This is a genomic window from Micromonospora sp. CNZ303, from assembly GCF_004345505.1.
Genome location: NZ_SLVT01000002.1, coordinates 219,831 through 274,839, shown reverse-complemented (window position 1 = coordinate 274,839; position 55,009 = coordinate 219,831). Strand labels below are relative to the sequence as shown.

Sequence of the window (55,009 nt, the reverse complement as noted above, 5' to 3'; positions counted from 1 at the left end):
GGCGGCGGGGGCATCATCCCGGGCGGCGGCTCGCTCGGCCGGCCGGTGAGCCCCAACATGGGCCCGATGATGGGCGGCGGCGCGGCCGGCGCCAATCGCGGTGGCGGCCGGGGCGCTGGTGGCAAGCTCGGCGCCGGCGGCAAGCTCGGTGCGGGTGGCATGGGCCCGATGATGGGCGGTGCGGCCGGTGGGGCCGGCCGTGGCGGCGGGCGCGCGGGTGCCGCCGGCGTGGGCGCCAAGGGCGTCGGTGCGGGCGCGCGGGGCGTCGGTGGCATGGCCGGCATGGGCGCCGGCTACGGCGAGGAGGAGACCCCTCGCAACACCTGGCTGGAGGAGGACGAGGACGTCTGGGGCGCGGACGGCGGCGGTACGCCGGGCATCCTGCGCTGACGGAGTCACGCCGAGCGCCGTCCACCGCACCGGTGGGCGGCGCTCGACGTTGTCGGGCGGTATCGGGCGGTGCGGGAGAAGGACGTCAGCCGGTCGTGGCGTCCGTCGCGGACGGGCGGCGGCCCGGGCGCCAACCCCGGCGTCGCCCGCGGATCAGGATCGGCTTGACGGACAGCAGCAGCGCGGCGACGAGCGCACCGACGGCGGCGGCCCAGACCGCGACGGTGCCCTGCCAGGCGAGCGGGTCCTCGGTGGAGGGCGGTGCCGGCATCGCGCCGGCCGGCGGGTCGGTACGGGTGCCGAGCACGGTCGCCACCGCCCGGTACGGATTCACCACCCCGTGGCCGACCTCGGCGTTCTTTCCCTCGGGCGGGCTGTCGGCCGTCCGGATCAGCCGGTCGGCGACCTGCTCCGGATCGAGGTCGGGGTGGGCGGCCCGGACCAGCGCGGCCACCCCCGAGACGTACGCGGCGGCGAAGCTGGTGCCGCCCTGCGGCTCGGCGAGGAAGCCCTCGCCCCCGGGGGCCGGGCCGAGGATGTTCAGCCCGGGTGCCGCGAGGTCGACGTAGTCCCCGCTGACCGAGCTGCCCACGTGACCGCCTTCCTCGTCCACCCCGGCGACCGCGATCACTCCCGGGTAGGCGGCCGGGAACGCGCGCCTGTCCTGCTGGTTCTCCTGGCGGTTGCCGGCGGCGGCCACCACGACCACCCCCTCGTCGAGGGCGTAGCGGACGGCGTCGGCGAGATCCTGCCGGTCCAGGGTCACCAGCGACAGGTTGATCACGTCGGCGCCGTTCTGCACCGACCACCGGATCGCCTCGGCGATCTGCCCCGGCAGCCCCTCGTCGACGGTGGTCCTGGTGTCGGGCAGGACGCGTACCGGGAGGATCCTGGCCTGCGGCGCGATGCCGCTGAACGACGCGCCGGTGCCCTCCTTCCCGGCGATGATGCCGCCGACGATGGTGCCGTGGCCGGCGAGGTCGCAACGGCCCTGCTGCTGCGGCAGGCCGTTGAAGTCCCGGCCCGCCTTGACCTGGCCCTTCAGTGCGGGATGGAGGGCGGAGACGCCGGAGTCGATGACCGCCACCGTGACGCCGGCGCCCCGGGAGATCCGCCAGGCCGACGAGGGTTCGAGTCTCCTCAGCGGCCACGGCGTCTCGGCGGGGGCGGCGACGCCGGGGGGCCCGCAGCGGGGGACCGCCGCCGAGGCGGGCGACGGGGCGACGACGGCGGTGCCGAGCAGGACCGCGGCCGCTGCACCGAGGACCGCGCGGGCACCGCGCCCGCCTCGGCGGGCCGGCCCGGTCCCGCCCGGTCGGAAACTCTCGCGCACGCGGTGAGATTACCGCCGGGGCCCGGAGCGGCGTGCCGCCGCCCGGACCCCTCGTCAGGAACGCTCGGTGGCCTCGGCCGGGTCCTGGTCGTCGGCGAAGAGGGCGAGGAGGGCGCCGACCTGCCGGTCCGCCTCGGCGGGGTGTCGGAACCGCCCGGCGGGGTTGAGCGTGTACTCGTTGCGTCGGCCCACCCGGGTGCGGTGCAGGTAGCCGCCGGCCTCCAGGTCGGCGACGATCGCCTGCGCGGCCCGCTCGGTGACGCCCACCTCGTCGGCGACGTCGCGGAGCCGGGCGGTGGGGTTGCGGGCGATGGCGAGCAGCACGTGCCCGTGGTTGGTGAGGAAGGTCCAGTTGCGGGTGCTCCCGTTCTCCCCTGTCGTCGCCATGCCCGCCATCGTATGGCTCCTGCTTCGTGTTTTCCTGCGCGCCCTCGCGGCCGACGGACGTGCGGAGGGCCCGGCACCGCCGCGCCGGGGCCGCCGAACATATGAAATGCATATCACGCATCCCTTGACGTATCTTGCAGTGCGTGTGACGGTGGTGGCAGCCCGCGTCCAGCGTCGGCCCGGGTGACCAGGCCGTTCACGTGAGGTAGCGAGGTGTGGGATGAGTCGTCCCGGATCGCCAGGAAGCCAACCGGGCCCGGAGCGGACGCTCCCGGCGCCGGCCACGGGCGGGGCCCCGGCCGACGTCGGCACCGCGATCGCCGTCCCCGCGAGTCCCGAGCAGGCGCTCGCCGAGCTGCACGCCGGCAACCGGCGGTTCGTGACCGGCGCCCCGCGCCACCCCAACCAGGACGCCGGGCACCGCGCCGCAGTCGCCGACGGGCAGCACCCCTTCGCGGTGATCGTCGGTTGCTCCGACTCCCGGCTCGCCGCCGAGATCATCTTCGACCGCGGGCTCGGTGACCTCTTCGTGGTCCGCACCGCCGGTCACACCATCGGTCCCGAGGTGCTGGGCAGCGTGGAGTACGCCGTCACGGTCCTGGGCACGCCGCTGGTGGTGGTGCTCGGTCACGACTCCTGCGGGGCCGTCCAGGCGGCGCGTGCGGCGGACGCCACCGGCACCCCGCCGGTCGGGCACCTGTGCGCGGTGGTGGACGCCGTGGTGCCCAGCCTGCGCCGGGCCGCCGCCGAGGGCGTGCACGACATCGACGGCATCGTCGACATCCACATCGCGCACACCGTCGAGGCGATGCTGGGCCGCTCCGCCGTCCTCGCCGCGGAGGTGGCCGCCGGCCGCTGCGGGGTGGTCGGCATGTCGTACCGGCTGACCGCCGGCGAGGTGCGGACGGTGGCCGAGGTGCCCGCCCGTACGGCCGACGCGCCGGAGGCGGCGGCCAGCGCCGCGCTCGCCTGACTCCGTTCGCCCGTCACCGTCGTGGCGGGCCCGCACGACGACAGAGGGCCGCTCCCGCGTCCGGCGGGGCGGCCCTCTGTGTACGTGTGGTCCCGGCTAGAGCAGTGACACGTGGACGTGGTCGGTGTGGTTCGACGGGCCGCTGTAGGAACTCCAGCCGGTCGCCGGGAACCAGATCTGCCGATTCCAGATCACGTAGTAGATGCCGAGCCGGTCGGCGTTGCGGACCAGGAACGCGGTCAGGTTGTTGCCGTACATGTAGGTGTCGTCGTTGTGCCAGGGGGAGAAGCCGCTCCTCTGCAGCGACCAGTCGCAGGCCCGGCCCTTCGGATGCTCGTACGGCCCGCCGGGGCGGTAACAGCCGACGAACCGGTTGAAGCCGGCCCGCTTGACCTCCTTGTACATGTGTAGGGTGCGCGCGGTGATGCGGCCGGAGGTGGTGGGGTCGTCCTCGGTGGCTGACAGCGGGGTCCAGTCGCCGTCGGCCGTCCGCCCCGGCGCGATTCTCGCCACCGGCGAGGTGGCGACCACCTTGCCACTGGTCAGTCCTCTGCCGCCGACCAGCGCGAGCGCCTTCTCCGCCTCCCGCTTGCCGCGCGCCATCTCGTTCGTCAGCTTCTGCTGTTCGCGGACCTCGGTGTCGAGCGCCAGCTTGGCCTGCTCGGCGCGGTCCTTGACCGCGTTCACCTCGGCGAGCTTCTTGGAGTTGACCAGGTTGAGCTCGTCGAGGGCGGCGGCGCGCTTGACGAACGAGTCGGGGCTGGCGGTGTCCAGCAGCATGGACACCGCGCCGATCCGCCCGGTGCGGTAGGACTGGGCGGCGATCTGGCTGACCTGGGGGGCCAGCGCGTTCAGTTCGGCCTGCGCCCGGGAGACCTCCAGCGCCAGTTCGAGCTGGCGCTTCTTCGAATTGGCCAGCTTCGCCTTGGCCTGCACGTAGGACCTGTTCCGGGCCTCGATGAGGTCGTCGAGCAGCTTGGGCTCGTCGTCCCCGTGCCCGGAGGGCTTGGGCGGGGTGGGCGCGGCCGCCGCCGGGAGAGGCCCGGCGAAGACCGCCAGGGCGGCGAGTACGGCCACCACGGGCGTCAACCAGCGGCGTAGGGGTGCCGTCACAGTTTTCCCTTCCGTCGACCGCCGACCGGGTTAGCTGACGGGTTCGGGGCGGAAGTGGCCCCTACCGCTGTCGCGGATTCACCCCACGTACCTGGGTCCCCGGTTCGCCTCGCGGCGATTGGGCGGCGGCACCGCAGGCGCCGCTGCGCGCCTTCGGCGGTGACCGGCAGCGAGGTTACCCGAGAACGCTCCCGGGGATCTACGTCCCTAAGCCGACTAAATGCGTTATTTCGTAATGGCGGACGGTGACCAGTGACGCGTTTATCAGGACGAACGTCCTGTTCGGTCACGCTGAGGAGCGTCACCATGCGGTGTCCGTACTTCTGCTCCCGTCGGGCCACCCGGCGGGAGCGGCGGACGGCGTGTCCCCACGCGGCCCGCTGAGGGCCTCCAACGCCTCGGACCGGTCGGCCGCCGGCCGGGGCGTCGGCGCGGGCGCGGTGGCGGCGCGGTCGGTGGCGTCCCCGCCGCGGCGGCCGGCCGTGGTCACCAGGGCCGCCAGCGCGGTGGTCAGCGGCACGGCGGCGATCAGGCCCAGGGTGGCGACCGCGCTGCGGACGATCTCCTGGGCGAGGAACTCGCTGGTGAGGAGTTGGGTCACCGCCCGCGAGTCGGCGGTCAGCAGGAGCAGCACCGGCAGGGAGGCGCCCGCGTACGCCAGCACGATGGTGTTCACCGTCGAGGCGATGTGCGCCCGGCCGACCCGGGTCGCCGCCCGGTAGAGCTGCGTCCGGGACAGCCCGGGGTTGGCGTGCGCCAGCTCGGTGACCGTGGCGGCCTGGGTCACCGTGACGTCGTCCAGCACGCCGAGGGAGCCGATGATGATGCCGGCCAGCAGCAGCCCGTGCAGGTCGACGTCGGCCTGGTACATCGACAGGGTGGTGGCGTCCTCGGAGCCGAACCCGGTCAGGTGGGTCGCGGCGGTGGCGATCGTGCCGAGGACCCCGGTCAGCACCAGGCTGCCCAGCGTGCCGAGCACGGCGACCGAGGTCTGCGCCGTCACGCCGTGGGTCAGGTAGAGCACCACGAACATGATCAGAGCGGCGCCGACGACCGCGACCAGCAGGGGCGGGTTCCCGGCGCTGATGCCCGGCAGCACGAATGTCAGCAGGATGGCGAAGCTCGCCGCCAGGCCGCCCAGCGCGGCCAGCCCGCGCCACCGCCCGAAGGCGACGATGGCGGCCGCGAAGAGGGCCACCAGCCAGACCAGCGGCTTGCCGCGCTGGTGCTCGGAGATGTTGTAGGTGCTGGCCGTGGGATCGGCGGGGTCGGTGAGCTCGACCAGGATGATCTCGTCGTCCACGGCGACGGTCGGCGCGCCGGGGCCCGCGGGCACCGGCGTCTCCACCTGCTGGCCGGCGTCAGGGCCGTCCTGCACCCGTACGGTGACCGTGCCGCAGGGGCCCTGCGGCGCGTCGGGGCTCCCCTCCGGGGCCTCCGGGGCGGGCGGGCACGGCTCCGTCACCACCCGCGTCACCGTGCCGTGGTACCGGGGCGCGTCGGTGCCGGTCGCCGGATCGGGCGCGTCCCACGGCCACAGCACCAGGGCGGCGATCAGCGTGGCGACGAAGAGGGGCACCACCGTCGCGACGAGGATCCGCCGCACCCCGGGCGGGGCGGACGGAGCGGGACGGGTGTGATCGGCGCCCAACGTGTGTCTCCCAACGAGTCCAGGGCGGGGTACGGGCCGGCGGGCCGGTCGGTTCAGCGTCGCCACGGGTGCGGGGGCGGGAACCGCCTCCACGTGGCGCTGTGGTCACGTGCCGTGGCCGTCGGCTCCCGTCCGGCGACGGGCGGTCGGCGCCGTCGCCCGGCGGAGGGCGCGGCGCGGGTGGTGCGGAGTCCGGAGGGCCACCGGCCGAATGGTAGCCACCCCGGCATCGGGGCGCAGATCGTGCGGGTGGTGTCGCGGCACGGACCTTCGCCACGCCCGCCCGGCACGCCCACGCGCGGGACCTGCGCGCGCCCGGCCGTGGGTGGTGCCCGTGCGGCACGGTCCGACGCGCTAGCGTGAGGGACGTGCGGACGACGGTGACGGCGGCGCGGGGCGGGCGGCTCCTGCTGCTCGTCGGCACGCTGCTCGGGCTGGCCGCGATGCACACGATCGGCCACGACTCGCACCAGACGGGCCATCCCGCGAACCCATCGGCGCACGCCGCCGCCGCGCCCGGCCCGCACGCCGCCGCCGCGCCCGTTCCGGACGCCGCTCCCGCGCCGGCACGGCACGCCGCCCGGGTGCCCGTCGTCTCCGCCAGGCACGCCGCTGTGGTGTCCGCCCCGCATGCCGCTCTCGCGCTCGTGCCGCCCCCGCGGGACGTCGACGCCCCGCACGCCGCCGGGCCGGCCCTCCAGACCGTCGTGGGCTGTCCCGGGGGCTGCGCCTCCGAGGACCTCCTGCCCGCCGGCGGCCGCACGGGGGGAGGGCTGCCCGGGTGGGGCGTGTGCCTGGCGGTGCTGGGCGCGTTCACGGCCGCGCTGCTGCTGGCGGTGCTGCTGTCGGTCCGCGTACCCGCCGTCGGCCCGATCGGGGGCGGTCCGGTCGGCGCCTTCCCACCGCCCCGGGCCCCGCCGCCCCGGCCGGTCGGTCTGCGGCTCGCCACGGTCTCGGTGCTGCGCAGGTAGGACGCGTTCGACGCGGTGCGGTTGCACGCCGTTCCGCGTTCCCGTCATGCCGCGTACGTTCCGACACCGAAAGGTTCCACCATGACCACTCGTACCCTGGCGCGCCGTGCCGCCCTGGCCGGCGTCGCCGTCACCACCGCCCTCGCCCTCGTCGCCTGCGGTGGCGACGACCACTCGTCGCCGGGGGCGGGGCACGGCACCCCCGGCACCGGCGCGCCGGCCGCCACCGCCACCGGTGCGGCCGCGTTCGGCGATGCGGACGTGATGTTCGCCCAGATGATGATTCCGCACCACCAGCAGGCGATGGAGATGGCCGAACTGGCGCCGACGCGGGCGGCGGATCCGGAGGTCAAGCGGCTCGCCACGGAGATCAAGGCCGCCCAGGGACCCGAGATCGCCACGATGAGCGGTTGGTTGGCGGCCTGGGGACGGCCGGTGCCGTCGCCGGGCGGCATGCCGCACATGGACCACGGCATGCCCGGCATGATGTCCGACGCCGACATGGCGAAGCTGGCGGCTGCCACCGGCCGGGAGTTCGACCGGCAGTTCCTGACCATGATGATCGCCCACCACGAGGGCGCGATCACCATGGCCCGCGACGAGCTGGCCCGGGGCGTGAACGCGGAGGCCAAGGCGTTGGCCCAGCAGATCGTCAGCAACCAGCAGGCGGAGATCGACACGATGCGCAAGATCCTCGGCCGGTTCTGAGCCGCCCGCCCCGGCGTCCCCGACCGGGGGCGCCGGGGCGCCGTGGCCGTACCGCCCCGGGGGCGCCGGGGTGCCGCCACCGGATCCGGCCGGGAGGGGCCCGGCGCGAGGAACCGGTGCGCCGACGGACGAAGGAACCCGCCGGTGGTCAGCCGCGCTTCATGAGGCGGCCGACGGCGGCCATCATCTCGGTGGCCATCTCGTCGGCGCGGCCCTCGGCCGCGCCCTCGCGCATGCAGTGCCGGGCGTGCCCGTCGAGCAGGCCCAGCGCGACCTTGTCCAGGGCGGCCTGGATCGCGGAGATCTGGGTGAGCACGTCGATGCAGTAGCGATCCTCGTCGACCATCTTCTCGATGCCACGGACCTGCCCCTCGACGCGGCGCAGCCGCGCGAGCAGCTGATCCTTGGTGGCGGTGTAACCCCTGGTCGGGGTGGGCGTCGGTGTGGTCATGGGGTCGAGGATACCGTACCCCTCGGGGGTATGGTACGTTCGCTTCTGGCCGGGATACCCCCACCGGGTACCGGTACATCGCACAGGCACCGGTCCGTCTCCGATTTACCCCTGGGGGGTATAGGCTGGAGGCGTCGAGAGGAGAGTTCCATGATCACCACGACGTACCAGGTGCAGGGCATGACCTGTGGGCACTGCGCGACCGCGGTCAGCACCGAGGTCGGCGCGATCCCGGGCGTCAGCGACGTCCAGGTCGACGTCGCCGCCGGTCAGGTCACCGTCACCAGCGAAGGTCCGTTGGAAACCGACACCGTGCGCTCCGCCGTCGACGAGGCCGGCTACGACCTCGTCGGCGCCTGACGGCGGGCACGGGGGAAACGAGGCACACCATGAACACGGCGACGAAGCTGAGCGGTTTCGCCCTCGGCCTCGCGGTGGTGTTCGGCGCGACGTACGGGGTCGGTCGGGTGGCCGACCCCGTGGCGCCGCCCGCCGAAGCCCCGCACGACGCCACCGGGGGGCACGGCAACGGCGGCGAGGACGGACACGGGGGCGACAACGGCGCGGCGGCGCACCTGCCCGGCGGCCTGCTCGTCTCCGACCGCGGCTACACCCTGCGCCCGGTGGACGCCCCGGCCGGGCAGTTCGCCTTCCAGGTCACCGGCCCGGACGGCCGGGCGGTGACCGCGTACGACGTGGCGCACGACAAGCGAATGCACCTGATCGTGGCCCGCCGCGACCTCTCCGGCTTCCGGCACGTGCACCCCGAGATGGCGTCGGACGGCACCTGGCGGGTCGACTCGCCACTCGCCGGGCCCGGCGTCTGGCGGGCGTTCGCCGACTTCACCCCGACCGGGGGCGAGGCGCTGACGCTCGGCGTCGACGTGACCGTCCCCGGCGCGCTGACCGGGCGGCCCCTGCCCGCCCCGGCGACCAGCACCACGGTCGACGGCTACACCGTCACGCTCGCCGGCGCCCCGGAGCCTGGTCGCACCGCCGAGCTGACCCTGACCGTGAGCCGCGCCGGCGCGCCGGTCACCGACCTGGAGCCCTACCTGGGCGCGTACGGCCACCTGGTGGCGCTGCGCCAAGGCGACCTGGCGTACCTGCACGTGCACCCGCACGGCGAGCCGGGCGACGGGCGGACGCGGCCCGGCCCCGAGGTGAGCTTCTCGGCGGAGATGCCGTCGGCCGGGGTTTACCGCCTCTACCTGGACTTCAAGCACGGCGGCGTGGTGCGTACCGCCGAGTTCACCGTCGTCGCCGGCAGCCCGACCGCGCCGGGTGTCCCGGCGGCGACCAGCTCCCCGGCGGCGGGCACGCCCGCCGCCACGAGCTCCCCGACCGCCGGCGCCGACCACGGCGTCCCCGGTCACGGGCACGACTGACGGGAAGCATGATGACCACCAAGCCCTTGCTGACGGCGCCGAACCAGATCGAGCTGGCGATCGGCGGGATGACCTGCGCCTCCTGCGCGTCCCGGATCGAGAAGAAGCTGAACCGGATGGACGGGGTGAGCGCCACCGTCAACTACGCCACGGAGAAGGCCACCGTCCGGTACGCCGACGAGGTCACCCCGGACGAGCTGATCGCCACGGTGGAGAAGACCGGCTACACGGCGGCCCTGCCGCCCCCGCCCACGCCCGCCGGCGGCGAACCGGCCGCCGAGCCGGTGGACGAGCTGCGCGGCCTGCGTACCCGGCTGTGGGTATCGGCTGTGCTCACCGTGCCGGTGATCGTGCTGGCGATGGTGCCCGCCTGGCAGTTCGACTTCTGGCAGTGGCTGTCGCTCACCCTGGCCGCCCCGGTCGTGGCCTACGGCGGGCTGCCCTTCCACCGGGCGGCCCTCATCAACCTGCGGCACGGCGCGGCGACCATGGACACCCTGGTCTCGCTCGGCACCCTGGCGGCGTTCGGCTGGTCGGTCTGGGCCCTCTTCCTCGGCACCGCCGGGACGCCGGGGATGACCCACCCGTTCAGTCTCGCCATCAACCGCTCCGACGGCGCCGGCAACATCTATTTGGAGGCGGCGGCCGGGGTGACCGTGTTCATCCTCGCCGGCCGCTACTTCGAGGCGCGGGCGAAGCGGACCGCCGGCGCGGCCCTGCGGGCCCTGCTCGAACTCGGCGCCAAGGACGTCGCGGTGCTGCGCGGCGGCACGGAGACCCGGATCCCGGTGGACCAGCTCGTGGTGGGGGACCGGTTCGTGGTGCGGCCCGGTGAGAAGATCGCCACGGACGGCGTGGTCGACGAGGGCACCTCGGCGGTCGACGCCAGCATGCTCACCGGCGAGTCCGTCCCGGTCGAGGTCGGCCCGGGCGAGCCCGTGATCGGCGCGACCGTCAACGCGGGCGGCCGGCTGGTGGTCACCGCCACCCGCATCGGCGGCGACACGCAACTGGCCCAGATGGCCCGGCTGGTCGAGCAGGCGCAGACCGGCAAGGCGGCGGTGCAGCGGCTGGCCGACCGGATCTCCGGCGTCTTCGTGCCGATCGTGATCGCCCTCGCGGTGGGCACCCTCGGCTGGTGGCTCGGCAACGGGTCGGGCGGCACCGCCGCGTTCACCGCCGCCGTGGCGGTGCTGATCATCGCCTGCCCGTGCGCCCTCGGGCTGGCCACGCCGACCGCCCTGCTGGTCGGCACCGGCCGGGGCGCGCAGCTCGGCGTCCTGATCAAGGGGCCGGAGGTGCTGGAGTCCACGAAGCAGGTCGACACCGTCGTGCTGGACAAGACCGGCACCGTCACCACCGGTCGGATGACGCTGGTGGACGTGGTCCCGGCGGCCGGCGAGGACCGCGCGGAGCTGCTGCGGCTCGCCGGGGCGCTGGAGTCCGCGTCCGAGCACCCGATCGCCCGGGCCGTCGCCGCCGGGGCGGCCGAGGCGGGCGTGCTGCCGCCGGTGACCGGTTTCGCCAACGCCGAGGGGCTCGGCGTGAGCGGGACGGTCGACGGCCGGGAGGTGCTCATCGGTCGGCCCCGACTGCTGCGCGAGCACGGCCTCGACGTACCGGAGGAGGTCGCGCGGGCGGCGGCCACGGCGGAGGCCCAGGGGCGGACGGCGGTGCTGGCCGGCTGGGACGGCCGGGCCCGTGGGGTCCTCGCGGTGGCCGACGTGGTCCGACCGACGAGCCGGGCGGCGATCGCACAGCTGCGCGCGCTCGGCCTGACGCCGGTGCTGCTGACCGGCGACAACGCCACCGTCGCCCGCGCCGTGGCCGCCGAGTTGGGCATCGACGAGGTGGTCGCCGAGGTGCTGCCCGCCGACAAGGTCGACGTCGTGCGGCGGCTCCAGGACGAGGGGCGGGCGGTGGCGATGGTCGGCGACGGGGTCAACGACGCCGCCGCGCTGGCCCAGGCCGACCTCGGCCTGGCGATGGGCACCGGCACGGACGTGGCGATCGAGGCGTCCGACCTGACCCTGGTCCGGGGTGACCTGATGGCCGCCGTGGACGCGATCCGGCTCGCCCGGCGCACCCTCGGCATCATCAAGGGCAACCTGTTCTGGGCCTTCGCCTACAACGTGGCGGCCCTCCCGCTGGCCGCCGCCGGCCTGCTGAACCCGATGATCGCCGGCGCCGCGATGGCCTTCTCCTCGGTCTTCGTGGTCGCCAACAGCCTCCGGCTGCGGGGCTTCCGCCCGGTCTCCTGACCCCTCCGCGCCGTGCCGCCGGCCCCGTCCGTCAGGGGCCGGCGGCACCGATCGTCACGGGCCCGCCGGCCTGCCGGCCGGGCCGTCCGGCGGCGATGGACGACCGGACGGTTGGACGGTGGTGGTGCGGGGTATTCGAAAGGCGTACCGGCACCGCCAAATCGGGAGGTTGACATGGGTTTCGAAGACAAGATCAACAACACGACCGAGGATGCGGCCGGCAAGCTGAAGGAAGGCGCCGGCCGGGCCACCGACAACGAACGGCTCGAGGCCGAGGGGCGCAACGACCAGGCCAGCGCCAAGCTCAAGCAGGCCGGCGAGAAGATCAAGGACGCCTTCAAGAGCTGACCCGCGTACGCGCCCTCCGCCGGATCGGTCACCAGCCGACCCGGCGGAGGGCGTACTGGCGCGTCCGGCGGACGTTTCCCCCGGCAGGCGCCACTCGTTGGCAGGTCGACGTCCCGCCGCCCCGCACCGGCCGCACCCGTGCCGTCACCCCGGGAAGGCCGAGACCCTGAACGGGAGGTCCCGTGTCCCGATCCGTCGTCTACGCGCGCCGCGCCGCCGCCACGGTGGCGCTCGGGGTGCTGGCCGTGGGTTGCCAGGACACCGCGCGGGAGGAGACCGCCGCCCGGACCAGCGCGGCCCCGCCGCCGAGCCCGACGGCCCCGGCGAGCGCCGCCCCGAGCCCCTCCCCGGTCGCCACGACCGCCGCCAACACCGTCGAGGTCTGCCGTGAGGTCGACCAGCTCATCGTCGCCGGCAGCCGGCGGATCGCCACCGACTCGGCGGCCTCGGTCACCCGCGACCTGACCGGTGAGCAGGTCGCCGACCAGCTCCGGCGCAACCTGGCGGGGCTGGCGGACGACGTACGCGCGCAGGCCCGTCGCGCCGCCGACCCGGAGATCCGCGCCCTGATCCAGGAGACCGCCGACCGGATCGACGCCGGTTCCCGGGCGTCCCGACCGGCCGCCTGGATGGACTCCACCTTCACCGCGATCCCACCGAAGCTGACCCGCGAGTGCCGCGCCTGAGGCCGACGGGCACGTCGCCCGGCGTCGTCGCCTGACCCGGGACGCCGGCCGGCATGCACCCCCGTGCCGCACGCCGGCCGGCATCCGTCAACGCGGCTCCCGCAGCCGCCGGGACTCGTCGGTCCCCGTCAGCCGGGCGGCCCGCAACTCCAGGTAGCGCTGCTCCGGCAGGCTCGTCGTCCCCCGGGCCGCAGCCAGGTACGCCGCCCGCGCCCGCTCCGGTTCGCCGGCCAGCTCCAGCAGGTGGGCGCGGACGGCGGCGAGCCGATGGTGCCCGGCCGTGCGGTCGTCGTCGTCGAGCGGGGCGAGCAGGGCCAGGCCGGCGCGGGGACCGTCCACCATGGCCACCGCGACGGCCTGGTTCAGGGTGACCATCGGGCTCGGGGCGGTCCGGGCGAGCAGCCGGTAGAGCGCCAGGATCTGTCGCCAGTCGGTGCGCCCGGCGGACGGGGCCTCGGCGTGCACGGCGGCGATCGCCGCCTGGAGCTGGTACGGGCCGGGCGGTGACCAGGTCAACGCCTCGGTGACCAGCGCGGCCCCCTCCGCGATGGCGGCGTGGTCCCAGCGGTCGCGGTCCTGCTCGGCGAGCGGGACCAGCTCCCCGGCGGGCCCGGTGCGGGCGGCCCGGTGCGCGTCGGTGAGCAGCATCAACGCCAGCAGTCCGGTCACCTCGCCGTCGCCCGGGAGCAGCCGGTGCACCAGCCGGGCCAGCCGGATCGCCTCGGTGGTCAGGTCGGCCCGGTGCAGGTCCGGCCCGCTGGAGGCGGTGTACCCCTCGTTGAAGATCAGGTAGAGCACCTGGAGCACGGCCCGTAGCCGCTCGTCCCGGTCCCCGGGGGCGGGCATCGTGAACCGCGCCCCGGCGGCCTCGATCCGCTGCTTGGCCCGGCGGATGCGCTGGCTCATCGTCGCCTCGGGCACGAGGTACGCCCGCGCGATCTGCGCGGTGGTGAGGCCGCCGACCGCCCGTAGCGTCAGCGCGACCTGAGCCGACCGGGCCAGCGCCGGATGGCAGCAGAGGAACAGCAGGGCCAGGGTGTCGTCCCCTGCCGGTGGCTGTTCGTCGACGGCCGGCGCGACCGTCGCGTACGCCGGCTCGCGGGCGGCCAGCGCGGCCTCCCGGTTGCGCCGGGCGCGCTCGCTGCGCCACTCGTCGGTCAGCCGGCGCGTGGCGACGGTGAGCAACCAGGCCCGGGGGTTGTCCGGCACGCCCTGTCGCGGCCACTGCACGGCGGCGGCGAGCAGCGCCTCCTGCACGGCGTCCTCGGCGGCGTCGAACTGGCCGTGCCGGCGGACGAGCAGGCCGAGGACCTGCGGCGCCAGGTCGCGCAGCAGGTCCTCCAGGTGGCCTCCGCTCACATTTCCGTCCCGGCCTCGTCCATGATCGCCCGCACCTCCAGCACGCCGAAGCCCCGCCGCACGTCCGGCCAGCTGGCGGCGATCTCGGTGGCCCGCTCGGGGCTGTCGCAGTCGACCATGAGGTAGCCGGCGAACTGTTCCTTGCTCTCCATGTACGGCCCGTCGGTCACCTCCGGCCGGTCACCGGCCAGCCGGACCGTACGCGCCTGCGACGGATCGGCCAGGGCCTGGCCGCCCAGGAACTCGCCCGACTCGGTCAGTTCCCGCATGAGCTCGTCGACCTCGCCGAAGAGCGCGCTGCGCTCCTGCTCCGACAGCCCGTCCACGAACCCCGGGCGGTTCCAGATCAGCAGCATGTACTTCATCGGGTGCTCCTCGTTTCCTCGGCCGAGCCCATGGTGGCGCGGTTCCGGTGAGGGGTCGGAGCCGACCCGCCGGTTCCGACAGCCGGCGGTACGGAATCTCAGCGCCGGCCGCGTACCTGGCGCTTCGGGGTGGGGCCGGCGCCGAGCGAGGCGCGGTCGGCGGCGGAGGTGCCCGACGACCAGCCCTCGGCGTCGCGCACCGTGAGTCGTCCCCGGACGACGCCGGGGAAGAGCGTGTCGAGGCGTTCGCGTACCGCCTCGGCGCGGGTGGCGAGCACCGGCAGCAGCCGTTCCGGCCCGGCCTGCGCCGTCGCCTCCCGGTCGGCCGCGTCGGTGGCGGCCCGCAGCCGCTCGCCGATCCGCAGCGCGAAGGCGTTGAGGAAGGACTCGTCGTAGTCCCGGGTCCGCCGGCCGGCGCTCCTGGCCCGCCGTTCGCCCCGGCCGCGCAGCATCGCGGTGGTGGCCTGCACCAGCAGCGAGGTGTAGAGCAGCTCGACCGCCTCCAGGTCGGCCGGCCAGCCCAGCACGGTGGTGAAGCCGAGGTCGTCGGACCAGACGGCCTCGCAGCGGTTCGCCGCCGCCACCTCCTGCGCCAGCAGCGCCTTCGCGCCCGCGTACGGGGGCTCGGTGCCGAGGCGCATCCCGCCGGGCCGGTCGGCGGGCTCGGCGACGCCCGCCAGCAGTGCCTGGTCGATGCTGTGCCGGGCGATCAGCTCCTGGGCCTTGCCGGTCAGCGCCTCCGCCTCCGCCGGGTAGGTGGTCGACTCCGCCTTGGCCAGCAGCGCCCGCACCCGGTCGAGCATCCGGGAGCCGCTGCCCGAGCCGCAGCGCGCGACGGCGGTCCCGGGCGCGCCGGGCGGCGGGCGCAGCACGGCGATCGGCGGGAGCCCCTCGACCAGGGCCAGCGCGTCGACCGCCGCCCGCAGCGCGGTGAACCGGTCGCACCCGGCGCGGGCGGACCAGGCGGCCAGGTGGCTCTCGTCGGCGTCCCACCACACCCCGGCGCCCAGGTCGCGCAGCTGGTCGTCCCACCACGGCGGCACCGGGTCGGCCAGCTCGCGGCGCTGTGCGGCGAGCGCGTCGGTGACCAGCCCGGCCGCCCGGGGGTCGAGCCGGCGGGCGGCGAGCCGGCCGAGGTCCACCGGCTGCCAGCCGCGCTGGGCCAGCCGCCCCACGCCCCGCGCCAGGCGGCGCAGGAGCGCGGCGTCCACCGCCGCCGCGCCGTCCGCGGCGCCCGTCCCGATCATCAGCCGGTCCAGCTGTCGCTCCGCGAGGCGTACGTCGGTGCCGCGTACCGCCGCGAGCGCGTCGTTGACCAGTTCCTCGGCGTCCGGCACGGCCGTGTCCTCCTGGGGTCTGCTTCTTCCGCGCCGGGAAACGATCGTCGCCCGCCCGCCGAAGGTACCGCCGGGCCCGCGCGACGTCCGCCGGTCGTGACCCGTGCCACCGGAAGGCTCCGGCCGGGCCGTCCGGTCGGCGGGGAACTTCCGCATGGTCCGGCCGGTCCTGGGTAGTTCGGGGGTGACGGGCGATGCGAGGTGGTGGGATGGCGGGATCACGGTTGCCGGGCAACGGCTCCGGCGCACCTGATCTTCGTCGGTCGGTCCTCGCCGCCGCGGTGATCGGGGTGGCGGTGATGGCCGCCGTCGATGAGATCGTCTTCCACCAGATCCTCGGCTGGCACCACTTCTACGACCGGTCCACCCTCTCCGTCGGGCTGCTTTCCGACGGGCTGCTGCACTCGGCCGAGCTGCTGGCCCTGGTCGGCGGCTTCTTCTGGTTCGCCGACCTGCGCCGCCGGGGCGCCCTGGTGCCCCGGGCCGCCTGGGGCGGGTTCCTGCTCGGCGCGGGAGCGTTCCAGCTCTTCGACGGGATCGTCGACCACAAGGTGCTGCGGCTGCACCAGATCCGCTACGGGGTGCACCTGCTCCCGTACGACGTGGTGTGGAACGTGGCGGCGGTGGCGCTGCTGCTGCTCGGCGCGTGGGTGACCTGGCGGGTGCGGTCCCGCTCCGGCCGCGACGTCCGGTGACGGCGCTCGCGCACACCGGTGCCGCCGCGGGGCCCGCGTCGCTGCCGCTCGCGGCGGTCGCGTTGCTCGCCGCCGGCTACCTGCTGGCCGTGTCCCGGGACCGGCGCGGCTGGCGTCGCCGGCGTACGGTCGCCTGGCTGGCCGGCTGCGCGGTGCTCGCGGTCGCCCTCGGCCCGCTGGCGGGCGGGCCCGGCGACCCTCGCGTGCACATGGCCCAGCACCTGCTGCTGGGCATGGTCGCGCCGCTCGCGTTGGCCCTCGGCGCGCCGGTGACCCTGCTGCTGCGGGTCGTGCCGCCGGCGGCCGGCCGCCGGGTGGGCCGGTTCCTGCGGGCCAGGCCGGTGCACGTGCTCGCCCATCCGGTGACGGCGGCGCTGCTCACCACCGGCGGGCTGGCGCTGGTGCTGCTCACGCCGCTCTACGCGGCGGCCGAGCGGAACCCGCTGCTGCACCACGCCCTGCACGTGCACTATGTGGCCGCCGGCTACCTCTTCGCCTGGTCGGTGGCCGGCCCGGATCCGGCGCCGCGCCGGCCGGGCCCGGCGGTGCGGGTCGGCGCTCTGCTCGCGGCGGGGGCCGGGCACGCCGTGCTGGCGAAGTACCTCTACGCGCACGCCGCAACCCTGCCACCCGGCCTGCCCGAGCGGGACGTCGACGCGCTGCGCGCGGCGGCCCGGTTCATGTACTACGGCGGCGACGTCGCCGAACTGCTGCTCGCCACCGCCCTCTTCGCCGCCTGGTACCACCGGCGTCGGCCCCGCCGGCCGGCACCCTCCGCCGGCACGGGCCCACCCGGAGGCGGGGCCGTCCCGGTCAGCCGGTGTACGCCTTCCCGGCCGTCAGCCGGAGCGTGAACCCGGCGTCGTCGCGCTGCCAGGTGACGTGGTTGCAGGACTGGTAGGTGATCCAGAGGCCGAGCCCGCCGGGGGCGCCGTCGGACACGGGGAGCAGCCCGCAGAACGGGTCTCCCGGCCCGTCGCCACCGTCGCTGACCGTCGCCACGATGCGGTCGTCGCCGGCCCACACGCGCAGTCGGACCGGCGGCCTGCCGTGGCGCAGCGCGTTGGTGACGATCTCACTCACCGCGACGACCAGATCCTCCACGTCGTCGACCGGCACCTGGCCCTGGTCGGCCTTGTGTACGGCGGCCCGCGCCTCGGCCGCCGTCGGGTCCGTCAGCTCCACGGCTGGCGGCTGGGCCTGGAGGGGGTCGGGCACGAGCCGTGGGCTCTGCCGCAGGTATTCCCTCGGCGGCGTCCAGGTCGGGCTGGGCACGTGCCGCCCGTCGGGGGTGGCGAACCGGGGGTGCGTCCGGGCCACGTCCGCCAGCACCTCCGGCGGCGTGATCCGGTTGTCGTACGCGCACATGCTCCACAGCGGGAAGTCGTCGTACGCGTGGTTTATCGCCGACTCGTAGCGGGCCCACCAGTCCCAGGTCGCCCCGAACGAGACCGGGGGCACCTCACCGATGATCCGGATCTGCCCAGCGCCGGCGGCCACCTGCTCGGTGAGGAGCTGGCGGTAGGAGCGGATGGCGGCGGCGGGCCGGGCGTAGACGTCGCCGCCGGGCAGGAACTCGACCCCGGAATTGGCCGGCAGTGCCGAGCGGACCAGCCCGCCGGTGCGCTCGCCCAGGGCCACGAAGGTCGGCTCGCCCGCCTCGGCGCCGCCGAGCAGGAACGGCACCGCCACGGCGAGCAGCTCGTCGTCGGAGTCGTAGCGCACGGCCTCGTGGTAGTAGCCGTGGTGCTGGGCGGCCGCACCCGTCCTCATGGTGTGACCTCCACCCGCACGCCGGGCAGGTCCAGCAGCTCCACCAGGCGGGCCGCGGCCGAGCGGGGGGTGCGCAGCACGGCGGTCGCGCCGCGGTGGTGCGCGTAGTCGGCCAGGTGGGCCAGGGCGCGGTGGTCCACGAAACGCAGGTCGGCCGCCGACAGCACCAGCTCGCCGTCGGTGGGCCGCAGGTCTGCGCGGTCCAGGGCGGTGCGGAACAGGTCGTGGTTCGACATGTCCAGCTCGCCGGCGAGCGCGGCGTGCCCGTCGGCGGGCGCCACGGCGTACAACCGGAACAGCAGGTCCTCGACGTTGGTCCGCGGGTGCATGCAGGCCAGCTCGGTGACCGCCCGGTCGCCCAGCTTCAGCCGGTGGTAGGCGCACATGGCCTTGAACGGCCGGGTGCGCATGTAGCGGTCGATCTGGTGCTCGTAGCGGGTGAAGACGTCGAGCTGGGCCGGGGTGCGGACGAGTTCGGTGGCCTCCGCGACCACGCGCAGCCCGGTGTGGCCGGCGGCCAGCGCCTCGTCCGTGGCGGCCGCGTAGGCGGCGACCTGCGTCGCCGGTTCGACGACCTGGTCGGGCGAGTAGGTGGAGACCAGGGGGACCACCGCGGCGGCGCCCCGGCGCACCGCGTCGGTGAAGCTCGGCAGCGCGCGCAGCCGCTCGGCCACCAGGTCCGAGGGGCGCGGTGTCACGTACCAGAAGCGCTCGCCGGCCGCGAGGCCCGCGGCGAGGTGGCGCTCCGCCTGGTCGGCGAGGGACTCCAGGTCGTCGTACGACCAGCAGATGTGACTGCCCGGCGCGGTCCGCCGTTCGCTGCTGATCATGCTGGTCGCCTCACGCTGACCAGTGTAGGCCGCCCCGGAACGGGCGCCGGGCCCGCGACCTGCCGGGACGCCGGGGCGGACGCTTTCGGCCGGTTCGTCGCCCGACGGTGGGTCGGCCGGCCGCCCGTTCCGCCCCGGGGGGCTGCGCCGCCGCGCCGGCCGGTGCCCCCTCAGGCGCTCCGCGCGCCACTGAGGCGCTCGGTGCGCGGAAAGGACGCCCAGATGTTCTTGGTGGTGCCCGTGGCGTACCAGCCGACGTCGAGGGAGAGGGCGCGGGCCAGCTCCAGGCCGCGTCCGCCGTCGCCGACGGGCCGGGCCTCGGCGAGCTGCGGCAGGGACCCCAGGTCGTGGTCGGCGACGTCGAGGATGAGGTAGTCGTCGGTCGCGAGCAGCCGGACGATGGTCGGCGGGATCCCGTGGCGCAGGGCGTTCGTCGCCAGCTCCGTGGCGATCAGCGCGACGAGCTCGGGGACCTCCGCCAGGGCCTCGCCCTCACCGAGCACGTCGCCGGTCAGTTCCTCGTGCAGGGACGCCCGCAGGGCGCGCAGGTCCACCGGCTCCTGCAACGTCCACCGCCGCAGCTCAACGGCCTGCGCCGGGGGTGGGGAACTGCTCAGCTGGCCCATGGTTCCGTTCTACCCGATCTCCGGCCGGCTCACTCCAGGGCTCATCGGTCGGCGCACCGGATCGTGGGTGCCCCGGGGCACACCAGGACGGCAGCGACGCACCCGCTCGGCGGCCATCCGTCCCCCCACCGCCAAGCCGTGCCGCTCCACCGCCGTCAGCCCGTACGCCCCGCAGGTCGGCGTGAAGCGGCACCGTCCCGGCCAGTGCGGCGACAGCCACCGGCGGTAGCCCCGGATCGCCGCCACCCCCGCCCGGTCCAGCACCGGCGCCCGGGTCGCCGCCGCCGTCGCCGCGCCGAGCGTCAGCAGGGTGGAGAACAGTCCCAGGTCGCAGCAGTCGCAGCAGCCGTCGGGGTTCTTCGACTTCGACATGTGCCGTTGCTGCCGGCGGTTCTCGCGGGCCGTCTCCCGGAGGCGTCTGAACATCACGGTCCGATCATCGGCCAACCCGACGACCGACGCGCCGTCGCCCCCGGAGCCGATCGGCCGGTGGGACCCGGACATCGATGTCGGCCCGGACGCGGTATCGACCGGGCGCGACCGGTACCGCCGGTGGCCGCATGCCGGGCGACGGTCGCGGGTAGTGCACAGGCAATGACCGAGAGGAGAACGCCGTGCCCAGCACCACGATGCCGATGCTCGAGACGTACCCGAAGTCGATCAACCTGGACCGGGCCAAGCTGGCCGCCGTCGTCGAGGCGCTCAACACCTGCGCCCAGGCGTGCACCGCCTGCGCCGACGCCTGCCTGAGCGAGGACATGGTCGCCGAGCTGACGAAGTGCGTACGGACGAACCTGGACTGCGCGGACATCTGCACGACGACCGCCCGGGTGCTGTCCCGGCACACCGGCTACGACGCCAACATCACCCGTACGCTGCTGGAGGCGTGCGCCACCGCCTGCAAGTCCTGCGGCGACGAGTGCGCCGGCCACGCGGGCATGCACGAGCACTGCCGGATTTGCGCCGAGGCCTGCCGCGCGTGTGAGCGGGCCTGCCGGGACCTGCTCGCCACCATGAGCTGACCGTCCCCGGAGACGGCACGGCGCCGGCATCCCGCGTGGGTGCCGGCGCCGTGCCGTCCGCGGCGACGGTCAGCGCAACCGGACCGGGCCGGCGTCGATCCGGACGCGGAACAGGGCGTACGGCTTGCGCCGGAGGTCCTGCCCGCGCTGGTACTTCGCCTGGCGGTGCAACTGGTTGGCGGTCACGTACAGGTGCCCGTCGCTGGCCACGGACATGGTGTCGGGCCACAGCAGCCGAGGGTCGTGCGCCACGGTCTCGTACCCGCCGTCGGGGAGGCGGCGCAGCACCGCGTCGTGCTCGTACCGGCTTCCCGGCGCCCACCGCCGCAAACCCCGTCCGTCTCCGCCGGGCCGATCCGCCGGTCGATACCCGGTGGGGGTATGTATGGTGGTCGTGAGGAGGCGCAGATGCTTCACGGGACGCACCACCACGACGGCCACCCGCCCCGCGCGACGGGTACCTCCGACACGCACGCCGGCCAGCACGCTCCGGGCGCGGGCGGGCACGCCGGGCACGACAAGCACGCCGGGCACGACCCGGAGCTGTTCCGCCGGAAGTTCTGGCTGAGCCTGGCGCTGACGGTGCCGATCGTGCTGACCAGCGACATGGTGATGGACTGGTTCGGCTACCGGCTGGAGTTCCCGGGCGTGGCCTGGGTCGGCCCGGTCCTCGGCACCGTCGTCTTCCTCTACGGCGGCTGGCCGTTCCTGGTCGGGGCCGTACGGGAGGTGCGCGACCGGGCGCCCGGCATGATGCTGCTCATCGCGATGGCCATCACCGTGGCGTACGTCGCCTCGGCGGCCACCGCGCTCGGCGTCTTCGACCTGGACTTCTGGTGGGAACTCGCCGCCCTGGTCACGATCATGCTGCTCGGGCACTGGCAGGAGATGAAGGCCATCGGGCAGGCGCAGGGTGCGCTGTCCGCCCTGGCGGCGCTGCTGCCCGACGACGCCGAGCGGGTGGCGGCGGACGGCGGGGTCGAGCGGGTGTCCGTGGCGGACCTGCGGGTCGACGACCTGGTGCTGGTCCGGCCCGGTGCGCGGGTGCCGGCCGACGGCCGGATCGTCGAGGGCGGCGCCGAGCTGGACGAGTCCATGGTGACCGGCGAGTCGCGGCCGGTCTCCCGGGGCGTCGGGGACCGGGTGGTCGCCGGCACGGTGGCCACCGACGCGGCGGTCCGGGTACGCGTCGAGGCGGTCGGCGAGGACACCGCGCTGGCCGGCATCCAGCGCCTGGTGGCCCAGGCCCAGCAGTCCAGCGGTCGCGCGCAGGTGCTCGCCGACCGGTTCGCCGCCTGGCTGTTCTACGTCGCGACCGTGGTGGCCCTGGCGACCCTGGTGACCTGGGCGGTGCTCGGCGACCTCGGTGCGGCCGTGGTGCGTACCGTCACCGTGCTGGTGATCGCCTGCCCGCACGCGCTGGGCCTGGCCATCCCGCTGGTGATCGCGCTGTCGACCGCCGTGGCGGCCAGGGGCGGGATCCTGGTCAAGGACCGGCTGGCGCTGGAGCGGATGCGCACGGTCGACGCGGTGCTGTTCGACAAGACCGGCACCCTGACCCGGGGCGAGCACGTGGTGTCGGGGGTGGCGGCCACGGGCGGCGGCAGCGAGGACGAGGTGCTCGCCCTGGCGGCGGCGGTGGAGGCGGACAGCGAGCATCCGCTGGCCCGGGCCATCGTGACCGCCGGGGCCGGGCGCGGCGTGGCCCGGCGGGCGACGGGGTTCCGCTCGTTGACCGGGCGCGGCGTCCGCGCCGAGGTCGACGGCACGGCGTACGCCGTCGGGGGTCCCGCCCTGCTGCGCGAGCTGGGCGCGCGGACGCCTGACGACCTGGCCGACCGGCAGGCGGAGTGGTCGCGCCGGGGCGCGGCGGTGCTGCAGTTGCTGCGCCTCGACGGCGACACGGCCACCGTTCTCGGCGCCCTGGCGCTGGAGGACCAGGTCCGCCCCGAGGCCCGCGAGGCGATCGCCGAGCTGCGGGAGCAGGGCGTCGGCAAGATCGTGATGATCACCGGTGACGCCCGGCCGGTCGCCGAGGCGGTCGCCGCCGACCTCGGTTTCCGTCCCGGCGTCGACGAGGTCTTCGCCGAGGTGCTGCCCGCCGACAAGGACGACGCCGTGGCCGACCTGCAACGGCGCGGGCTGCGGGTGGCGATGGTCGGCGACGGGGTGAACGACGCCCCCGCCCTGGCCCGGGCCGACGTGGGCATCGCCATCGGCGCCGGCACCGACGTGGCGATCGAGTCCGCCGGGGTGGTGCTCGCCTCGTCCGACCCGCGGGGCGTCACCGGCGTGATCCGGCTGTCCCGGGCGTCGTACCGCAAGATGCTCCAGAACCTGGGCTGGGCGGCCGGCTACAACGTCGTCGCCCTTCCGCTGGCGGCGGGCGTGCTGTCGTGGGCCGGGGTGACGCTCAGCCCGGCGGTCGGGGCGATTCTGATGTCCGCCTCGACGATCGTGGTGGCGCTCAACGCCCAACTGCTGCGCCGCGTGCGCCTGCGCCCTCGGGAGGAGTGAGCGGCGACTCCACCGACCAATCCGATTGTCTTGACAAGAAAATCTGTCGGTGGGACGCTGTGCCCATGTTCGACATCGCAGTGATCGAGGACCCGGCGGCGGCTGAGGCGTCGCTGGACCCGATGCGGGCCCGGCTGCTGGCCGCGCTCGCCGAGCCGGCCTCGGCGACGATGCTCGCCGCCCGCGTCGGCCTGCCCCGGCAGAAGGTCAACTACCACCTCCGGGCGCTGGAGCAGCACGGCCTGGTCGAGCTGGTGGAGGAGCGCCGCAAGGGCAACGTGACCGAGCGGGTCATGCGGGCCACCGCGGCGTCGTACGTGATCTCGCCCGCCGCCCTCGCCGCCGTCCGGCCCGACCCGGCGCAGTCGCCGGACCGGCTGTCGGCGCGGTGGCTGCTGGCGCTGGCCGCCCGCCTGGTGCAGGACGTCGGCGCGCTCGTCACCGGCGCGGAGCGGGCGAAGCGGCCGGTGGCGACGTTCGCCGTCGACGGCACCGTCCGGTTCGCCTCGGCGGCCGACCGGGCGGCCTTCGCCGAGGAACTGGCGGCCACCGTCACCGCCCTGGTCGGCAGGTACCACGACGAGAGCGCCCCCGGCGGGCGCGAACACCGGGTGGTGGTCGCCCTGCACCCCAGCGCCGACCCCGACGACAGAACCGCGAACGAGGAGCACTGACATGGGACACCACTTCGAGCTGCGCAAGGACGTCGAGCTGGCCGCCACGCCCGAGCAGGTGTGGGAGGCCATCGCCACCGGACCGGGCATCGACTCCTGGTTCATGGGCCGCACCGAGGTCGAGCCGGGCGAGGGCGGCCGGACCCGCCTGACGATGGCCGGCCACGTCGAGGAGTCGACGATCACCGCCTGGGAGCCCGGCAAGCGGCTCGCCGACCGCACCGAACCGGCCCCGGACGGCACGTTCATGGCCATGGAATACCTGATCGAGGGCCGCGAGCGGGGCAGCACGACCCTGCGGCTCGTCCAGAGCGGCGTCCTCGGGGACGACTGGGAGACCGAGTACGAGGCCATGGGGATCGGCTGGGACATGTACCTCGGGACGCTGGCCGCGTACCTCGCCCACTTCCCCGGCCGGACCGCGACCCCGGTCTCGGCCTTCCGTCCGGGCGTCGGCGGGGCGGACCGGGTGTGGCCGGCCGTGGCCGACGCCCTCGGCGTGGCCGGTCCGCTCGCCGAGGGGGAGCGCGTCCGGTTCACCGTCGCCGGGCTGCCGCCGATCGAGGGCGTCGTCGACCTGGCCGGCCTGCCGACCTACGTCGGTGTCCGCACCGCCGACGCGCTCTACCGGTTCCTGTACTCCGGTGCCGAGCGAGGCGACGCCCTGGTCCTCGGCCACCACGTCTTCGCCGGGCAGGACCCGGCCCCGGCCGAGCGGGCCTGGCAGGACTGGCTGGCCGCCCTGCCCGTCGGCTGACCCGACGACGAGAACGCCCGGCGGACCGGGCCCCGGCCCGGTACGCCCGGTGGACGGGGGCCGATCCGGACGCCCGGCAGGCTGTGCCCGGTGAAGGCCGGACCGGCCCCGCCGGGCGTCCGGGTGTGGCCGGGCGTGCGGACGAGCCGCTGGAGCCGCCCGCCGCCGGTGCCGGTGCGCCTCGATTACGAGATCACCCTGCTGGGCCGTACCCTGCTTCCGAGCCGACAGGCGATCGAGAACTGCGTCGAGAGGCGCATCGAGCAGGTCCGTCGCGCCCGCGCCGCGGACGACCGCGGCGACGCCGGCTGACCGTCGCGCTCCGACGTGGACGGGGTGTGGCCTGGGCAACATGGCCGCCCGGCGCTTGTTGCATAGGCTTGGCAATTGCGGAATGCTGGCGTTAGTGGCCGGCTGCCCCGGTGCGCGGCGATCCAGATCATGGCCGGGGCGTCGCCCGCTCGTGACCGTGGACCGCTGCGGGCACGTCGGCCAAGATCAGGACGCCGGCCCGGGCGCGACACCGGGCAGTCGTGCGACGAACTGACCCGGGAGCATGTGATGGGTACGCCTGTGTCCAAGCGCGTGGCGGCGGTGGCCGTCGCCGGTGTCCTCGCCGTGGCCGGCTGTTCCTCGCCGACGACCACCTCGACGGGCGCGGCCGGCGCCGACACGCTCGTCGTGGCGACGGCGGGCGAGCCGGACGCGTTGAACCCGGTGCTGAACTACGGCGTCGACGGCGGCTCCCTGATCTTCGACGGGCTGGTCGCCCGCGACGCCCGCAACCAACTCGTGCCGGCGTTGGCGCGCGAGCTGCCGACCGTCTCGCCCGACGGCAGGACCGTCACCGTGAAGCTGCGTGACGGCGTGCTGTTCCACGACGGCAGCCCGTTCACCGCGCAGGACGTGGTCTTCACCTACCAGGCGGTGCTGGATCCGAAGGTCGACTCCACGCTCCGCTCCGACCTGGACATGCTCGCCTCGGTCAGCGCGCCCGACCCGTCGACCGTGGTGTTCACGCTGAAGTACGCCTACGCGCCCTTCGCGCAGCGGCTGGCCCTCGGGATCGTGCCGGCCAAGGCGCTGACCGGGCAGGACATCAACAAGGCCGAGTTCAACCGCAAGCCGGTGGGCACCGGCCCGTACCGCGTGACGTCGTGGACCCCGGGTGACCGGCTCGTGCTCGCGGCCAACGAGAGCTACTGGGGCGGCAGGCCCGCCAACGGCGGCGTGGTGGTGGCGTTCGTCGCCGACGACAACGTACGCGCGCAGCGGATGCGGGCGGGGGAGTTCGACGCGGCGGAGCTGGCGCCGAAGCTGACCACCGGCTTCGACGGGCAGGGCGGCTACCGGGTGGAACGGGTGCCCACCGCCGACTACCGGGGCGTGATGCTGCCGATGGGCAACCCGGTCACCGCCGACCTCGCGGTGCGGCGGGCACTGAACGCGGCGGTGGACCGCGCGGCGATGGTCACCGGGCTGCTCGGCGGGGCGGGCGAGCCCGCGTTCGGGCCGGTCCCGCCGACGTCGGAGTTCGCCGAGCCGTCGATCGTGGGCAGGCCCGCCGCCGACCCGGCCGCCGCGACCGCCGCCCTCGACGCCGCCGGCTGGAAGCCGGGCCCGGACGGGATCCGTGCCAAGGACGGCCGGCAGGCGGCGTTCGCGCTGATGTACCCGGCCACGGACAGCCTCCGCAAGGAACTCGCCCTCGCGGTGACCGCCGACGCGAAGAAGGTCGGCATCAAGATCACCCCCGAGGGGCTGACCTGGGACGCGATCACCCCACGGATGGGCAGCGACGCGCTCGTGATGGGCTACGGCACCCCGTACGACCCGGACTTCGTCTCCTACAAGCTGTTCGGCTCCGCCTTCGCCGGCCAGGGCTTCTTCAACCCCGGCTCCTACCGGTCGCCCGTGGTGGACAAGGCGTTGCAGGACGGCCGCGCCAACGCCGACCCGGCCGCCCGCAAGGCCGCGTACGCCACGTTCCAGAAGCAGCTCGCCACCGACATGCCGTGGGTGTTCCTCACCTACCTCCAGCACACCTACGTGGTGAAGGACGCGGTCGCCGGGGTGACCCCCCGGGTGGAGCCGCACGAGCACGACGTCGCCAACAGCCTCTGGTGGAACATCCACACCTGGACGCGGAAGTCGTGACGACGCCCGCCCCGGCAGCGAAGACCCCCGCCCCGACCGCCGCGCCGCCCCCGGCGAGGACCACCGCCCGACGCCGGCCGCGGCGGCTGGCGGGAGCCGGCAAGGTGGTCCGCCGGCGGCTGCTGGTGGCCGTGCCGATCCTCGCCGCCACCAGCGTCGGCATGTTCGCCCTCGGCGCGGCCTCGCCCATCGACCCCGCCCAGCAGTACGCGGGCGCGGCGGCGTTCACCGCCACCGAGGAGAACCTGGCGCAGATCCGCGCCAACTGGGGCGTCGACGACCCGCTGCCGGTGCAGTACCTGCGCTGGGTCGGCAACCTGCTCCAGGGCGACCTGGGCTGGTCCACCAGCCGGCACGAACCGGTCACCTCCGTGCTCGCCGCCCGCGCCGGCTGGACCCTGCTGCTCGTCGGCGCCGCCCTCGCCCTCGTCCTCGTGGCGAGCCTGCTGCTGGGCACGCTGGCCGCGTACCGGCGGGGCGGCTGGTTCGACCGGGCGCTGCGCGCCACCGCGTACGCCGTGCAGTCGATGCCGGTGTTCTGGATCGGGCTGGCCGCGATCGCCCTGTTCGCCCTCACTCTCGGGTGGCTGCCGGCGGGCGGGCTCACCGACATCACCGCCACCGGCACCGACCCCGCCGACGTGGCCCGGCACCTGATCCTGCCGGTGGGCGTGCTGGCGATCGCCCAGACGCCGTGGTTCGTGCTGTTCATCCGGGACGCCGTCGCCGACAGCCTCCGCGACGACCACGTCCTCGCCGCCCGGGCCCGGGGCCTGCCCGGCCGCACCGTCCTGTTCGGCCACGCCCTGCGTACCGCCCTGCTGCCGTTCCTCACCCTCGTCGGTACCCACCTGCCGGAGCTGATCGGCGGGGCCGTCCTGGTGGAGACCGTGTTCTCCCTGCCCGGCCTCGGCGCGGTGACCGTACAGGCCGCGCTGGGCAGCGACTTCCCGCTGCTGGCCGCCACGACCCTGGCCACCACCGTCGTGGTGCTGGCCGCGAACCTGGGCACCGACCTCGCCTACGCCGCCGCCGATCCCCGGGTACGCCTCGATGACTGACGTCGCCCTGCCCGCCCGGATCCGGCGGCCGAAGCCGCGTACGGGCCGAATGGGTGCCGCCCTTGCCTGGGCCGTGCTCGTCGGCGCGGGCCTGGCCTGCCTCCTCGCCCCCGTCCTCTGGCCGCTCGACGAGAGCGCGGTGGACCTGGCCCGTACCCGGCTCGCGCCCTCCTGGGCGGACCCGGCCGGCACCGACGACCTGGGCCGCGACGTGGCCCACCGCAGCCTCTACGGCCTGCGGGTCTCGCTGCTCGTCGGCGCGGTCGCCGCGCTCGTCGCCACCGTGATCGGCGGCCTCGTCGGCGCGGTGGCCGGCACCCTCGGCGGCTGGGTCGACCGCGTGCTCATGCGGGTGGTCGACACCATCGCGGCGCTGCCGCACCTGCTGCTGGGCATCTTCATCGTCGCGATGCTGCGCCCGAGCCTGGGCGCGGTGATCCTGTCGATCGGGCTGACGCACTGGCTCTCCACCGCCCGCATCGTCCGGTCGGAGCTGCTCAGCCTGCGCACCCGGCCGTTCATCGACGCCGCGATCTCCGGCGGCGCGAGCCGCGCCCGGGTGATCACCCGGCACCTGCTCCCGCACGTGCTGCCCCGGTTGGCGCTGGCCACCACGCTGATGGTGCCGCACGCCGTCTGGCACGAGACCGCGCTGTCCTTTCTCGGCCTGGGCCTGCCCCCGCACCTGGCCTCGATCGGCAACATGATCAACGACGGGCAGCGGTCCCTGCTCACCGGCGCCTGGTGGGCCAGCATCGTGCCCGGCCTGCTCCTCGTCGTCGTCACGCTGGCCCTGGCCGCCCTCACCGGCCGGTGGCGCGACCGCCTCGACCCGCGCGTACGAGCGGAGCTGCACCTGTGACCACCACCCGCGAGCCCACCGCCGCCCCGGCCGACACCGCCCTCAGCGCCGCCACGGGCGACGCCGCCGCCCCCGCCGGTACCGCCGCCGAGGGTCGGCCGGGCCTGTTGGAGGTCGACGGGCTGACCGTCCGCTTCCAGCTCCGCGACGCCGTCGTGCAGGCCGTCACCGACCTGCACCTGACCGTCCACCCGGGCGAACTCCTGGCGGTGGTCGGGGAGTCCGGCTGCGGCAAGTCGGTGCTCGCGCACGCCCTGCTCGGCCTGCTCCCCGGTAACGCCACCGTCACGGGTCACGCCCGCCTGCGCCCGCCCACCGGGGCGCAGGTCGACCTCGTGAACTCCTCCGAGCGACACCTCGCCCGCGCCGTACGCGGCCGCGCGGTCGGGCTGGTCCCGCAGAGCCCCGCCACCGCCCTGAATCCCGTACGGACGGGCCGGCGGCTGCTGGAGGAGACCCTGCGCGCCCACGGGCGCACCCGGCGCGAGGCGCCCGCGGCGGCCGAGCGGGTCGCCGACGACGTCGGGCTCGACCCCGCCGACCTCGACCGCTACCCCCACGAGCTCTCCGGCGGCATGGCCCAACGCCTGGCCACCGCCCTCGCCCTCGCCCCCGACCCGCCGCTGCTGCTCGCCGACGAACCCACGACGGGCCTCGACCGGCCCCTGGTCGACCACACCCTCGACCTGCTGCGCCGCCGCTGCGACGCCGGCGGCGCCGTCCTGCTCATCACCCACGACCTGGCCGCCGCCCGCCGGGTCGCCGACACGGTCGCCGTCATGTACGCGAGCCGGATCGTGGAACGGCGACCGACGGCCGAACTCTTCGCGGCACCCGCCCACCCCTACACCGCCGGCCTGCTCGACGCCCTGCCCGAGCGGGCCTTCCGGCCGGTCCCCGGCCATCCGCCGATGCTCACCGACCTGCCTCCCGGCTGCGCCTTCGCCCCGCGCTGCGACCGCGCCACCGACGTCTGCCGCACCCCGCCTGCGCCCTCGGCGGGCGCCCCGGCCCGGATCGCCTGTCACCACCCGCTGACCCTCGGAGCGCCGGCATGACCAGCACCGCCGGAGCGCCGGCATGACCAGCACCGCCGACACGACCGACACCGCCGGCATGACCAGTACCGCCGGCATGACCAGTACCGCCGGCATGACCACTACCGCGCTCGCCGCCCACGAGATCGGGGTCTCCTACGGTGGCCGGCGCGTCCTCGACGGCGTCGACCTGCGCGTCGCCCCCGGCGAGACGGTCGGCCTGCGGGGGCCCTCGGGCAGCGGAAAGTCCACCCTCGCCCGGGTGCTGGCCCTGCTGCACGCCCCCGAGGCCGGGCACGTCACCCTCGACGGCCACCGGATCGCGGGCGCCCGGCACCGGCTGCCCGCCGCCGTCCGTACCCGCGTCGCGATCCTGTTCCAGAGCCCCCGTGCCGCCACCGACCCCCGGCTGGGCCTCGCCGACATCATCGCCGAACCGCTGCGCGCCACCGGCACGCCCGAGGCGATGGCGCGGGCCCGCGCGGCGGAGCTGGCCGACCTCGTCGGCCTCACGCCCGACCTGCTCGCCCGCCGCCCCCACGCCGTCAGCGACGGGCAGCTGCAACGCGCCTGCCTCGCCCGCGCGCTCGTGCACCGGCCGGACTACCTGCTCTGCGACGAGGCCACCGCCATGCTCGACGCCTCCACCCAGGCGCACCTCGCGGCCGTCATCACCGACTACCAGCGGGAGCACGCCGCCGGGGTCCTGCTCATCACCCACGACCCGGCGCTGATGGCCCGCTGGGCCACCCGGGTGGTCGACCTGCCGCCCCCGCCACAGCCCTGACCGGCCCGCCTTCCCCGGGCCGCGCGCCGACGTCTACGGGGTACGGGCCGACGTCGCGGCGGAACCACCGGACTCGGTGGCGTCGGCGCGGCCGGCGGCGGCCAGGAACGAGTTGTAGCGGGCCAGGTCGTCCGGCTCGCCGGTGGCCTCGGCGCGGGCGGCGGCCCGGTCGAGGCGGGCCTGCTCCCGCCGGTCGGCGCGGATCCACTGGCGGACCAGCACGACCAGCACGATCGCGGCGGGGATCTCCCCGAACGCCCAGGCGATGCCCGCGCCCAGCCGCTGGTCCTCCAGCAGCGACGACGCCCAGTCGGGGTGGACGGCGACGTACCAGTCCGGGGCGATGAGGCTGGTGGTCTGCATCAGCACGAGGCCGAAGAAGCCGTGCGCCATCATCGCCGCGAGGTGGATGATCACCAGGATGGGGTGGGGGAGCCTCGGCCGGCCCGGGTCGACCCCGATGAGCACCCAGAACAGCAGGTACCCGGCGACCACGAAGTGCGTGAGCATGGCCAGGTGGCCGAGGTGGGAGCGCATCAGCGTACCGAGCAGGTCGCTGAGGTAGAGACCGAAGAGGCTGCCGGCGTAGATGCCCAGTGCGACCAGGGGATGGGTGAGCAGCCTCGCGGGCCGGCTGTGCAGCGCCAGCAGCAGCCACTCCCGGGCACCACGGACCTGCGGGTCGGCGGGGCGACGCAGGGCGCGCAGCGCGAGGGTGACCGGGGCGCCCCCGACGAGCAGGATCGGCACCAGCATCGACAGCACCATGTGCTGCACCATGTGGGCACTGAACAGCACGTACACGTAGCGGGCCACGCCCAGGTTGGTGACGGCGGCCAGCAGCAGCAGACCGGCCGACCAGCTCGCGGTCCGGGCCAGCGGCCAGCGGTGCCCGGCCCGGTGCAGCCGCCACACCCCGGCCAGGTAGCCGCCGATGCCGAGGACGGTGAGGGTCAGGAAGAACATGTCCGGCAGCGGCTGGCCCACCAGGCGTTCCGGGGTCGGCGCGGCGGGCATCGGGAAGCCGAGCAGCTCGGTGATCGGATCGGCGTCGAGCGGGTCCTGCGTCACCGGGGTGGGGCTGCGGGACAACGCCACCGCCAGCCCGACGGTGGCGGCGAACACGACCACCTCGCCGGCGGCCAGCCGGGCGAACGCGCCGCGTCGGCCCGCGCGCAGGGCCGGCAGGGTCCGCGAACGGTGCACGGCGCCCAGGGTGCCCAGGACCGCCAGGGCGACGAGCTTGCCGAGGACCAGCCAGCCGTACCGGGACTGCCAGAGCTGGGCCACGTCGCCGAGGCGTACGGCCGCGTTGGCCGATCCGCTCACCGCGACGGCCACGAAGCAGCCCAGGGCGAGGCGGCCGTACCGGTGGGCGGCGTCGGCGAGCTGCCGGCTGCGGCGGACCATCAGCAGCGCCACCAGCCCGCCGACCCAGAGGGCGGCGGCCAGCACGTGCAGGGCGAGGCTGGACACCGCGATCTGGTGGTTGCCCGCCCCGGCGGCGTGCCCGGTGAACGCCGGCGGCAGCACCCCGACCAGCGCTACCAACGCCGTCACGGCGGCGAGGCCGCGCGACACGCCCGCCCGGGCCAGCACGGCCACCGCCAGCGCCAGCCCCGCCTGGAGCAGCAGCGCCTGCCCCTGCGAGATCGAGGTGGCGAAGCTGACCACGGTGGGGGCGCCGAGCCCGTCCACGGGGACGCCGAGCAGGTCCGAGACCGTCAGCACGATCAACGTCACCGCGGCCACCGCCCAGCCCGCCGCCGCCGTGCCCGCACGCCGCAGCAGCAGCCAGCCGTACGCCGAGACGCTCCGCCCGTCGCCGGGCAGCAGGAAGGCCGCCGTCACCAGCATCCCGACCGTCAGGGTGGCGAGGCCGTCGGAGAGCAGCCGGACCACGGGCAGCGCCCACGCCGTGACCGGCCCCGGGTCCGGCAGCCCGGGGATCGCGACCGCGAGCGCGTCGCCGGCCCGCAGGCCGAGCAGGAGTACGGCCACCGCCGACGCCACGGCCGCGACGGGTACGAGCCATCCGCCACGCCCCCGGGAGCCGGGACGGACGCCGGCGCCGGGCGGGCCCGCGACCGGCCCGGCGGCACCGGCCGGCGTCGTCGCCACGGAGTCGGCGCCCCGGGCGGGCTGGGCGGGGCGTGAGGTGGTGTCTGGCACGTCGGTGTCCCTTGGGTTCGGGGAGGGCGGCGGTTCGCGTCCGGGGGCGGCCCTGGGCGCGGCGCCGGAGGGGTCGGGGTCGGGGTGCTGCCGGTCAGCGGGTCTCGCGGCGCCGGCGCAGCAGCAGCGCGGTCCCGCCGAGGACGGCCACCAGGACCCCGACGACCAGCAGCACGCCGCCCGTCCCGAGGCCACCGGAGCCGGTCGCGGCGGCGGGGTCGACCGACCCGGCGGCCGACCCGGCGGCCGGCGGGGCGGCGGCAGCGGTCGGCGACCCGGCGGCGGAGGACGGGGCCGCGGCAGCGGTCGGCGCGGCGGCGGCAGACGCGGCGGCGGCAGACGCGGCGGCGGCCGGCGGATCGGTGACCGCCCCCGCCGCAGTGCTCGCCCCGCCGGCGGTGTCGCCGCCGGCGGCGACGGTGAACCGGTACGACCCCTGCACCGGATGCCCGTCGGCGGAGACGATCCGGTAGGCGACGGTGTAGGTGCCCTCGCCCAGCGTCTCGTCGACGGTCACCGTGCCCTTCGTCCCGTCGACGGTGGGCCCACCGGTGGGGATCTTCCGCCGGGCGGCGTCGGTCAGCGCGATGGTGGTGAAGGTCGGGTCGAGCCGCTGCGCGAACTCCAGCGTGACCCGCGTCGGCGGCGTCGTCAGGCGCTCGCCGTCGGCGGGGCTGGCGGCCCGCAGCGTGTTGTGCGCGGCGGCGGGGGCGGCCGGTACGAGCAGCAGCGCGGCGGCGGCCAGCGCGGCGGTGACGAGGGCCGCGGCGGTCGGGCGGCGGGACGGGGTGTGCATGTCTGGCGCTTCTCCTGGTTGGTGGTGGTCAGCCGGGCGGCTGGGGAGCGGTCAGGCCGCGCGGCGGTCGGAGACGCGGGCGGAGCCGGGATACGGCGACGGGAGCAGCCGCAGCCCCGGCGCCTCCGTGGGCTCGTCGGCGGGCAGGCTCCAGCGGGGTTCGTCCGGGCGGCTGCGCCGCGCCGGGCCGTCGGGGCGCAGCCCCGGGCGGGACAGGGCGACGACGATGACGTAGCCCGCGAGCAGGAAGCCGTGGCTGACCAGCCGGGCGGTGTCCACCCACCCGGTCAGCAGGTCGTTGACCGACAGCAGCGCGAGCATGCCGACGAAGGCGCTCAACATCGGCACCAGCCCGGTCGGCGGGGTGCGCCGGGCGGCGACGAAGAGGAAGCCCGCGCCCACGGCGACGTTCCACGCCGCCGACTCGTGCCACAGGTGCCCCGACATCAGCCCGCCGGCCGCCGCGTGCGCGTGGGCGTGGGCGCTCGCCGTGCCGCGTCCGATCTGCGCCAGGCCCAGCACGAGTTGCAGCGCCCCGACCAGGCCCAGGACCGCCCGCAGGGTGAGCACGACCCGCTCCCGTCGGCGGCGCGGAGCCGGGGCGGGCAGCGCGCCGAGGATGACGTCGGTGCGGTCGTCACCGGCGACGGCGACCGACAGCCGCGCCCGGCGGGTCACCGCCGTGGCCCGGTCGTACCACGTCCGGCAGCCGGCGCAGCCGGCCAGGTGGGCCGCCACGGCTGTCCGCTCGGCGGCGGTCTCCTCCCCGTCCAACTGCGCCGACAGCACCTCACGCCACTGCTCACACCCCATGTACCGGTAGTCGTCCCGGACCCGTCGTTGGTTCCCGCGCAGTTTCGTGGGCCGCCGTCTTCCCGCAGGTCAGCGCGGGCGGGTGGGTCAGCCGGTGGCGTCGCCGCCCCGGCCCGCGCCCGGCTCCGACCAGCCGTGGGCGGCGGCGACCAGATCCTCCCGGGCCCGGGCCACCCGGGAGCGGATGGTGCCCACCGGGCAGCCGCACACCTCTGCGGCCTCGGCGTAGGACAGGCCCAGCACCTGGGTGGCGACGAACGCCTCCCGCCGGTCCCTCGGCAACGCCGCGATGAGGCGTTCGAGCACGACCTGCCGGTCGAAACCGCTGCGCGCCAGGTCGGGGACGTCGTACCCGTCGGGCATCGGCACCGTGCGCGGCCGTGACGTGACGGCACGGACGTGGTCCGCCGCGACCCGGCGGGCGATGGCGAGCAGCCACGTCCGCGTCGAGGAGCGTCCGGCGTACGACGGCAGCGACCGCATCGCCCGCAGGAAGGTCTCCTGGGTCAGGTCGTCCGCCTCGCGGGGCGTGACCAGTGCGGCGAGGAAGCGGCGGACCTGCTGCTGCGTCGCCCGGACGAAGCAGGCGGCGGCCGTCGGGTCACCCCGGCCGGCGGCCAGCGCCCACGCGGTCAGTTCCGCGTCGTCGGCCATCCGGCACCTCCGTGTCGGGCCACCGGAGGGCGGGTGCCCGACGGTGATCACGACGGGTCGTAGTAGTGACTGGCCGGTAGCGTACCGCAAGCGGCCCGATGGCGGCCCGCCCCGACGCCCGCCTCCGGGTGCCACCGCGCCCGTCGCCGGGGGCCGCTGTCTAGCATGGACGGCCCCGCCCGACCGTCGAAGCAGGCAGCCCATGACCGGTACGGTTTTCGAGAACGCCCGGATCCACACCCTCGACCCCGCCCGCCCGCACGCCGAGGCGATGCTGGTGCGCGGCGAGCGCATCGTCGCCGTCGGGGACCTCGACGAGTGCCGCGACCGCGCCGGCGCCGGCGCGCGCCGGGTCGACCTCGGCGGGATGACGGTGCTGCCCGGCCTGATCGACAGCCACCTGCACTCGGCGCTCTATGTGCGCGGCCTGGAGCAGGTGGACCTGCGCGGCACCACCAGCCTCGACGAGGCGCTGGCGCGGATCGCCCGGCACGCCGCCACCCTGCCGCCCGACGCCTGGCTCTTCGGCGGGCGCTGGGACAGCCACAAGTGGGACCGGCCGGTGCAGCCGACCCGGGCCGACCTGGACCGCGTCTGCCCGGACCGGCCCGCCGTGCTGCCCACCATCGACGGGCACACCACCTGGGTCAACACCGCCGCCCTCCGGCGGCTCGGCATCGACGCCGGCACCCCCGATCCGATCGGCGGGCAGATCGTCCGCGACGAACGCGGCGAGCCGACCGGCATCCTGCGCGAGGCGGCCGGCGACGGGGCGTACGACGTCATGCGCACCTCGCTCAGCGGTGACCTGGTCGCGCAACTGCGTACCCACCTGCCCCGGCTGCTCTCCGTCGGCCTGACCAGCATCCACGACATCGACGGGCAGGACTGCCGGGCCGCCTACGAGACCCTGTACGCCCGGGGCGAGCTGCCGCTGCGGGTGCACAAGTCGATCCCGTCGACCGCGCTGGACGAGGTGATCGACCTGGGCTGGGCGACCGGCGACGGGGACCGCTGGCTGAGCACCGGCCCGGTCAAGATCTTCACCGACGGGGCGCTCGGCTCGCACACCTGCCTGATGACCGAGCCGTACGACGGCGAGCCCGACAACCACGGCATCGCCGTCACCCCGGCGGAGGAGTTCGAGCGGCTGGTGGCGAAGGCGGCCAGGGCCGGTATCGCCGTCGCGGCGCACGCCATCGGCGACGCGGCGAACGGGATGGTGCTGCGGGCGTACGCCAACTGGCAGGAGTCGGCGCGCACCAACCCGACGGCGGTACGGCGGCTGCGGCACCGGATCGAGCACACCCAGCACCTGCGCCCGGCCGACGTGCCGCTGCTGGCCCGGCTGGGCGTGACCGCTTCGATGCAGCCCACCCACTGCACCAGCGACATCCCCCTGACCAGCCGGATGCTCGCCGGCCGGAACCTCGCCTCGTACGCCTGGCGCAGCCTGCTGGACGCCGGCGCGACGGTGGCCTTCGGCTCGGACGCCCCGGTGGAGGACCCGGATCCGTTCTTCGGCATCCACGCCGCCGTGACCCGGCAGCAGCCCGACGGCACCCCGCCCGGCGGCGTGGACCCGCACGAGCGGGTCGATCTCGACACGGCGCTGCGCTGCTTCACCGAGGCGGGCGCGTACGCCTCCTACGAGGAGCACCTGAAGGGGCGGCTGACCCCGGGCATGCTCGCGGACTTCATCGCGCTGCCCACCGACCCGTACCGGGTCGAGCCGGCGGCCCTGCGCGACCTCACGGTGGCGCTCACGGTGGTCGGCGGGGTCGTGCGCTGGCAGCGCTGACCGGGTCCGCCGCCGACCGGGGCCTGCCGTTTCCCGCAGGTCGGGGCGGTGGTCAGGCGGGTCGCTCGGGCGGCAGGTCGACCACCAGTGCCGGGCCGGTCCGGCGGCTGCCGCCGGGGCGTCGGGTCAGCGCGACCACGGCGTCCGCGGCACGCGGGGACCGCAGGGCCTCCCCGGTCGGCCGGTGCGGCCCGGCGCCGCCGGCGGCCGGGGCGACAGCCAGTCGCCGGGTGCCGGCGGGCGCCTCCGCCACGCTCGTCGCCGCCCCGGTCAGGCCGAGCGGGCCGGCGTCGGGCAGGTCCGCGGGACGGGTCCCGTCCGCGGCCTGCGCCGTGGCGTCCGGGCCGCCGCAGCGCAGCAGGGTGACGCGCCCCTCGGGGGAGACCTCCACCAGGGTGGCGGCGAGGTAGCCGCCCGGGGCGATGCCCCGCACGAGGCCGTCGAGGGCCCCGGCGATCCGTGGCAGCGATCCGCCGCCGCGCAGGGCCTCGTCGCGGAAGGCCGACTCCAGCGCCCGGGTGTGCTCCGGGCGGGCCAGGGTGGCGCCGTGCGCCACGCCGAGGAGGACGCGCAGGCCACCCCGGCGCAGCGGTACCGCCGCCGCGACCTCCCCGGGGGCGCGGCAGGCGGCCAGCGCGGCGCGTCCGGTGGCGGCGGGCATGGTGAACACGGCGACGTCGCGGGGCGCGGGCACGCGGGCGACGGCCCGCTCCTCGCGGCGTCGCCTGGTCCAGGCCAGCAGCGGTACGGCGGCGAGGCTCGCCACGGAGGCGCCGAGCGCCCACGGGTCGGCGCGGTGCCCGGGTACGACGGGAACGACCACGGACGCCGCCAGCAGGACGGCCGCCCAGGCGGAGATCAGCGCCGCCACCCGGGGGCGGGTGGACACGCCGAGCAGCCCCGGAAGCAGCACCCAGCCGAGCGGCGTGCTCACCTCGGCCACACCCATCACGAGGGCGTTGCCCGTGGCCCCGGCGAGAGCCGTCCGGGTCGACACCAGCATCCCGCTCCGCATCGCTCCATCCATCCGTCGCCCTCGATCTCCGGTCGCCGTCGCGTCGCGCCCGGGTGCGGGTCGTCGCCCTGCTCGCCTGGTCGCCAACGGTATCCGCAAGGTGGGCGATCGCCTCCTGATCATGATAGGCAGGAGGGGCGCGGGCGACGAGGCCGCCGCATCGGCCCCCGTGGACCTCCCGACGGGAGGCCGACGGCCGGTCGTCCGCGCCGCCGGCGGGCACGGGCACGCCGGCGGTGCCGTATCGCCGATATGCAGATTCGCTCCTTACCGGTTAGGGTTGGCTAACCGGTTGTCGAACTCTGGGGAGGGTATGTGCTGGTTCTGGTGGCGGTCCACGCACTCGCAGCCGTGATCGCCCCGGGACTGATACGTATCTGGGGCCGAAAAGGTCTCTACCTGGTGGCCCTGGCCCCCGCGGCGACCCTGGTCTGGGCGCTGACCCGCACCGGGACGGTCCGCTCCGGCACCCCGGTCGTCGAGACGGTCACCTGGGTTCCCCAGCTCGGCCTGGAGATCGCCCTGCGGATGGGCACCCTGGCCTGGCTGATGGTGGTGCTCGTCGGTGGGGTCGGGGCGCTGGTGCTCGCCTACAGCGCCCGCTACTTCCGCTCCGACGACCCGGGCCTGGGCCGCTTCGCGGCCGTCTTCGTCGCCTTCGCCGGGGCGATGCTCGGCCTGGTGGTCTCCGACGACCTGCTGCTGCTCTACGTGTTCTGGGAGCTGACGACCGTCCTCTCCTACCTGCTGATCGGCAGCGACCCCACCAAGCGGGCCAGCCGGCGCGCGGCCATGCAGGCGCTGCTGGTGACCACCCTGGGCGGCCTGGCGATGCTCGCCGGGTTCGTCATGCTCGGCCAGCACGCCGGCACGTACCGCTGGTCGCAGATCGCCACCGATCTGCCCGGCGGCGGCTACCTGGCCGTGGCCCTGGTGCTGATCCTGCTCGGCGCGCTGAGCAAGTCGGCGATCTTCCCCTTCAGCTTCTGGCTGCCCGGCGCGATGGCCGCGCCCACCCCGGTCAGCGCCTACCTGCACGCGGCGGCGATGGTCAAGGCGGGTGTGTTCCTCGTCGCGCTCATGGGGCCGGCCGTGGTCGGGGTCGCACCGTGGCGGCCGATCCTGCTGGCCGGCGGGCTGATCACGTTGTTCCTCGGCGGCTGGGCGGCGCTGCGGCAGGTCGACCTGAAGCTGCTGCTGGCCTACGGCACGGTCAGCCAGCTCGGCCTGCTGATGGTGGTCCTCGGCGCCGGCACCCGCGACACCGCGCTGGCCGGCGCGGCGATGGTGCTGGCCCACGCGCTGTTCAAGTCCACCCTGTTCCTCGTCGTCGGGGTCGTCGACCACGTAGCCGGCACCCGTGACCTGCGCGAACTCAGCGGCCTCGGGCGGCGGGCGCCGGCGCTCGCGGTGGTGGCGGGCCTCGCGGCTGCCTCCATGGCCGGCCTCCCGCCGCTGGCCGGATTCGTCGCCAAGGAGGCGGCGGTCGAGGCGTTCCTGCACGGCGGCACCGCCGACCTGGTGGTGCTCGCCGGCGTGGTGCTCGGCTCGGCGCTGACCGTGGCGTACACGCTGCGTTTCGTCTGGGGCGCGTTCGCGACCAAAGGCGACGTGCCCGCCACCGAGGCCCGGCCGGTCGGGTGGTCCTTCCTCGCGCCGGCCGTCGTGCTCGCCGCCGCCGGCCTGGCGGTGGGGCTCTTCGCGCCCGCCGTCGACAAGGTCCTCGCGCCGTACGCGGACCTGTACGAGAGTGCCGAGCCCGGCTACCACCTCGCGCTGTGGCACGGGCCGACCCTGGCGCTGGGCCTGTCGGCGCTGGCGGTCGCCGGCGGCGTGGGGCTGTTCCTCCTGCGGCACCGGGGGCGGCTGGGCACGTCGGTCCGACTGCCCTTCGACGGGGCCGCGGTCTACGACCGGCTCATCGGCGGGGTGGACCGGCTTGCGGTGGAGCTGACCGGCGCCACCCAGCGCGGCTCCCTCCCCTTCTACCTCGGCGTCATCCTGCTGGTGATGATCACCTTGCCGGGTGGGGCGCTGCTGGCCGGGATGCCCTGGCCGCAGCGGTTCCAACTGTGGGACACCCCGTTGCAGGCCGTCGCCGCCGCAGTGGTGATCGTGGCCGCCGTGGCCGCCGCCCGCGCCCGGCGCCGACTGACCGCGATGATCCTCGTCGGCGTCGCCGGCTACGGCACCGCGCTGCTGTTCATCCTGCACGGCGCCCCGGACCTGGCCCTGACCCAGTTCCTGGTGGAGACCGTCACGATCGTCATGTTCGTGCTGGTCCTGCGCCACCTCCCCGCCAAGTTCTCCGAGCGGCCCATCCGGTCCAGCCGGCGCGGTCGCATCGCGCTCGGCGTCGCCGTGGGCGTGGTCACCGCCGGCATGGCGTACGTCGCGGCGGGAGCGCGGATCGCCACCCCGATCTCCGTCGACTTCCCCGACGAGGCCGTCTCCTACGGCGGCGGCAAGAACATCGTCAACGTGACCCTGGTCGACATCCGGGCCTGGGACACCATGGGCGAGATCGCCGTGCTGGTGGTGGCCGCCACCGGCGTGGCCAGCCTCATCTTCCGCCACTCCCGGGACCTCGACCTGCGCAGGGGCATCCCCGGCGTCGGCCGCACCGAGTCGGCGCGGCCCCGCTGGCTCACCACCGGCGCCACCACCCGCCAGCAGTCGGTCATCCTCCAGGTCGTCACCCGGCTGCTGTTCCACGCCATCGTGCTCTTCTCGATATACCTGCTCTTCTCCGGGCACAACGCCCCCGGCGGCGGCTTCGCCGCCGGACTGGTGGCCGGGCTCGCGCTGGCCGTGCGCTACCTGGCGGGCGGTCGCACGGAACTCAACGGGGCCGCCCCGGTCGACGCCGGCGCGGTGCTCGGCGCCGGGCTGTTCGTCGCGGTCGGCACGGGCGTCGCCGCGATGCTGCTGGGCGGGGAGTTCCTCCAGAGCGCCCTGCTGGACCTGCACCTGCCGGTCTTCGGCCACGTCCACTTCGTCACGTCGGTCTTCTTCGACGTCGGCGTCTACCTCATCGTGGTCGGCCTGGTCCTCGACATCCTGCGCAGCCTGGGCGCGGAGATGGACCGGCAGCAGGAGACCGACCAACGCGAGACCGAACAGGCCGACGACCGGACGAAGGAGCTGGTGTGAACCCGAACCTGACCTACGTCCTCGTGGTCGGCGTCCTCTTCGCCGCCGGGGTGACGCTGCTGTTGGAGCGCAGCCTGACGCGGGTGCTGATGGGCGTCATCCTGCTCGGCAACGGCGCCAACCTCCTGCTGCTCACCGGCGGCAAGGCCGGCGGGCCGCCGATCGTCGGCACCACCGCCGAGGGGGACATGAGCGACCCGCTGCCCCAGGCGATGGTGCTGACCGCGATCGTCATCACCCTCGGCATGACCGCGTTCCTGCTCGCCCTGGCGTACCGCAGCTGGCACCTCAACGGGCACGACGAGGTGCAGGACGACGTCGAGGACCGCCGCATCATGGAGCTGGCCGACCGGGACGAGGGACCGGGCACCGCCGACAACGGCGACGGTGACGGCGACGGCGACGGTGACGGCGACGGCGACGGTGACGTCGCCCTGGCCACCGTGCCCGCCGACAACGCCACGGCGAGCCCGGCCGGGGACGCGGGGAGGGGCCGATGACCTGGCTCGTACCCCTGCCGGTGGTGATGCCGCTGCTCGGCGCGGCCCTGACGCTGCTGCTCGTCGGCCGGCCCCGCGCCCAGCGCTGGGTCAGCCTCACGGTCCTCGCCGCCACCGTCGCCGTGGCGGCCACGCTGCTGGTCCGCTCCTCCGTGGGCGGGCCGCTGGTCGTCGAGGTCGGCGGCTGGGTGGCGCCGCTGGGCATCGTCCTGGTCGCCGACCAGCTCGCCGCGCTGATGCTCGTCGTCTCCGCCGCCGTGACCCTCTGCGTGCTCGTCTACTCGATCGGGCAGGGCACGGCCGACGGCAACGAGGAGACGCCGCTGTCGGTCTACCACCCGACCTACCTCGTGCTGACCGCCGGCGTGTGCAACGCGTTCCTCTCCGGCGACCTGTTCAACCTCTACGTCGGCTTCGAGATCCTGCTGGTCGCCAGCTACGTGCTGCTGACCCTGGGCAGCACGGAGACCCGGATCCGGGCCGGCACCACGTACGTCGTGGTCAGCCTCCTCTCGTCGCTGATCTTCCTGGTCGCGATCGGTCTGGTCTACGCGGCGACCGGCACCCTCAACCTGGCCCAGCTCGTCGACCGGCTCGACGCGCTGCCGGACGACATCCGGCTGGTGCTGCAGGGCATGCTGCTGCTCGCCTTCGGCATCAAGGCGGCCGTGTTCCCGCTGTCGGCCTGGCTGCCGGACAGCTACCCGACCGCCCCGGCCCCGGTCACCGCGGTCTTCGCCGGCCTGCTCACCAAGGTCGGCGTGTACGCGATCATCCGCACCGAGACGCTGCTGTTCCCCGGCGGGCGCACCGCCGACCTGCTGCTGGTGGTGGCGGCGCTGACGATGGTGGTGGGCATCCTCGGCGCGGTCGCCCAGTCCGACGTCAAACGGCTGCTGTCGTTCACCCTCATCAGCCACATCGGCTACATGCTCTTCGGCGTCGGCCTGAGCACCTCCCTCGGGCTGTCCGCGGCGATCTTCTACGTGGTGCACCACATCACCATCCAGACCACGCTGTTCCTCGCCGCCGGCCTCGTCGAACGCCGCGGCGGGAGCACCGCCCTGGACCGGCTCGGCGGGCTGGCCCGACTCTCGCCGCTGCTGGCCGTGCTGTTCTTCCTGCCCGCGCTCAACCTCGCCGGCATTCCACCGTTCTCCGGCTTCCTCGGCAAGCTCGGCCTCGTCCAGGCCGGCGTGGACGACGGTGGCCCGCTGGCCTGGACGCTCGTCGTCGGCGGGCTGCTCACCAGCCTGCTCACCCTCTACGCCATCGCCCGCGTGTGGAACCTGGCCTTCTGGCGCGCCCCGCACCCGGACATGCCCGCCGCCGGCGACACCGCCCCGGCCGCCCGCACCGAGGGCGCCGAGCAGCCGCACCGGGAAGCGGACCCCGAGGCGTCGGGCGCCGTGCTGCCCCGGCTGATGATCGGGTCGACCGCCGCCCTGGTGGTGCTCGGCCTGGCGCTGACCGTGGTGGCCGGGCCGCTGTTCGACATCAGCACCGACGCGGCCGACGACCTGCTGCGCCGGACCCCGTACGTCGAGGCCGTGTTTCCGGACGGTGCCCCGTGACCAGTGACCCGATGAGCCCGCCGAAGCCCGTCGCGCCGGCGAACCCGCCGCTGACCCGCACGGCCCTCCGGCGCAACCGGATCGTCGCCGTGACCGGGCTGACCGGCGTCTGGATGCTGCTGTGGGGCACCCTCTCCTGGGCCAACCTGATCAGCGGGCTGGTGCTCTCCGTCGTGCTGCTGGCGGTCTTCCCGCTGCCGCCGGTGACCTTCGCCGGGCGGATCCGCCCCGTGCCGCTCGCGCGGTTCTGGGTGCGTTTCCTGCGGGACCTCGTGGTCGCCTCAGCCCAGATCGCCTGGCTGGCGGTGCGGATCGGGCACCCCCCGCTCAGCGCGATCATCGCCGTGCAGTTGCGGGTCAACACCGACCTCAACCTCACGCTGACCGCCGAGGCGCTGTCCCTGGTGCCCGGCAGCCTCATCCTCGAGGCCGACCGGACGACCGGCACCCTCTACGTGCACGTCATCGGCGTCCGCAGCCGCGAGGAGGTCGAGCGGTTCCGGCAGGGCGTGCTGGACCTCGAAGCGCGGATCGTCGCCGCCATCGGCTCGCCCGACGAACTGCGCCGCGTGACGCAACCCCACGCCGCCGGCCCGTCGGAGCCGGCCAACCCGGAAGGGGTACCCAGATGACCGTCGTCGCCGTGACCGTCGCCGCGCTGCTCGCCGTGGCCGTCGGGCTGACCCTCGTCCGCATCATCCGCGGACCGTCCATCCTCGACCGCGCCGTCGCCACCGACGTCCTGCTCGCCGTCGTCGTCGCCGCCATCGCCACCGAGGCCGCCTACAGCCGCGACGCCACCGCGCTGCCCGTGCTGGTCGTCCTCGCCATCCTCGGATTCGTCGGCTCGGTCAGCGTCGCCCGGTTCGCCGCCCGGAGGAACGACAAGTGACGCTCGACGCCGTCCTCGACATCGCCGCCGGCGTCTGCCTGATCGCCGGCGCGCTGCTCTGCGTCGCCGCCGGGGCGGCGCTGCTGCGCTTCCCCGACCTGCTCGCCCGGATGCACGCGGCGGCCAAGCCCCAGGTGCTCGGCCTGCTGCTCGTCCTGCTCGGCTGCGCGCTGCGCCTGCGCACGGGGGTGGACATCACCACCCTCGTGCTCGTCGGCGCCTTCCAGCTCGCCACCGCGCCCGTCGCGGCGCACATGGTGGGCCGGGCCGGCTACCCGCACGACGAGATCCGCCGCGACCTCCTGATCACCGACGAACTCGCGCCCCACCTGGACCGCATCAGCTCCGGCCGCTCCTGACCGGCGTGGCCGCGGCGCCTCTCCGGTAGTCGCGCGGACTGCGGGGGAGTCGAGCGGCGACGGCCCGTCACGATCGGCGTCCGACCGGACATGGAGTGGACGTGAGCTCCGCGACCGAGCACGAGGACCGTTTCCGAAGCGTCTACGCCGAGGGCTTCGAGCCGCTGCTGGCGTACGCCCTGCGGCGCGTCGAGCATCCCGAGGACGCGGCCGACGTGGTCGCGGAGACCTTCCTCGTGGCCTGGCGGCGCAGACACGAGATGCCGACGGAAGCCGAGACCCGGCTGTGGCTGTACGGCGTCGCCCGGCGGGTGCTCGCCAACCACCATCGCAGCGGCAGGCGCCGGCATCGGCTGGGCGAGCGGCTACGACAGGGGCTCACGGCCGCGATCGCCGCCGACCCGGGCAGCGAGGTGCCGGCACGGCTCACCGTCCAGGCCGCGCTGGCCCGCCTCTGCGAGCTGGACCGGGAGGTGCTGATGCTGACCGTCTGGGAGGGCCTGGAGCCCCGGGAGGCGGCAGCGGTCCTCCGGGTGAGCCCGGCGGCGGTCCGTACCCGCCTCAGTCGCGCCCGGGCCAGGCTGCGCGACCTCGTCCGTGACGACCCCGACCCACCCGGACATGTACTCGACGTCCTGACCGCACCCACCCCGAAGGAGGGCCGATGACCGAGGAGGACCTCGACCGGATGGTTCGAGACGCCGACCCCTACCGACCCGCCGTCATCCGGCACCTGGACGGGGCGAAGCAGACCCTCCTGGAGGAGATCATGTCCGAGCCGAGGCTCGAACGCGTCGTCGAGTCACCGCCACCACGCTCCCGAGCGGGCCGCGGCATCGTCCGCCGCTTCGCCGGCGCGCTGACCGCCGCCGCCGTCCTCACCGGCCTGCTCGCCGTGTCCACCGTGCTGCGCGAGCATCCGGACGACAGCCGGGCACCTGTCACGGATGCCGCCAGTGCGGGCGCCCCCGTCGTCTACTCGCCGGTGGCGATGAAGGCCGCCGAGGGGAACCCGCGGCTGCTCATCGACCAGCCCGGCTGGAAGGTGACCACCGTCTACGGGTTCACCGAGCAGCAGGGCACCATCTCGTTCAGCAACGGCGGGCGCCAGTTGGAGATGAACTGGTACCCGGCCGGACAGTACGAGGGCTTCCGCGCCGACCGGCTGAACGTCAGCCCCCCGCAAGCGGTGCGGGTCGACGGCTGGCCGGGCGACCTGTTCCGCTACAGCTCCGACGACTTCGCGGTCATGCTCCGCCCTCGCGACGGCGCCTTCGTCGAGCTCCGTACCGGGGGAGGCTGGAGCCGGGACGAGTTCGACGACGTCCTCGCCGCCGTCGTCCGCGTCGACGTGCGGACCTGGCTGGCCGCGCTACCAGCGGAGATCGTCACGCCCGCGCGGGTGAACGAGGAGGCGGCCAAGGTGCTCGCCGACGTGCCGCTTCCGCCGAACTTCGACCCCACCGCGCTGGGTGACGTGGGCACCAACGACTCCTACCAGTTCGGCGCCCAGGTGACCTCCCGGGTCGGCTGCGCATGGATCGCCGAATGGCTACGCGCGAAGCGCGCCGGCGACGACGTGGCTCTCCAGCGCGCCGGCGACGCCCTGCGCAGCAGCCACAACTGGCGCGTGCTGCACCAGATGAACGACGAGGGCGACTGGCCGGAGGTGTTCTGGGAGATCGCCGACAAGGTCGCCGCCGGCAACCCGCCGCCCGCGTACGCCCAGGGGTTGGGCTGCGACTGAGCGCCCCGATCGTCGCCACGCCGGCACTCGCGCAGCGCGAGTGCCGGCGTGGCCCCGTGTCCGGTGCGGGCGTCGAGCGGCCATCCAGAAGCGGCGTCATGTGGTGTCGCCGTCAGGACACCGCGTTGGACGGCCGGTTGCTAGGACGCCTGGCGGACAGGCATGTCGGCCCGCCAGACGTCGGCCAGGTCGCTGAGCGGGACGTCGAGGGCCTGGCTGAGGCCGACCACGGTGCCGAACGCCGGGGCGGGAAGGCGACCCGCCTCGATCTTGCGCAGCGTCTCGGGGGAGATGCCGGCTGCCAGGGCCACCTCGACGAGGCTGCGGCCGGCCCGCGCGGCCCGGAGGGCGGCTCCGAGGCGCTGGCCCGCTGCGATCTGTTCGGCGGTGAGTGGTTGGCGAACCATGCCAGCAGGATACCCCCGGAGCATCCCGACCTGGCGTGGTATAAAAATACCGCACAGGGGAGAGGGAGGCTGTCGTGATCGAGCTCAAGTCCGCCGAGGAGATCGACCGGATGGCGGTGACCGGCCAGTTCGTCGGCGAGCTGCTCGCCGAACTGCGCGACGTCGCCGCGGTCGGCGTCAACCTGATGGACCTCGAACACCACGCCCGCCGCCGGATCAAGGAACGCGGCGCCGAGTCCTGCTACTGGGACTACGCCCCTTCGTTCGGCCGTGGCCCGTTCCGCAACGTGCTGTGCCTGTCGGTCAACGACGCGGTGCTGCACGGCCTGCCGCACGACTACGTCCTGCGCGACGGCGATCTGCTCAGCATCGACATGGCGGTCGGCATCGACGGCTGGGTCGCCGACTCCGCGCTCTCCGTCGTCGTCGGCACCCCTGACCCGGCCGACCTGAAGCTGATCGAGGCCACCGAGGTCGCACTGGAGGCCGCCATCACCGCCGCCCAGCCCGGCGGCCGCCTCGGCGACATCTCCGCCGCGATCGGCGAGGTCGCCCGCTCCTACGGCTACGGCGTCAACGCCGAGTTCGGTGGCCACGGCATCGGCCGCACCATGCACGAGGCCCCGCACGTGTCCAACGACGGCCGCCCCCGCCGGGGCCTGAAACTCAATCCCGGCCTCACCATCGCCATCGAGCCCTGGTTCTGCCGCTCCACCGACAAGATCAAGTTCGACAAGGACGGTTGGACGATCCGCTCCGCCGACGGCTCCCGCACCGCCCACTCCGAACACACCGTCGCCATCACGGCCGCCGGCCCCCAGGTCCTGACCCGCCGCTCCACCCATGGCGCCACCTCTGCCGACCCCACCAGGAAGCCCGCCACAGCTTCCTGACCCACTGCCCCGCCTCGGGCGTGAGCGGATGTCGACGGGACAGCGGGCCAGGGCTGCGCCGACGGCTTCGCGGACGACGGTCCCGCCGACGACTCTCGCCGACGGCGGTCTCGCTGGAGGCTGAGACCTGGTCAGGATTCAGAGCGTCTGACGGTTCCGCCGCTCCTGCTGGCCGGCTGGCGCCGGGTCGGGCGCCCTCTCATCGGCCTGTCGGGGCGGCTGCCGGTCGTCGGGCGGTTGCGGCGGCGAGATCCAGGTGACCAGCACGACTGAGATGATCATCAAGAGGAACCACGACGTCAGCTTTGTCAGCGAGACCGGATGCCATCCGCCCACCTGGCTCGGGTAGAGCCAGGCGTTCGACCAGGTGGCGATGTTCTCTGCGAGCCAAATGAAGAAGGCGACGAGGAGGAAGGCCAGCAGCAGCGGTATCCGCCACCGCACCCGGAAGATGCGGAAGTGCATGACACAACGCCCGAACACGAGTGCGACGAGCGCGACGAGCAGCCACCGCAGGTCGTGGACGTAGTGGTTGGCGAAGAAGTTGAGATAGATCGCAGCCGCCACCGCGGCCGTCAACCAGCGCTTCGGGTAGCGCGTGAAGCGCAGGTCGAACAACCGGTTCACCCGGACCAGGTAGGAGCCGACCGCGGCGTACATGAAGCCGCTGAACAGGGGCACCCCGCCGAGTCGGAGCATGCCGTCGGGCTCGTAGGTCCACGAACCGATGTGGGTCTTGAACAGTTCCATGAGCGTTCCGACGAGGTGGAACAGGACGATCACCCGTAGCTCGCGCAGGGTCTCGAGGCGACCGGCCAGCATCGCGACCTGGATGGCGATGGCGGCGACCGTGAGGGCATCGTTGCGGGCGAACGCTGCTTCGTCCGGATACCACAGGTGCGCCGCGCAGATGACCGCGAGCATGGCGGCACCGAACACACATGCCCATGCCTGTTTGAGCCCGAAGGCCAGGCACTCGGTCAGCCACCCGGCCGGCCCGCGACGCGGCAGCCGGGCCAGCGCGACGCGCAAGCGGGCATCGATCGCGCGTTCGGCCGTGGTGAGCGAAGCCGGTTCGACGGGGACGTGTCGCATCGCCCGAGGTTAGTGCTCTCGCAACGGCGACATCCGCGCTGGCGGCACGCGGATGGCCCGCACGATCGCGACTGCCTGGACGACGATGACGACAGCAGCCGGCGGCACTGGAAGACCTACTGTGTCTCGTCTGGTGGGCCGCAGGACGGGCGGTTCGTCTGGGTTGACGACGAGATCGCCGAAGCGGGGTGACCCCGCCGCAGGCGCCGCTGACGTTCCAACCCCTCGCCCCGTCACGAACAGAGTGATCGGCGACTACGTCCGGGAGGTCGGTGACGTGGTCGGGCCCCTTCTCGGCTGGCGCTGCGTTCGATACCATCAAACAAATTTGCGGGCAGGCCCGCGCGGTACCGCAGGAGGTCAGGTGCGCAGAGCAGCGGCGGAGCGTACGCCGGAGTCGGAGGTCCGGCCGGATCTCGTCGGCGCCCGGATGCGGCAGTTCCGCAAGGACCGGGGACTGACGTTACGTGGGCTGGCCGCCCAGTCCGGTCTCTCGATCGGCTTCCTGTCCCAGGTGGAACGGGGCGTCTCCTCGATCGGGCTGACCGCGCTGAACGGCGTGGCCACCGCGTTGGACCGGCCGGTGGCCGAGTTCTTCAACGGCGACGGAGCCAGCCCGGAGGGCGCCACCGAAGCCGAGCTGCCGCACCACTTCACCCTCACCCGCGGCGAAAACGGCGCGAAGCAGTACGTCTCCGGGCAGCAGACCTACCGGATGCTCTCCGACCGGGGGGCGGGCCTGGTGCTGGAGCCGATGATGGTGCACATCGCCCCAGGTGGACGGCGCGAGGAGGCGTACGGGCACGCTGGCGAGGAGTTCGCCTACGTGGTCCGCGGAGAGCTGCTCTACGAGGTCGACGGGGTGGAGCACCGGTTGTATCCCGGTGACAGTGTGCACCTGCGCTCGAACGTGCCGCACCGGATGTACAACGACACCGACGAGCTGACCATCGTGGTCTCGGTGGTCACGCCCCGGCTGTTCTGAGTCCCGGCGTCGATCTGCCGGGACTCAGTTCACTCTCACGTAACTTTCTTGGCGACGGCGCCCGGTGCCCGACAGGAGCGCAGCCGCCGGTCCACTTCGGCGACTGTGGCGTGCCAGACCTCCGCATTCGGATCGATCACGGCGAAGTGGTCGCCGGGCTGCTCCAGGTAGCAGATATCGTCCCCGGCCGCCCGGGCCGCCGCGGCGTACCGCCGGTTGAAGTCGACCAGGTCGAGGTCGTCCCCGGCGCCCTGGACAACCACCTGCGGCACCTGCAGCGGTAGCCGGGACAACGGATCCGCGGCGGCGTACACCTCAGGAAGCTGCTCCCTGCTCCCGCCGAGGGCGTTCGGGACGGCGGCCGTGCCGATCCCGCGCCGTTCCCCCTCGACCAGATCCAGCACCCCGGCCAGCGACACGGCGAGCGCGAGTCGGCCACCGTCGGCGGCCAGCCGAAGGGCGAGTTGCCCACCGGCGGAGTGCCCGAGCACCGTGACCCGGTCGAGGTCGAGTCGACAACCATCGGCAGCCGGCTCGGCGCCGCGCGCCGACGATCCGGCCGCCACCGGCTCCGCGCCGGTCGCCACTGCTACCGGCTCCGACCCGACCACCGCCGGCAGTGCCGCCAACGCGGCGGCGACGTCCATGGTGGTGGCCGCCCAGCCGTGCCGGTCCGGCCGGCGGTACTCGACGTTCCAGCTGGCGTAGCCGCGAGCGGTCAGGTCGATGGCGATGGCGTCCATCAGGTCGGCACCCCAGTTCGACCGCCAGAACCCGCCGTGCAGCAGCACCGCGACCGGCACCGAGGTGCCGATGTGGCCGGTGGGCATCCGCAACTCGGCCCACTGGTCGGCATCCGGGCCGTAACCGATCCGCCGTGCCGGGTGGCGCAACCGGTGCACGGCGTGCCGGATCGCCCAGGACACCCCCCACATGCCCCGCCCCGCATAATGGACGGAACCCTCGGTCACCGGGACCGCCCCGGTGTCGGTCAGGTCGTACCAGACGGTCCGGACGGCATGCGGCCCCGGCCGGGTGAGCAACGCGCGAGTCGCCGGGTCCGGGCCGGGCAGCACCACCAACGCGCACTGTTCGTCCCGCCCGGCCGCGTCCAGGGCGTCCCGCAACGCCCCCTCGTCATCGGTGGCGAGCACCCGGCCGGCCACGCCAAAGGCCGCCGCTTCGGCCTCGGTGACCTGATCGATCAGGCCCGGATCGGCGACCAGACCGGGGCCGGTGACGACGAGGACCCGCCGGACGTCGGTCACGAAGCCACCGCCGAAGCCACCGCCGAAGCCGTCGGTGCCGGCACCGACGCCGACGGGACGGACACCGGCTCCCGGCGCAGCAACGGCAGCACCGCTGAGCCGATCAGTTCCACCCCCCGCGCGTCGGTGAGCCCGTGCGGCGTACCGAACTCCACCCGGCGCACCCCTGCGTCGATCAGGGTCTGTGCCTGCGCGGCGACCTGCTCCGGGGTGCCTGAGAAGGCGAAAAGGTCGAGCAGATCGTCGCCGATGAGCCGCCCGGCCGCCTCGTGCTGGCCGGTGTCGACCAACTCCTTCACCCGATCGAGCAGTTCGGCCGGGACCTCGGCGGTGGGGTCCAGATCGGCTACCACGGCCAGGTACATGGCGACCTCGGTGCGCGCCTTCGCCCGCGCGGCCCGGCCGTCGGTGTCCACCACGGTCACCGCGCCGAGCACGATGCCCACCTCGTCGACGTCCCGCCCGACCGCCTCGGCACCAACCCGCAGCCGGTCCCGGATCACCCGGACCATCGCCGGGTTCGCGCTGCCGCCAACCTTGATCTCACTGCCGATCCGGCCGGCGAGCGCGGCGCCCTTCGGTCCCCAGGCGCCGAGGAGCAGCGGCGGATCGGGGCGCTGCACCGGGTAGCGCAGCGCGGTGCCGGGAGCGAGCCGAAACACCGAGCCCTCGAATCCGTCGACGTCCCCGCCGAGCAGCCGGTAGACGACCTGCACCGCCTCTTCGAGCGCCCGCAGCGGACGAGGCTGGTCGAGGCCGACCGCTCCCAGCCAGGTGCCCCGGGCCAGGCCGAGGTAGGCCCGCCCGTGCGAGGCCAGGTCGAGGGCCGCGATCTGGCCGGCGATCTCGTATGGGGCCATCGAGTACGGGTTCAGGCAGGCCGTGCCGAGGCGGACCCGCTCGGTCGCCGCGGCCATCTCCAGCAGCGGGAAGATCGGCGGCTGGTACATCAGGTCACCGAAGACGGTCAGCACGTCGACGCCCCACCGCTCCGCTTCGCGGGCCAGTCGCGCGTAGTCGCCGGCCCGTTTGTCGCTCTGCAGGCCGAGTCCAATCTCCACGGGTCGCACCCGGATCTCTCCTCTTCTCGCCCGGTGGTCCGGTCGTCGTTCGGTCCGGTCCTCGCCGGTCGGGGTCAGGTCAGGTCGGCGGAGTTCATCCGGCGGCGGCAGGTGCGCTCCACCCGCATCACCAGTTGCTCCTCCGGATCTGGGCAGGCGAAGAGCGAGTCCTGGGCCAGCCAGTCCCCGGCAGCCAGGTCACGTTGTTTGGCGGCCAGGAACGGCAGCACCGACGCGAGCGCGTAGACGCAGAAGTGCTTACCCTCCGGCAGCCGCAGGTGCGCGCTGTTGGTCAGCTCGAACGAGTCGCCGACCGCCATCCCGCAGACCGACCGACCGTCGATCCGGTCCACGCTGACCCGCAGGTCGTACAGCTCCATGTCACCGTCTTCGACGGCGTTGGGCTCAGTCATGTCAGCTCCTCTCCGCGCCGTCCGCGACGCGGACGACGAGTTTGCCGGTGGTACGCCGGGCAGCCAGGTCGGCCATCGCGGCCGGGGTCTCGGCCAGCGACACCACCTGGGACACCGGCGGCCGGACCGCGCCGGCCGCATGCAGCGCGAACAACCTGTCGTACGCCTCCCGCACAGCCTCCGGGCGCGCCCACGGGTACGCCGATCCCCAGGAGAGGCCGACCACGGTGGCGTTGCCGACGATCAGCCGCAGCGGGTCCACCGGGGGTGGATTCCCGCCGGCGGTGCCGACGGCGACCAGCCGGCCCTCGAAGGCCAGGCAGTCCAGCGAGCGGGTGAAGACCTCCCCGCCGACCGGGTCGATGACGATGTCCACCCCGGCCCCGCCGGTGGCCTCCCGGACCGCAGTGACGAAGTCGTCGGCCCGATAGTCGATCGCCAGGCCGGCCCCGTTCGCCCGGCACCGGGCGGTCTTCTCCGGACCGCCCGCTGTGCAGATCACCTCGGCGCCGGCCGCACGGGCAAGCTGGGTCGCCGCGATGCCGACCCCGCCCGCCCCGGCGTGCACCAGCACCGTCTGCCCGGCGGCCAGCCCGGCCCGTTCCAGGGCAAACCAGGCGGTCTGGTACGTCACCGGCAGCGCGGCGGCGTCGATCGGGTCGATGGTGGACGGTCGGGGTGTCACCAGCGCGGCGGCCAGCGTGACGGTCTCGCCCAACGCCCCGCGCGGCAGCGTGGGGCAGGCGATCACGTCGACGCCGGCCAGCGCCTCGGTGCCGGGTCCGGTGCCGATCACCCGGCCCGCGAGCTCCACCCCGGGAGTCACCGGGAACGGCGGCTGGAGCGGATACGTGCCGCGACACAGCATCACGTCGAGGAAGTTCAGCCCCACCGTCTCCACGGCCACGCTCACCTCACCGGGGCCTGGCGCGGGTTCGGCCGGGCCGTCGGCCAGCCGCAGCACGTCGGCGGGTTCGCCGGGTCGGTCGGCGAGTAGCCGGCGCATCAGCCGGCCCGCCCGATCCGCACGCCGGTCAGACCGATGCGCACGCCGACCCGTACGCCGGCCCACCGGACGCACCCACCGACCCGGCCGGTGTTCACGCTGCCTCCGCCCGGACCAGCTCGGCGTGGTGGTGCGCGATCCGCCAGCCGTCGTCAGTGCGCCGCATGACGTCGGTGACCCGGGTGTGCTGCGCCTGGCCACCACCGGCCGGTACCGAGACGAGGACGTACCGGGCCACGGCCACGTCGCCCCAGACGTCGACCCACACTTCCTCGGGGGCCAGCCGGTCCAGCGCCGGTCGGGTGCCGGCCGAGTCCCGCTGGGCGCGGTACGCGTCCAGCTCGGCGCGGGTGCGCAGCGGACCCGGCAGGTGCGTCTCCCAGGTGGTCACCTCGGGGTGCAAGTGCGTGTCGAACCGCCGCGTGTCACCCGCGAGGAACGCGTCGTACATGTCGTCGATGCAGGCCGCGATCGCGGCGGTGTCTGTTTCGGTCACTGTGCGCTCCATCCCGCCCGGTCGTCGCGGACGACCTGGCCACCCTTCATCACCCACCGCACGCCCCGGAACGCGGCAGTGTCCGCGAGCGGGTCACCGTTCATCGCGACCAGGTCGGCGTACTTTCCGGCCTCGACGGTGCCGAGGTCGGCCTCGGCGCCCAGCCACCGGATCGGACCGAGGGTGCCCGCGTAGAGGGCGCGGGCCGGACCGAGGCCCCCTGCGGACATGTACTCCAGCTCCCGCACCGACGCGTTGGTCCCCTCGAACTGCCAGAACGGCGGCATGTCGCTGCCGAGCAGCACCTCCACCCCGGCGGCCAGGGCCATCGCGTAGCTCTCCAGGTGCCGAGGACCGGCGCCCAACGAGCGGCACTGCATCCACTCCGGTACGCCCAACTCGTCGAAGAACTCCTTGCAGCGGGTGACCAGCAGGGTCGGCACCAGCGCGGTGCCGCGCCGGGCCATCCGCGCGGTGACGTCCTCGGTGAGCTGGTAGCCGTGCTCGACGCAGTCAAGTCCCAGCTCGACGGCCTCGCCGATGACCACGGCGGGACCGGCGTGCGCGGTCACCTTCCGGTCCCAGGCGTGCGCGGTCCGGATCACCGCGGCCAGTTCGTCGGAGAAGAGCTGGCGGGTGTGGATCGACTCGTGTTCACCGGCGATCCCGCCGGAGATCATCACCTTGATCAGGTCCGCGCCGGCCCGCACCTGGGTACGCACACCGCGCCGGAAGCCGTCCGCGCCGTCGCACTCCATAGTGTCCGAGCTCTCGTGTCCGTGCCCGCCGGTGCAGACCAGCGCCTGCCCGGCGGTGAAGATCCGCGGTCCGACCACCCGGCCGGCGGTGATCGCCCGGCGCAGCGCGAAGTCGGCGTGGTCCTTCTCGGCGACGCAACGGACCGTGGTGACGCCGCAGTGCAGCGTGCGCCGGGCCGCGTCGGCCATGTAGAAGGCCAGCTCGTGCGGGCTCATCCCCTTGACGGTGTCGCCCCCGGAACCGGGCAGCGACAGGGACAGGTGGGTGTGCATGTTGGTCAGACCCGGGGTGAGGTACGCCCCGCCCAGGTCGATCCTCGGCACCGCGCCGTCGCGTTCGGCCTCGGCCAGCACCTCGGTACGGGGTCCCACGGCGGCGATCCGGTCGCCGCGTACCCAGACCGCCGCGTCCGGCACCGGGTCGACCCCGTCGACCACCCGACCGTCGAGCACCGTGCAGTTGGTCAGGACCACCTGAGACTGATCCGTCGGCTCCGCCGGGTTCATGCCAGCTCCCCGCTGTAGTAGTAGTCGTTGCGGGCCGCCTCGGCGGAGACGTACCCCTCGGCCACGTCCCGCCGGACCGCCTCCGGATCCCGCTGACGCGGATCGCCGTGCCCACCGCCACCAGC

Annotated in this window: 58 protein-coding genes and 1 riboswitch (1 of these 59 running past the window's edge); of the genes, 32 read left to right on the top strand and 26 right to left on the bottom strand. The window is 74.6% G+C overall.

What is annotated here, in order from left to right; all coding sequences use genetic code 11:
- Positions 1 to 390: the end of a hypothetical protein gene (locus EV374_RS32415; RefSeq protein WP_165947713.1), read on the top strand. Its footprint begins 942 nt before the window's first position; only the last 390 of its 1,332 coding nucleotides appear in the window; its start codon lies beyond the left edge, outside the window; the stop codon is at positions 388 to 390.
- Positions 391 to 475: 85 nt separating this feature from the next.
- Here EV374_RS32415 and mycP read toward each other — a convergent pair whose 3' ends face one another.
- Positions 476 to 1,723 (bottom strand): type VII secretion-associated serine protease mycosin, encoded by a 1,248-nt coding sequence (mycP, locus tag EV374_RS04560; RefSeq protein ID WP_486485582.1) that lies wholly within the window; start codon positions 1,721 to 1,723, stop codon positions 476 to 478.
- 54 nt (positions 1,724 to 1,777) lie between these two features.
- A complete protein-coding gene (locus EV374_RS04555) occupies positions 1,778 to 2,119 on the bottom strand; it encodes a MarR family winged helix-turn-helix transcriptional regulator (protein ID WP_132231848.1) in 342 nt (113 codons plus the stop codon).
- A 211-nt stretch (positions 2,120 to 2,330) separates the two neighbouring features.
- Between EV374_RS04555 and EV374_RS04550 the strand changes: the two genes are divergently transcribed.
- On the top strand, positions 2,331 to 3,083 hold the full coding sequence (locus tag EV374_RS04550) for a carbonic anhydrase (RefSeq protein ID WP_132231846.1): 753 nt from the start codon (positions 2,331 to 2,333) through the stop codon (positions 3,081 to 3,083).
- Between the two features lie 96 nt (positions 3,084 to 3,179).
- On the opposite strand, the gene EV374_RS04545 is transcribed toward EV374_RS04550, so the two are convergent.
- Together EV374_RS04545 and EV374_RS04540 are read right to left on the bottom strand one after the other, a co-directional pair.
- Entirely contained in the window at positions 3,180 to 4,196 is a 1,017-nt protein-coding gene (locus EV374_RS04545; protein ID WP_132231844.1) for a VldE C-terminal domain-containing protein, read from the bottom strand.
- A gap of 3 nt (positions 4,197 to 4,199) precedes the next feature.
- Positions 4,200 to 4,331: riboswitch (cyclic di-AMP (ydaO/yuaA leader) on the bottom strand.
- A gap of 166 nt (positions 4,332 to 4,497) precedes the next feature.
- Positions 4,498 to 5,847: a YibE/F family protein gene (locus EV374_RS04540; protein WP_132231842.1), complete on the bottom strand. Its 1,350-nt coding sequence runs from the start codon at positions 5,845 to 5,847 to the stop codon at positions 4,498 to 4,500.
- Positions 5,848 to 6,215: 368 nt separating this feature from the next.
- Here EV374_RS04540 and EV374_RS04535 point away from each other — a divergent pair, with 368 nt between their 5' ends.
- Positions 6,216 to 6,818, top strand: a complete 603-nt coding sequence (locus EV374_RS04535; RefSeq protein ID WP_132231832.1) for a hypothetical protein — start codon at positions 6,216 to 6,218, stop codon at positions 6,816 to 6,818.
- An 81-nt stretch (positions 6,819 to 6,899) separates the two neighbouring features.
- The gene (locus EV374_RS04530; RefSeq protein WP_132231830.1) at positions 6,900 to 7,526 is read left to right on the top strand and encodes a DUF305 domain-containing protein; all 627 of its coding nucleotides are present in this window, start codon (positions 6,900 to 6,902) and stop codon (positions 7,524 to 7,526) included.
- A 148-nt stretch (positions 7,527 to 7,674) separates the two neighbouring features.
- On the opposite strand, the gene EV374_RS04525 is transcribed toward EV374_RS04530, so the two are convergent.
- Positions 7,675 to 7,977 carry a metal-sensitive transcriptional regulator gene (locus EV374_RS04525; RefSeq protein WP_132231828.1) on the bottom strand — a complete coding sequence of 101 codons (303 nt, stop codon included), beginning with the start codon at positions 7,975 to 7,977 and terminating at the stop codon, positions 7,675 to 7,677.
- Positions 7,978 to 8,127: 150 nt separating this feature from the next.
- Here EV374_RS04525 and EV374_RS04520 point away from each other — a divergent pair, with 150 nt between their 5' ends.
- The 5 genes from EV374_RS04520 (at position 8,128) to EV374_RS04500 (ending at position 12,660) form a co-directional block, all read left to right on the top strand.
- Positions 8,128 to 8,337, top strand: coding sequence for a heavy-metal-associated domain-containing protein (locus EV374_RS04520; protein WP_132231826.1), 210 nt, complete (start codon positions 8,128 to 8,130; stop codon positions 8,335 to 8,337).
- A 29-nt stretch (positions 8,338 to 8,366) separates the two neighbouring features.
- Complete coding sequence (locus EV374_RS04515) at positions 8,367 to 9,365, top strand: hypothetical protein (RefSeq protein ID WP_132231824.1); 999 nt, start codon at positions 8,367 to 8,369, stop codon at positions 9,363 to 9,365.
- An 8-nt stretch (positions 9,366 to 9,373) separates the two neighbouring features.
- Entirely contained in the window at positions 9,374 to 11,626 is a 2,253-nt protein-coding gene (locus tag EV374_RS04510; RefSeq protein WP_132231822.1) for a heavy metal translocating P-type ATPase, read from the top strand.
- Positions 11,627 to 11,800: 174 nt separating this feature from the next.
- The gene (locus EV374_RS04505) at positions 11,801 to 11,974 is read left to right on the top strand and encodes a CsbD family protein (RefSeq protein ID WP_132231820.1); all 174 of its coding nucleotides are present in this window, start codon (positions 11,801 to 11,803) and stop codon (positions 11,972 to 11,974) included.
- 182 nt (positions 11,975 to 12,156) lie between these two features.
- The gene (locus tag EV374_RS04500) at positions 12,157 to 12,660 is read left to right on the top strand and encodes a hypothetical protein (RefSeq protein ID WP_132231818.1); all 504 of its coding nucleotides are present in this window, start codon (positions 12,157 to 12,159) and stop codon (positions 12,658 to 12,660) included.
- 87 nt (positions 12,661 to 12,747) lie between these two features.
- Here the strand turns inward: EV374_RS04500 and EV374_RS04495 are convergent, their stop codons facing one another.
- The 3 genes from EV374_RS04495 to EV374_RS04485 form a co-directional block, all read right to left on the bottom strand.
- Positions 12,748 to 14,019 (bottom strand): sigma-70 family RNA polymerase sigma factor, encoded by a 1,272-nt coding sequence (locus tag EV374_RS04495; RefSeq protein ID WP_132231816.1) that lies wholly within the window; start codon positions 14,017 to 14,019, stop codon positions 12,748 to 12,750.
- Complete coding sequence (locus tag EV374_RS04490) at positions 14,016 to 14,384, bottom strand: YciI family protein (RefSeq protein ID WP_132231814.1); 369 nt, start codon at positions 14,382 to 14,384, stop codon at positions 14,016 to 14,018. The genes EV374_RS04495 and EV374_RS04490 overlap by 4 nt, the downstream gene beginning before the upstream one ends.
- 98 nt (positions 14,385 to 14,482) lie before the next feature.
- Positions 14,483 to 15,721 carry a DUF2786 domain-containing protein gene (locus EV374_RS04485; RefSeq protein ID WP_132231812.1) on the bottom strand — a complete coding sequence of 413 codons (1,239 nt, stop codon included), beginning with the start codon at positions 15,719 to 15,721 and terminating at the stop codon, positions 14,483 to 14,485.
- Positions 15,722 to 15,930: 209 nt separating this feature from the next.
- Here EV374_RS04485 and EV374_RS04480 point away from each other — a divergent pair, with 209 nt between their 5' ends.
- Together EV374_RS04480 and EV374_RS04475 are read left to right on the top strand one after the other, a co-directional pair.
- The gene (locus EV374_RS04480) at positions 15,931 to 16,416 is read left to right on the top strand and encodes a DUF2243 domain-containing protein (protein WP_132231810.1); all 486 of its coding nucleotides are present in this window, start codon (positions 15,931 to 15,933) and stop codon (positions 16,414 to 16,416) included.
- Positions 16,413 to 17,270 carry a cytochrome c oxidase assembly protein gene (locus EV374_RS04475; RefSeq protein ID WP_132231808.1) on the top strand — a complete coding sequence of 286 codons (858 nt, stop codon included), beginning with the start codon at positions 16,413 to 16,415 and terminating at the stop codon, positions 17,268 to 17,270. Before EV374_RS04480 ends, EV374_RS04475 begins: the two co-directional genes overlap by 4 nt.
- Here EV374_RS04475 and EV374_RS04470 read toward each other — a convergent pair.
- The 4 genes from EV374_RS04470 to yidD form a co-directional block, all read right to left on the bottom strand.
- Entirely contained in the window at positions 17,230 to 18,189 is a 960-nt protein-coding gene (locus tag EV374_RS04470) for a sensor histidine kinase (RefSeq protein ID WP_132231806.1), read from the bottom strand. The genes EV374_RS04475 and EV374_RS04470 overlap by 41 nt on opposite strands.
- The gene (locus tag EV374_RS04465; protein WP_486485581.1) at positions 18,186 to 19,019 is read right to left on the bottom strand and encodes an MEDS domain-containing protein; all 834 of its coding nucleotides are present in this window, start codon (positions 19,017 to 19,019) and stop codon (positions 18,186 to 18,188) included. The genes EV374_RS04470 and EV374_RS04465 overlap by 4 nt, the downstream gene beginning before the upstream one ends.
- A 170-nt stretch (positions 19,020 to 19,189) precedes the next feature.
- A complete protein-coding gene (locus tag EV374_RS04460; RefSeq protein WP_132231804.1) occupies positions 19,190 to 19,645 on the bottom strand; it encodes an ATP-binding protein in 456 nt (151 codons plus the stop codon).
- Between the two features lie 9 nt (positions 19,646 to 19,654).
- Positions 19,655 to 20,071, bottom strand: a complete 417-nt coding sequence (gene yidD / locus EV374_RS04455) for a membrane protein insertion efficiency factor YidD (RefSeq protein WP_132232408.1) — start codon at positions 20,069 to 20,071, stop codon at positions 19,655 to 19,657.
- Between the two features lie 188 nt (positions 20,072 to 20,259).
- Here yidD and EV374_RS04450 point away from each other — a divergent pair, with 188 nt between their 5' ends.
- Positions 20,260 to 20,667: a four-helix bundle copper-binding protein gene (locus EV374_RS04450; RefSeq protein ID WP_225852248.1), complete on the top strand. Its 408-nt coding sequence runs from the start codon at positions 20,260 to 20,262 to the stop codon at positions 20,665 to 20,667.
- 69 nt (positions 20,668 to 20,736) lie between these two features.
- Here the strand turns inward: EV374_RS04450 and EV374_RS04445 are convergent, their stop codons facing one another.
- Positions 20,737 to 20,997 (bottom strand): hypothetical protein, encoded by a 261-nt coding sequence (locus tag EV374_RS04445; RefSeq protein WP_486485580.1) that lies wholly within the window; start codon positions 20,995 to 20,997, stop codon positions 20,737 to 20,739.
- Between the two features lie 78 nt (positions 20,998 to 21,075).
- Here EV374_RS04445 and EV374_RS04440 point away from each other — a divergent pair, with 78 nt between their 5' ends.
- From EV374_RS04440 to EV374_RS04400, 9 genes are all read left to right on the top strand, one after another.
- Positions 21,076 to 23,184, top strand: coding sequence for a copper-translocating P-type ATPase (locus tag EV374_RS04440; RefSeq protein WP_132231802.1), 2,109 nt, complete (start codon positions 21,076 to 21,078; stop codon positions 23,182 to 23,184).
- Positions 23,185 to 23,249: 65 nt separating this feature from the next.
- Complete coding sequence (locus tag EV374_RS04435) at positions 23,250 to 23,858, top strand: winged helix-turn-helix domain-containing protein (RefSeq protein ID WP_207913883.1); 609 nt, start codon at positions 23,250 to 23,252, stop codon at positions 23,856 to 23,858.
- Between the two features lies 1 nt (position 23,859).
- Positions 23,860 to 24,615 carry an SRPBCC family protein gene (locus EV374_RS04430; protein ID WP_132231800.1) on the top strand — a complete coding sequence of 252 codons (756 nt, stop codon included), beginning with the start codon at positions 23,860 to 23,862 and terminating at the stop codon, positions 24,613 to 24,615.
- A gap of 90 nt (positions 24,616 to 24,705) precedes the next feature.
- A complete protein-coding gene (locus EV374_RS04425) occupies positions 24,706 to 24,927 on the top strand; it encodes a hypothetical protein (protein WP_132231798.1) in 222 nt (73 codons plus the stop codon).
- 249 nt (positions 24,928 to 25,176) lie between these two features.
- Complete coding sequence (locus tag EV374_RS04420) at positions 25,177 to 26,772, top strand: ABC transporter substrate-binding protein (RefSeq protein ID WP_132231796.1); 1,596 nt, start codon at positions 25,177 to 25,179, stop codon at positions 26,770 to 26,772.
- Entirely contained in the window at positions 26,769 to 27,833 is a 1,065-nt protein-coding gene (locus EV374_RS04415) for an ABC transporter permease (protein WP_486485579.1), read from the top strand. The genes EV374_RS04420 and EV374_RS04415 overlap by 4 nt, the downstream gene beginning before the upstream one ends.
- Positions 27,826 to 28,695: an ABC transporter permease gene (locus tag EV374_RS04410; RefSeq protein ID WP_132231794.1), complete on the top strand. Its 870-nt coding sequence runs from the start codon at positions 27,826 to 27,828 to the stop codon at positions 28,693 to 28,695. The genes EV374_RS04415 and EV374_RS04410 overlap by 8 nt, the downstream gene beginning before the upstream one ends.
- Positions 28,692 to 29,753 carry an ABC transporter ATP-binding protein gene (locus tag EV374_RS04405; protein WP_486485578.1) on the top strand — a complete coding sequence of 354 codons (1,062 nt, stop codon included), beginning with the start codon at positions 28,692 to 28,694 and terminating at the stop codon, positions 29,751 to 29,753. The genes EV374_RS04410 and EV374_RS04405 overlap by 4 nt, the downstream gene beginning before the upstream one ends.
- Before the next feature lie 22 nt (positions 29,754 to 29,775).
- Positions 29,776 to 30,519 (top strand): ABC transporter ATP-binding protein, encoded by a 744-nt coding sequence (locus EV374_RS04400; protein WP_486485577.1) that lies wholly within the window; start codon positions 29,776 to 29,778, stop codon positions 30,517 to 30,519.
- Between the two features lie 33 nt (positions 30,520 to 30,552).
- Here EV374_RS04400 and EV374_RS04395 read toward each other — a convergent pair whose 3' ends face one another.
- The 4 genes from EV374_RS04395 to EV374_RS04380 form a co-directional block, all read right to left on the bottom strand.
- Positions 30,553 to 32,691 (bottom strand): bifunctional copper resistance protein CopD/cytochrome c oxidase assembly protein, encoded by a 2,139-nt coding sequence (locus tag EV374_RS04395; RefSeq protein ID WP_486485576.1) that lies wholly within the window; start codon positions 32,689 to 32,691, stop codon positions 30,553 to 30,555.
- 94 nt (positions 32,692 to 32,785) lie between these two features.
- On the bottom strand, positions 32,786 to 33,487 hold the full coding sequence (locus tag EV374_RS04390) for a copper resistance CopC family protein (RefSeq protein ID WP_132231792.1): 702 nt from the start codon (positions 33,485 to 33,487) through the stop codon (positions 32,786 to 32,788).
- 51 nt (positions 33,488 to 33,538) lie between these two features.
- Positions 33,539 to 34,300: a zf-HC2 domain-containing protein gene (locus tag EV374_RS04385; RefSeq protein ID WP_132231790.1), complete on the bottom strand. Its 762-nt coding sequence runs from the start codon at positions 34,298 to 34,300 to the stop codon at positions 33,539 to 33,541.
- Between the two features lie 87 nt (positions 34,301 to 34,387).
- Positions 34,388 to 34,954: a sigma-70 family RNA polymerase sigma factor gene (locus EV374_RS04380; RefSeq protein ID WP_132231788.1), complete on the bottom strand. Its 567-nt coding sequence runs from the start codon at positions 34,952 to 34,954 to the stop codon at positions 34,388 to 34,390.
- A 202-nt stretch (positions 34,955 to 35,156) separates the two neighbouring features.
- Between EV374_RS04380 and EV374_RS04375 the strand changes: the two genes are divergently transcribed.
- Positions 35,157 to 36,755 (top strand): amidohydrolase, encoded by a 1,599-nt coding sequence (locus EV374_RS04375; protein WP_132231786.1) that lies wholly within the window; start codon positions 35,157 to 35,159, stop codon positions 36,753 to 36,755.
- A 52-nt stretch (positions 36,756 to 36,807) separates the two neighbouring features.
- Here EV374_RS04375 and EV374_RS04370 read toward each other — a convergent pair whose 3' ends face one another.
- Positions 36,808 to 37,770: a hypothetical protein gene (locus EV374_RS04370; RefSeq protein WP_486485575.1), complete on the bottom strand. Its 963-nt coding sequence runs from the start codon at positions 37,768 to 37,770 to the stop codon at positions 36,808 to 36,810.
- Positions 37,771 to 38,085: 315 nt separating this feature from the next.
- Between EV374_RS04370 and EV374_RS04365 the strand changes: the two genes are divergently transcribed.
- The 8 genes from EV374_RS04365 (at position 38,086) to EV374_RS04330 (ending at position 45,995) form a co-directional block, all read left to right on the top strand.
- Complete coding sequence (locus tag EV374_RS04365) at positions 38,086 to 40,923, top strand: Na+/H+ antiporter subunit A (protein ID WP_132231784.1); 2,838 nt, start codon at positions 38,086 to 38,088, stop codon at positions 40,921 to 40,923.
- A complete protein-coding gene (locus EV374_RS04360) occupies positions 40,920 to 41,423 on the top strand; it encodes an NADH-ubiquinone oxidoreductase chain 4L (protein WP_486485574.1) in 504 nt (167 codons plus the stop codon). The genes EV374_RS04365 and EV374_RS04360 overlap by 4 nt, the downstream gene beginning before the upstream one ends.
- Positions 41,420 to 42,997, top strand: coding sequence for a Na+/H+ antiporter subunit D (locus EV374_RS04355; protein ID WP_132231782.1), 1,578 nt, complete (start codon positions 41,420 to 41,422; stop codon positions 42,995 to 42,997). Before EV374_RS04360 ends, EV374_RS04355 begins: the two co-directional genes overlap by 4 nt.
- 11 nt (positions 42,998 to 43,008) lie before the next feature.
- Positions 43,009 to 43,629 carry a Na+/H+ antiporter subunit E gene (locus EV374_RS04350; RefSeq protein ID WP_132232392.1) on the top strand — a complete coding sequence of 207 codons (621 nt, stop codon included), beginning with the start codon at positions 43,009 to 43,011 and terminating at the stop codon, positions 43,627 to 43,629.
- The gene (locus EV374_RS04345; RefSeq protein ID WP_089002241.1) at positions 43,626 to 43,889 is read left to right on the top strand and encodes a monovalent cation/H+ antiporter complex subunit F; all 264 of its coding nucleotides are present in this window, start codon (positions 43,626 to 43,628) and stop codon (positions 43,887 to 43,889) included. Before EV374_RS04350 ends, EV374_RS04345 begins: the two co-directional genes overlap by 4 nt.
- Positions 43,886 to 44,248: a monovalent cation/H(+) antiporter subunit G gene (gene mnhG / locus EV374_RS04340; RefSeq protein ID WP_132231780.1), complete on the top strand. Its 363-nt coding sequence runs from the start codon at positions 43,886 to 43,888 to the stop codon at positions 44,246 to 44,248. Before EV374_RS04345 ends, mnhG begins: the two co-directional genes overlap by 4 nt.
- A gap of 101 nt (positions 44,249 to 44,349) precedes the next feature.
- The gene (locus EV374_RS04335; protein WP_132231778.1) at positions 44,350 to 44,916 is read left to right on the top strand and encodes an RNA polymerase sigma factor; all 567 of its coding nucleotides are present in this window, start codon (positions 44,350 to 44,352) and stop codon (positions 44,914 to 44,916) included.
- On the top strand, positions 44,913 to 45,995 hold the full coding sequence (locus tag EV374_RS04330) for a hypothetical protein (protein WP_132231776.1): 1,083 nt from the start codon (positions 44,913 to 44,915) through the stop codon (positions 45,993 to 45,995). The genes EV374_RS04335 and EV374_RS04330 overlap by 4 nt, the downstream gene beginning before the upstream one ends.
- Before the next feature lie 140 nt (positions 45,996 to 46,135).
- Here the strand turns inward: EV374_RS04330 and EV374_RS04325 are convergent, their stop codons facing one another.
- Positions 46,136 to 46,402 carry a helix-turn-helix domain-containing protein gene (locus EV374_RS04325; protein WP_132231774.1) on the bottom strand — a complete coding sequence of 89 codons (267 nt, stop codon included), beginning with the start codon at positions 46,400 to 46,402 and terminating at the stop codon, positions 46,136 to 46,138.
- Between the two features lie 74 nt (positions 46,403 to 46,476).
- On the opposite strand from EV374_RS04325, the gene map reads away from it, so the two are divergent.
- A complete protein-coding gene (map, locus tag EV374_RS04320) occupies positions 46,477 to 47,295 on the top strand; it encodes a type I methionyl aminopeptidase (RefSeq protein WP_132231772.1) in 819 nt (272 codons plus the stop codon).
- A 138-nt stretch (positions 47,296 to 47,433) separates the two neighbouring features.
- On the opposite strand, the gene EV374_RS04315 is transcribed toward map, so the two are convergent.
- The gene (locus tag EV374_RS04315) at positions 47,434 to 48,390 is read right to left on the bottom strand and encodes a DUF817 domain-containing protein (protein ID WP_132231770.1); all 957 of its coding nucleotides are present in this window, start codon (positions 48,388 to 48,390) and stop codon (positions 47,434 to 47,436) included.
- A gap of 364 nt (positions 48,391 to 48,754) precedes the next feature.
- Here EV374_RS04315 and EV374_RS04310 point away from each other — a divergent pair, with 364 nt between their 5' ends.
- Positions 48,755 to 49,375: a helix-turn-helix domain-containing protein gene (locus EV374_RS04310; protein ID WP_486485573.1), complete on the top strand. Its 621-nt coding sequence runs from the start codon at positions 48,755 to 48,757 to the stop codon at positions 49,373 to 49,375.
- A gap of 35 nt (positions 49,376 to 49,410) precedes the next feature.
- Here EV374_RS04310 and EV374_RS04305 read toward each other — a convergent pair whose 3' ends face one another.
- The 6 genes from EV374_RS04305 to EV374_RS04280 all read right to left on the bottom strand — a co-directional run bounded on the left by EV374_RS04305 (position 49,411) and on the right by EV374_RS04280 (position 54,884).
- Complete coding sequence (locus EV374_RS04305; protein WP_132231768.1) at positions 49,411 to 50,643, bottom strand: alpha/beta hydrolase fold domain-containing protein; 1,233 nt, start codon at positions 50,641 to 50,643, stop codon at positions 49,411 to 49,413.
- The gene (locus tag EV374_RS04300; RefSeq protein WP_132231766.1) at positions 50,640 to 51,704 is read right to left on the bottom strand and encodes an LLM class flavin-dependent oxidoreductase; all 1,065 of its coding nucleotides are present in this window, start codon (positions 51,702 to 51,704) and stop codon (positions 50,640 to 50,642) included. The genes EV374_RS04305 and EV374_RS04300 overlap by 4 nt, the downstream gene beginning before the upstream one ends.
- 74 nt (positions 51,705 to 51,778) lie before the next feature.
- The gene (locus EV374_RS04295; RefSeq protein ID WP_132231764.1) at positions 51,779 to 52,117 is read right to left on the bottom strand and encodes a TIGR04076 family protein; all 339 of its coding nucleotides are present in this window, start codon (positions 52,115 to 52,117) and stop codon (positions 51,779 to 51,781) included.
- Between the two features lies 1 nt (position 52,118).
- Positions 52,119 to 53,123, bottom strand: coding sequence for an NADPH:quinone oxidoreductase family protein (locus EV374_RS04290; protein WP_486485572.1), 1,005 nt, complete (start codon positions 53,121 to 53,123; stop codon positions 52,119 to 52,121).
- Between the two features lie 94 nt (positions 53,124 to 53,217).
- A complete protein-coding gene (locus EV374_RS04285) occupies positions 53,218 to 53,619 on the bottom strand; it encodes a nuclear transport factor 2 family protein (RefSeq protein ID WP_486485571.1) in 402 nt (133 codons plus the stop codon).
- Positions 53,616 to 54,884, bottom strand: a complete 1,269-nt coding sequence (locus tag EV374_RS04280) for an amidohydrolase family protein (protein ID WP_132231760.1) — start codon at positions 54,882 to 54,884, stop codon at positions 53,616 to 53,618. Before EV374_RS04280 ends, EV374_RS04285 begins: the two co-directional genes overlap by 4 nt.
- Positions 54,885 to 55,009 lie beyond the last annotated feature (125 nt).

Bases quoted from the DNA above. Each gene is read 5' to 3' on its own strand.
- EV374_RS04505 (WP_132231820.1), top strand. From the start codon at position 11,801: ATGGGTTTCGAAGACAAGATCAACAACACGACCGAGGATGCGGCCGGC.
- EV374_RS04315 (WP_132231770.1), bottom strand. From the start codon at position 48,390: ATGCGACACGTCCCCGTCGAACCGGCTTCGCTCACCACGGCCGAACGC.
- EV374_RS04385 (WP_132231790.1), bottom strand. From the start codon at position 34,300: ATGGGGTGTGAGCAGTGGCGTGAGGTGCTGTCGGCGCAGTTGGACGGG.
- EV374_RS04380 (WP_132231788.1), bottom strand. From the start codon at position 34,954: ATGGCCGACGACGCGGAACTGACCGCGTGGGCGCTGGCCGCCGGCCGG.
- EV374_RS04555 (WP_132231848.1), bottom strand. From the start codon at position 2,119: ATGGCGGGCATGGCGACGACAGGGGAGAACGGGAGCACCCGCAACTGG.
- EV374_RS04460 (WP_132231804.1), bottom strand. From the start codon at position 19,645: ATGGGCCAGCTGAGCAGTTCCCCACCCCCGGCGCAGGCCGTTGAGCTG.
- EV374_RS04280 (WP_132231760.1), bottom strand. From the start codon at position 54,884: ATGAACCCGGCGGAGCCGACGGATCAGTCTCAGGTGGTCCTGACCAAC.
- EV374_RS04435 (WP_207913883.1), top strand. From the start codon at position 23,250: ATGTTCGACATCGCAGTGATCGAGGACCCGGCGGCGGCTGAGGCGTCG.
- EV374_RS04465 (WP_486485581.1), bottom strand. From the start codon at position 19,019: ATGATCAGCAGCGAACGGCGGACCGCGCCGGGCAGTCACATCTGCTGG.
- EV374_RS04530 (WP_132231830.1), top strand. From the start codon at position 6,900: ATGACCACTCGTACCCTGGCGCGCCGTGCCGCCCTGGCCGGCGTCGCC.
- EV374_RS04350 (WP_132232392.1), top strand. From the start codon at position 43,009: ATGAGCCCGCCGAAGCCCGTCGCGCCGGCGAACCCGCCGCTGACCCGC.
- EV374_RS04420 (WP_132231796.1), top strand. From the start codon at position 25,177: ATGGGTACGCCTGTGTCCAAGCGCGTGGCGGCGGTGGCCGTCGCCGGT.
- EV374_RS04510 (WP_132231822.1), top strand. From the start codon at position 9,374: ATGATGACCACCAAGCCCTTGCTGACGGCGCCGAACCAGATCGAGCTG.
- EV374_RS04520 (WP_132231826.1), top strand. From the start codon at position 8,128: ATGATCACCACGACGTACCAGGTGCAGGGCATGACCTGTGGGCACTGC.
- EV374_RS04480 (WP_132231810.1), top strand. From the start codon at position 15,931: ATGGCGGGATCACGGTTGCCGGGCAACGGCTCCGGCGCACCTGATCTT.
- EV374_RS04325 (WP_132231774.1), bottom strand. From the start codon at position 46,402: ATGGTTCGCCAACCACTCACCGCCGAACAGATCGCAGCGGGCCAGCGC.
- EV374_RS04375 (WP_132231786.1), top strand. From the start codon at position 35,157: ATGACCGGTACGGTTTTCGAGAACGCCCGGATCCACACCCTCGACCCC.
- EV374_RS04470 (WP_132231806.1), bottom strand. From the start codon at position 18,189: ATGAGGACGGGTGCGGCCGCCCAGCACCACGGCTACTACCACGAGGCC.
- EV374_RS04525 (WP_132231828.1), bottom strand. From the start codon at position 7,977: ATGACCACACCGACGCCCACCCCGACCAGGGGTTACACCGCCACCAAG.
- EV374_RS04355 (WP_132231782.1), top strand. From the start codon at position 41,420: ATGACCTGGCTCGTACCCCTGCCGGTGGTGATGCCGCTGCTCGGCGCG.
- EV374_RS04330 (WP_132231776.1), top strand. From the start codon at position 44,913: ATGACCGAGGAGGACCTCGACCGGATGGTTCGAGACGCCGACCCCTAC.
- EV374_RS04440 (WP_132231802.1), top strand. From the start codon at position 21,076: ATGCTTCACGGGACGCACCACCACGACGGCCACCCGCCCCGCGCGACG.
- yidD (WP_132232408.1), bottom strand. From the start codon at position 20,071: ATGTTCAGACGCCTCCGGGAGACGGCCCGCGAGAACCGCCGGCAGCAA.
- EV374_RS04290 (WP_486485572.1), bottom strand. From the start codon at position 53,123: ATGCGCCGGCTACTCGCCGACCGACCCGGCGAACCCGCCGACGTGCTG.
- EV374_RS04410 (WP_132231794.1), top strand. From the start codon at position 27,826: ATGACTGACGTCGCCCTGCCCGCCCGGATCCGGCGGCCGAAGCCGCGT.
- EV374_RS04550 (WP_132231846.1), top strand. From the start codon at position 2,331: ATGAGTCGTCCCGGATCGCCAGGAAGCCAACCGGGCCCGGAGCGGACG.
- EV374_RS04515 (WP_132231824.1), top strand. From the start codon at position 8,367: ATGAACACGGCGACGAAGCTGAGCGGTTTCGCCCTCGGCCTCGCGGTG.
- EV374_RS04370 (WP_486485575.1), bottom strand. From the start codon at position 37,770: ATGCGGAGCGGGATGCTGGTGTCGACCCGGACGGCTCTCGCCGGGGCC.
- EV374_RS04295 (WP_132231764.1), bottom strand. From the start codon at position 52,117: ATGACTGAGCCCAACGCCGTCGAAGACGGTGACATGGAGCTGTACGAC.
- EV374_RS04400 (WP_486485577.1), top strand. From the start codon at position 29,776: ATGACCAGCACCGCCGACACGACCGACACCGCCGGCATGACCAGTACC.
- EV374_RS04430 (WP_132231800.1), top strand. From the start codon at position 23,860: ATGGGACACCACTTCGAGCTGCGCAAGGACGTCGAGCTGGCCGCCACG.
- EV374_RS04490 (WP_132231814.1), bottom strand. From the start codon at position 14,384: ATGAAGTACATGCTGCTGATCTGGAACCGCCCGGGGTTCGTGGACGGG.
- EV374_RS04345 (WP_089002241.1), top strand. From the start codon at position 43,626: ATGACCGTCGTCGCCGTGACCGTCGCCGCGCTGCTCGCCGTGGCCGTC.
- EV374_RS04390 (WP_132231792.1), bottom strand. From the start codon at position 33,487: ATGCACACCCCGTCCCGCCGCCCGACCGCCGCGGCCCTCGTCACCGCC.